A 57671-nucleotide genomic window follows, 5' to 3' on the forward strand; every position below is an offset into this window, starting at 1 on the left:
CGACATTGTGCTGCGTGATGTGCGCGCCATCGTCGTGCCAGGCCTGGATGGCAAGCAAGTGCTGCTCGGTATGAGCGCGCTGAACAAACTTGAATTTACCCAGCGCGGTGGCACCATGCTGCTGCGCCAGACAACGAACCGATGAGGCCCGCATGAGCGACTCCCTTGATCTCAGCCTGGACGGTGTAGAACGCCGGTCACTGGCTGACTTCACCGAAAATGCCTACCTCAACTACTCCATGTACGTGATCATGGACCGTGCCTTGCCGCATATCGGCGACGGCCTGAAACCGGTACAGCGGCGCATCATCTATGCGATGAGCGAGTTGGGGCTGGACGCCGATTCCAAGCACAAGAAATCGGCGCGTACCGTCGGTGACGTGCTCGGTAAGTTCCACCCGCACGGCGACTCGGCGTGCTACGAAGCCATGGTTCTGATGGCCCAGCCGTTCAGCTATCGCTACACGCTGGTCGACGGCCAGGGTAACTGGGGGGCGCCGGATGATCCCAAGTCCTTCGCCGCCATGCGTTACACCGAGGCGCGGCTGTCGCGTTATTCCGAAGTGCTGCTCAGCGAACTGGGCCAGGGCACGGCGGACTGGGGGCCGAACTTCGACGGTACACTCGACGAGCCGCTGGTGTTGCCGGCGCGTTTGCCGAATATCCTGCTCAACGGCACCACCGGCATCGCCGTGGGCATGGCCACCGACGTACCGCCGCACAACCTGCGCGAAGTCGCGACAGCCTGCGTGCGCTTGCTCGATGAACCCAAAGCCACGGTCGAGCAGCTCTGCGAGCACATTCAGGGCCCGGATTACCCGACCGAAGCGGAAATCATCACGCCTCGTGCCGATCTGCTGAAAATGTACGAAACCGGCAAGGGGTCGGTGCGCATGCGCGCCGTGTACCACATCGAAGACGGCGACATCATCGTCACCGCGCTGCCGCATCAAGTCTCGGGCGCCAAGGTGCTGGAGCAGATCGCGGCGATGATGCAGGCCAAACCGTCCAAAGCCCCGCAGATCGCTGACCTGCGCGACGAGTCCGACCACGAGAACCCGTGCCGGATCGTGATCATTCCGGGCGCGCGGAAGAACTTTGACCACGATGCGCTGATGCAACACCTGTTCGCCAGCACCGAGCTGGAGTCGAGCTACCGGGTCAACATCAACATCATTGGCCTGGACGGCAAACCGCAGCTGAAAAACCTGCGGGCGCTGCTGGTCGAGTGGCTGGAATTCCGCGTTCAGACCGTGCGTCGTCGTCTGCAATTCCGCCTCGACAAGGTCGAGCGTCGCCTGCACCTGTTGGACGGTTTGTTGATTGCCTACCTCAACCTGGATGAAGTGATTCACATCATCCGTACTGAGGAACACCCGAAAGCCGCGCTGATCGCACGGTTCGCCTTGAGCGAAATCCAGGCCGACTACATTCTCGACACCCGTTTGCGTCAGTTGGCGCGACTGGAAGAGATGAAGCTGCGTGCCGAGCAAGATGAGCTGCTCAAGGAACAGGCCAAGCTGCAAGCCCTGCTGAGCAGCGAAGCCAAGCTGAAAAAGCTGGTACGTACCGAGCTGATCAAGGACGCCGAAACCTACGGCGACGACCGTCGTTCGCCCATCGTCGAGCGCACCGAAGCCAAGGCCCTGACCGAGCACGATCTGCTGCCGAACGAGAAAGTGACAGTCGTGCTGTCGGAAAAAGGCTGGGTGCGTTCTGCCAAAGGCCACGAGATCGACGCCACCGGGCTTTCCTACAAGGCCGGGGATGGTTTCAAGGCGTTGGCACCGGGTCGCTCCAACCAATTTGCAGTGTTTATCGACTCCACCGGTCGCAGTTATTCGGTGGCGGCCCACACACTGCCATCGGCCCGTGGCCAGGGCGAGCCGTTGACCGGCCGTCTGACGCCGCCGCCAGGGGCGAGTTTCGAATGCGTGCTGATGCCGGAAGACGATTCGCTGTACGTGATCGCCTCCGATGCCGGATACGGCTTCGTGGTCAAGGGTGAAGACCTGCAAGCCAAGAACAAGGCGGGCAAGGCGTTGTTGAGCTTGCCGAACAACTCGAAGGTCATTCTTCCGCGCCCGGTGACCGATCGCGAGAACAATTGGCTGGCCTCGGTGACCACCGAAGGTCGCCTGCTGATCTTCAAGATCAGTGATCTGCCACAATTAGGTAAGGGCAAAGGCAACAAAATCATCGGGATCAACGGTGAGCGTGTGGCCAGTCGCGAAGAATATGTCACGGACATCGCCGTACTGCCGGAGGGCGCCACGTTGGTGCTTCAGGCCGGAAAACGTACGTTGTCGCTGAAAGCGGACGACCTCGAACACTACAAAGGTGAGCGTGGTCGTCGTGGTAACAAACTGCCACGTGGCTTCCAGCGGGTCGATGCGCTGCTCGTCGAAAACCTCAATTAAGCGGCCTAGAGCGCTCGATCTGCGATTTAACGCGTAGATCGACGCTTTGCCGCTGGAGTCGGAACGCATATTCACGGATGATATGGCCTTTCAAGCGCCGGCGTGGCCGAGCGTTCTTCATATTTATTGAGTATTTTCACTGTGGTTAGCCTTGTGGCAACCACCTGGATGGGACGATGACTGCTCTGCGCCTTCCTTTTATTTTGATGCTCGCTGGCGTTCTTGGCCTGGCGGGTTGCAGCGTTCACCAGCCGGTGTCGCTGTATCAGCTGGACAGCGGAAGTCCGGTTCAGCCTGCGCAAAGCGCCGGCATGGCGGTATTGCTCGGCCCGGTAACGCTTGCGGATTACCTGCAACGCGAAACCTTGTTGCAGCGACAGCCGGATGGCAGCCTTCAGGCGTCGACCGACGGTCGTTGGGCTGGAAGCCTGTCGTCGGACGTTGATCAGCTGTTGCTGCGTCAGGTGGCGGGCCATCTGGACAGTCAGCGGGTTGTGCTGGCGCCTGCGACCCTCGGCTTCACGCCGGATGTCCAGGTGCTGCTGACGATTACTCGTCTGGACTCGGGCGAATCGCAACCGGCGATCCTGGATGCGCAGTGGCGTCTGATCGACCGTCGTGGCCAGGTTCGCGATAACCGCATCATTCACCTGCAGGAGCAGCACGCAGGCGGCACGGCGGCTCAGGTTCAGGCTCAGGGGGTGTTGCTGCAGCGTCTGGCCGAGCAATTGTCCGTGGCGCTCAAGCCACTGGCTAATCAGCCGCCGATCGCTGAAGCACCCAAAAAGCCTGCTCCGAAGCCAGTGGCTCCCGCGGCAGAGCAAGAGCAACAGCCGAAGATCCCGATGGCCTCGCCGATCCGGACCGATATGGAAGTGTTCAGGTTCTAAGCCTGGATTGATCCAAGAACAAAGCCCGCAGTGATGTGGGCTTTGTTGTTTCTGCAGGGGGCAGATATCTGTCGCTTGTCCTGGCCTCTTCGCGAGCAGGCTCGCTCCCACAGATCCTGCGTCGTTCGCGCGATAGGTGTACGACACAAAACCTGTGGGAGCGAGCCTGCTCGCGAAGAGGCCGGGACAGGCAACAAAAAAGGCCGCAGACGATCACTCGTCTGCGGGCTTCTTCACTTCTGGGTTTAAGGCTTACGCCCGACGCTCATGCATCCGCGCCAGTTGTCGCTCCAGCATCGACGGATAAGGCTCCATCAACCGCTCCACACAGCACGCACCCTCAGGGCTGGCAATCGGGCGGATCCGCGCACGCTGGCGTATCAGCGCGTCGTCACCGATCTTGCGCTCCACCAGCAGCAGGTTGCGGCTGTGTTGCGACAAGGCCAGGGCATCCTGAGCGGCTTCGGTCAGCAGCAGGTCGATCTGGCTCAGACCGAATAGCTCATCACCCAGCGTCAGGCCCAGCTGCAATTGCAGGGTGATGCCGCTGTCTGCAACTTCAATCTGCAACTGATGACCCAAGGCTCGCAGCAATTCACCGCAGCAGATTGCGTTGGTCAGGTAGTCGTCGCCGCTGTCTTCGGTGTGGAACAGCATCAGCGTGCTGCCATCGTTCAGGGTGTGCAGTTCGCTCTGATAGAGCGAAGCTGCCTGATCGAGGCAGTCGCGATAGCGTTTCAGCAGTTCTTCCAGGCGGGTGCGAGGCAGACGACGCAGTTGATCTTGAGCGCCCAGTTGCACGGCCAGTACGGCGCTGTGCTGCGGCACGTTCGAAATCACCGGTTTGGCGAGCGGTTTAGGCGCAACGTCGGCCGATTCATCACGCAAGTCAGCAAACGCATCGTCGTCATCGTCGTCTTCAACGGTGCTGACACTGCGCCGTGGCGCTGGCTTGAGGCCAGCCACAGGTTTGCTTTCATCGAAACTCGGATCCCGCAGGTTGCGCACTTCGAAGGACGGCTCGTTATCGTCGGCGTCTTCATAGTCGCTGTCGTCGAATTCCGGCTCCGGCACGGGTTCCGGTTCGGCCGGCTCCGGCGCGAAGTTGGCGTGCAGCTGACGGGCCAGGTCGCCGATCTCGTCCTGGCGCTCGGTGGCCGGGGTGTATTCGTCGATATTGCGCAGCCACACGCGCAGTTGCAGCAGCGGCGTGGAGATGTGCCGGCCCAGGCGCAGGCTCAAGGCCAGGGACAGGGCCAGCAGAATCGCACTCAAAATGCCCATGCTTTGCAGGCTGATGGTCATGGGCTGCTGGAACTGATCCATGTCCAGGCTGATGCGCAGTTGCCCGGCGGTGACGTCCTGGAACGTGATCTTGCTCTGGTACATGCCCTCGGCTTCGCCCAGCAGGCTGTGCTTGGGGCGCTGACCGGCTTCGGCGAGGATGCGGTTATCCACGCTGTAAATGGCGGCGTGGGCCACCAGCTTGTTTTTGGTCAGGTTGTTGAGCAGCACGTTGAGGCTGAGGATGTCGTTGGACACCAACAGCTCCGTGGCGGACGTGGCAGTTTGCGTAGTCAGGCTTTCACCCAGCGCATCGGCCTGCTCGTGCATGGCCTGCTTGAACTGCAAACCCATCACGCAGGCGTAGATCACCAGGGCCAGAGCGACCAGGATCACGTTATGGCTGGCGATGCGCAATGCAATCGGTACACGGCGGTGGCGCAGTGCACGGAAGATCAGCAGAAAGAAGTTATCGGTTTTTACTGGCGTGGGCCGGTTCACTTGAGCTCGGCTCTTTTGTCCGTGAAGTTGACGCGCAGTATAGCGACAGGCCCTAGACCGGCAAAGCGCTCACGGTGCCCGATGGTCACTGAAAGTGGGTAGAATGCGGTTTTTTTCCACTTGCGGGGGTGCGCCTTGCGCGAAATCGTCCTGATAAACATCACGGGAGTCGACCGACCGGGTCTGACTGCGGCCATTACCGGCGTTCTGGCCCAGGGTGGTGTGAACATTCTCGACATTGGTCAGGCGGTGATCCACGACACCCTGTCGTTCGGCATCCTGGTTGAAATTCCTGATACCGAGCAAGGCAAGTCGGTGCTCAAGGACATCCTGTTCAAGGGGTACGAGCTCGATCAGCAGGTGCGATTCACCCCGGTGTCCGAAGGGGATTACCAGCAGTGGGTCGGCAATCAGGGCAAAAAGCGCCACATCGTGACGCTGTTGACCCGCAAAGTAACCGCCGGACAGTTGCAGGCCGTGAGCTCGATCACCGCCAAATATGGCCTGAACATCGACCACATCGATCGCTTGTCCGGGCGCATGCCGTTGGACACCCCGGCCGACAAGGGCAAGGGCTGCATCGAGTTTTCCGTGCGCGGCGAAGCGGCTGACCCGCAGGCGCTGCGGGCTGAATTCCTCAGCGTCGCCCAGGAACTGAACGTCGACATCGCCTTTCAGGAAGATTCGCTGTTTCGCCGTAACCGCCGCCTGGCGGTATTTGACATGGACTCGACGCTGATCGAAGCCGAAGTCATCGACGAACTGGCCAAGGCCGCGGGCGTGGGCGATCAGGTGTCGGAAATCACCGAGCGAGCGATGGCCGGTGAACTGGATTTTCGCGCGAGCTTCAAGGAACGCCTGGCCTTGCTCAAGGGGCTGGACGTCAGCGTGCTGGATTCGATCGGTGCTTCGTTGCGCCTGACTGAAGGCGCCGAAACCCTGTTTGCCGAGCTAAAGCGCCTGGGCTACAAGACTGCGATTCTGTCGGGCGGCTTCACCTACTTCGCCAAGCAATTGCAGGCCAAGTTGGGCATCGACTATGTGTTTGCCAACGAGCTGGAAGTGGTCGACGGCAAGGTCACCGGTGTGGCGGTCGAGCCGATTGTCGATGCGCAGCGCAAGGCGGATCTGCTGAAGGAGCTGGCGCACAAGGAAGGTTTGCGCCTGGAGCAGACCATTGCGGTCGGCGACGGTGCCAACGATTTGCCGATGCTGGCAATTGCCGGCCTGGGCGTGGCGTTCCGCGCCAAGCCGCTGGTGAAGCAGTCGGCAAAGCAGGCGATTTCCACCCTTGGATTGGATGGCGTGCTGTATCTGCTGGGCTTTCGGGACCGTGACGGGCAGCTCTGAGTCTCCCCAGGGCTGAAAGGCGCTTGTGGCGAGGGAGCTTGTCGGATCGCCGCACCGTCCCGCTGGGCTGCGAAGCGGCCCCGAAAAAGGACTGCTACGCAGTCCATACGGGAGCAAGCTCCCTCGCCACAGGTATTGGATTCACCCTCAGAGCGACTTCCACAACGAATCGAAATCCTCCTCGACGCCGCTCCCCGCGGCGTTGTCGTTTCTGCTCGCCTCCAGCGAACGGTAGGCAAACTGATTGAAGCTGTTGGTGCTCGCCACCCGCCGATCCAGCCCGGCGCGGCGTTCCTGGCCGTTGGTGTTGATCAGCACTTTGCTGCCTTCCTGAAAGGGCAGGCGCGGAGCGAGCAACGTGGCGGGCAGGTCGATGGCGCTGATTTCCGGCAGCAACAGGCCGCGCAGATATTGACTGTGGTCGTCCCGCGTTCGCACCAGTTGCAGCCCGCAAGGCTCGGCGTAAGGCGCGACCTGCTCGATCCCCATTTGCGTCCCGCCGCCGCGCACCTGACGAATCCAGCGCACCACCGCAATACTCCAGCCCTGATTGGCAGAGTCCTGGATGCCGATCATTTCGCCAGCCTGCAACTCGGCGGGCACCGCGTCGGGCCACGCCAGGCAATAACCGCCGGGGCTGTGGTTGATGACCGGCAGGGCGTAAGTCGGAAAGTGCCGATTGTTATCGGCCGCCTCCTGGCCGTCGTCGCTCTGGAGGTGCGGGTATTCAATTTCTTCGTAGGGCAGCAAGGTATCGGCGCTGCCGTGGGGGGCGGCGTCGAACGCGTGGTGCCATTGGTCCTTTCCCTGGTTCGTCGGGGACGCTGCCGAGAACTGCGCGAGTCGAGTACCGGGGTTTTTCAGAATATCGCTGAACGAACGTTGCCCGCCCAGGTAGAAGTGCAATGCGCTCATGCCCACACACAAGGTCAAGGTGCCTTGGCCAACCGTGCGCTGAAAACTGCGCTCGGCCGCCTGGCCCCAGGCAGCGTGCAGGTGTTGCAGGGTATCCAGGCTGAGCCCGGTCGGTACCGGCAGCGGCGGTGTGCCGTCATTGCCTTGCAGATGCGCTTCGATGGCGGCGACCAGCGGCTGCGGATCAATCCCCAGCAAACCGGCCTGCTGCTCGGCCCTGAATTTCGAACGATAGCGCGGCCCGGTGTCGAGGTCCGCCGCGACGGCAAACAATCCGTCTGCGGGTTGGCCGGGTTGCAACTTTATCCATTGGCTCCAGGGCTCCAAGACCTCGGCGAGCCGGGCGATCTGGTTCTGGCGCAGTTGATTGCAGCGGGACGCGCCCAGCAGCAGGGCGGTTACATAAGTCTGTTCGACGCTCAGGGTTTTGGTCTGGCTGGCCAACTCATCGCGCAGGCTCAGGTGCTGGAGTTTGAGTGCGCAGGCGATCCGATACAGCTGATGCAGCTCCAGCCACAGGCCTTCCGGTACCGGGCAATACAGTTGAGTCGAGCGAATCAGCGGCCCGTTTAGGCAATGGATCGCCCGCTGTAACGCTTGGGTCAGCAGCGATGCTCGGTCCTTGCTGAAGCGCGGGGTGATGCGCACGACGATCTGTTTGTAACCAATCGCCAAATGATTTTGCAGGGCTTGGCAGAGGTTGGCGATCTTGCGCGAACGCTCGTCGAGCACTATCGCCTGGTGCAGGAAATGCCGTTCAAGGTGTTTGCAGACGTAATACACCTCGGGTCGCAACAGTTCGAGCAGTTGCAGGCGATTGTCGCTGGGGGTGAGCAGCTGGTTGAGTTCGCTCAAGCCTTGATAGAGCAGGCGAGCGGTTTCACCGATGTTTGCTTTGGGCAGGTTGGCGATCCAGCGCTTGAGGTCGCGTGGCGTCGGTTCACAGAATGTCAGGCGCAATTGAGCCGGGATCGGGGCGCGTAGCAGCAGGTGAGGGCTGGTTTCATTCATGCCGTAGAAAAACTCCAACCGGGAAATGGGCAGTGAATGATCTGACTGTAGCAGTTACGGATGTCGACCGTTTGTCTGTCAGTCGAGTGCTGCCCGGGCGTACTACTAATCTGACACACGTGCGACTGGATACGCACGGTCGTGCGGCCTGCTGCCTACGCAGGGCAGGTCTCTTGTAACTTCAAGGAGATGAGGTTCATGTCTAGATACGTAGTGGCAAATCAATGGGGCGGTAGTTCGGCACCCTGGCATCCGGGCGGAGACTGGACGTTGGGTGCGAGGGACAACCAGAACGTGGTCGCGATCGAGATCAAATCGGGCGATGGCGGGAAGAGCTTCACCGGCACCATGACTTACGCGGGTGAAGGTCCCATTGGCTTCAAGGCTCAGCGCACGGGCCAGAACCAGTACAACGTGGAAAATCAGTGGGGCGGCAACGACGCTCCATGGCATCCGGGTGGCAAGTGGGTCATCGGCGGCCGTGATAATCAGAACGTTGTGGCGTTGAGCGTCACCTCCAGTGATGGAGGGAAAAACCTCAGTGGCACCAATACCTACGCCAACGAAGGGCCGATCGGCTTTCGTGGGCAGATAGAGTAACGGCGCTACCGAAATGTCCGCCCCTTCGAAGACGTTCGATGGGGCGGATTAGCCAATCAGGCTGCTGGCAGGCCCAGCGCCTGGCCCATTTGTACTGGCGACAGGGCGCCGAGCCCTTCAGCCCACTTCACCTGATCCGGCCCGAACAGCACCACAGCGGTCGAACCCAGCTTGAAGCGACCCAGTTCCGCACCTTTTTCCAGATGGATTGGCGCGCGGGCGGCTTCGTCGTAACGGAAGGTTTTCAGCTCGCGTTTCGGCGGTGTCACCAGCCCGGCCCACACGGTTTCAATCGACGCCACGATCATCGCGCCCACCAGCACCACGGCCATCGGCCCGCGCTCGGTGTCGAAAATGCACGCCACACGTTCGTTGCGGGCAAACAGTTCCGGCACGTTTTCGGCGGTGGTCTGGTTGACCGAGAAAATCCGGCCCGGGATGTAGACCATCTCGCGCAGGGTGCCGGCCAGCGGCATGTGCACGCGGTGGTAGTCTTTCGGCGACAGGTAAATCGTCGCAAAGTCGCCGCCCATGAACGGCGCAGCATTGGCGGCATCACCGCCCAGCAATTCCAGCACGCTGAAACTGTGGCCCTTGGCCTGGAACACGCGGCCATGTTCAATCGGGCCGAGTTGGCTGACCGCACCGTCGGCCGGGCTGAGAATGGCGCCCGGGGTTTCATCGAGCGGGCGAGCGCCGTCTTTCAAGGCACGGGTGAAGAACGCGTTGAAGTGCTCGTAAGCCGTCAGGTCTTCGACCAGCGCCTGGGACATGTCCACCTGATAGCGCTTGGCGAACCAGGCGGTAAAGGCATTCTTGAACCAACGCACGCGGCATTCGGCAATGCAGCCGGCCAGTCGCGAGAGCAAGTGGTGAGGCAGCAGGTATTGGCTGAGGATAAACAAACGCTTATTCATGGACTGTCCTTAAAAACCTTAAATCTCTACGGGCGTATCGGGGTGGTTGCCCCATTCGCCCCAGGAGCCGGCGTAGCCTTTGACCCGCGGATAACCGAGGGATTTGGCCACCAGATAAGTGAAGCCAGAGCGATGGTGAGTCTGGCAGTGGGTAATGACTTCTTTGTCTTTGGTGATACCGAGTTGTTCCAGGATCTGCGGCATGTCCGTGCGGATGCGCAGGTTGCGCGCTTGATCCATGCCGGCCGTCCATTCGAAATTCACCGCGCCGGGAATGTGCCCGGCCTTGGCTGCCAGGACTTTCTCGCCGGAGTATTCCAGTGGGCCGCGCGCGTCCCAGATCGCCAGGTCGGCGGCACCGAGACGGCTTTGCAGGTATTCGCGGGTGGCGGTCGGCTCGTCGTGCAGGGTCAACGCCACCGGGCCGCCAGCGGGGGCCGGGATCTGGATCGACATGGGCATGCCTTCCGCCAGCCAGGCTGTCAGGCCGCCGTCGAGATAGTGGTAGTTGCGATGGCCGATGACATCGAGCAGCCAGATAAAGCGCCCGGCCCAGCCGCCGCCTTCGTCGTCATAGACCACGTAGGTGGCATTGGCGTTATGTCCCAACTCACCGAACAACGTTTCGAGTGCCGCTTGCGGCGGCATCAGCCCAGGCGCAGGCGTCTGGCCGAGTTGTGTGCGTTTGGGATCGACAAAGCGTGCACCGGGAATATGCCCTTCGGTATAGCGGGCACTGCTGGTCAGGTCCACCAGAATCAGTTCGCGGGACTCAAGGCGAGGGAGCAAGTCACTCGGCTCGATGACCAGCGCCAAGCCAGAGAAGTCAGACATGTGAGGTCTCCAGAGCACAAAAGGGAGGATTGTAGCGCAGCATTCATTGACCGCGCTGGCTAAAGCTATGGAGTGCCTTTTCAATGCACTGCGCGGTTTTACCGAAGGCTTGCACGGTGATTTCCGAGAATGGCCCGCCGCCCTGATCCGCCACAACGACCATGATCACCCGACCATTGTTGACCAGCGAGCGCAGCAGCAGGTGTTCGCCGCGAAACTGCGCACGCAGGCTGGCGGGTAGCAGCGCCGAGAACTGGGCGTTGTTGGCCGGGGTCAATCGCACCTGGGCCTGTTGCGAGAGCAACCGTTGCAGCACGGTGCTCTGACTCACGACCAGGTTTAGCCCCGCCGCTTCCTTCGCCAGCCCGGCTGTTTGATGCGCACGCAAATTGGCGTGAGTGCGGTCAGCCATCAATATCATCACTCGACGCATACCGCATGCGACCAGTGCGTCCCGGGCCGACGTGGTCAAGTGCATCGCATTGGTGAAGCGGCTCGGCTCAACCAGCAGTTCAGCACATTGTCTACGCCATGCCGTCAGGTTTTCGGTGGTCGGCGCTGGTGCCGGCAGCAACCCGGCGTGAATGCGGTTCACGCCCGAGGGCCAGATCAACGCTACGGCGGGGTGCCAGATGTCCGGCATGGCGTGCTGGTGCGCGCTGTTCACGGCTTGTTGATGCAGTTGCTGCTGCACGTCGCTCATCGGCATTTGCAGGTAAAGGCTGGTCAGGTATTGCCAGCGCTCGCTGTGCGGGCTGTCCCAGGCCTGTTGCGCCGACAGTGCCAGCCCATTGGCCAGCAACACGGTATTGGCCGGTTGGTTGAGCCAACGACGCAAGGTCGGATCGTCATCGAGGCGATTTTGCTGGCGCAAGGGATGCTCGCTGTCCCGGGCAATACGCAGGACTTTGACCAGTTCGCGCTGCTCGTTGAGCAGCAGGCGATAACCTTGCTGCACCCAGATTGGCAGGCGCCAGATGTCCACCAGCGCCTGGCAGATGTCCAGCAGGCGAACGCCGAACAGGTCCTTTTCGACTTTGCGCGCTGACTCGCCTTTATGAATGACCCGCAGTTCCCATTCTTCGAGCAACTGCGGATGAGTCAACGCCATCGGCCAGAGCGGCGAGAGAAACAGCAGGCTGCCCCAGTGGATGTCCTGCCAGAGCCGCGCCAGGCGAGCGGCAAAAAAACCGTTGGCCTGTTGGGTCGCGTGCTGGCTGATCATCTGTATCTGACGCAACGCCACCGGGATCTGTGATTGCGGTTCGGCAGGCAACCGGGCGAGCAATTCCTCGGTGCGTTTCAACCCGAGACGATTGATCGCCACCTCAAGGTTTTCCGCCGGGTCGGTCATGCTGCCGTGGGTATGACGATTGGCTTCACGAATCACGCTCAAGGCCAGGGCCGGGCTGTCCTGCAACAATTCGGCGATGTCGCGAATCGAGCTGCGGTTGTCGGCGAGGGCCTTGCAGACACGGTCGTGACTGTCTTGCGGAACCGGCAGACGCACGCCATCGAGAAGCTTGACCCAGCCTTCAAGAGTGGTTGGTTTTGGGATCGGGGTGTTCGTTTCGTTAGCCATGGTTGGACGTGATCATCGTCTGCATTACCTATGCCCAGAGAGGGCTAAATTAGCTTTTCGCTTGAACTGGCTATAGTCTGGCGCAGTTTTGCCGATAAGTAGAAGAAGAGATTTTTTAACTTCCGAATATGACCTTGAACCCGACTCAGTAAGTGCTCTCCTACCTATGGCTAAAATAATCGGCATCATCGTCGTATTCGCGAGCGTGCTCGGCGGATACGTGCTTTCCCACGGCAAGATTGCCGCCCTGATTCAACCTTTCGAGGTGTTGATTATCGGTGGTGCGGCCCTCGGTGCATTCCTGCAGGCCAACCCAGGTCACATGTTCAAACTCGTTCTCAAGAAAGCCTTGGGGATGTTCAGCTCGCGCTTCAACCACACGTTCTATCTGGAAGTGCTGGGCCTGATCTACGAGATCCTCAACAAGAGCCGCCGCGAAGGCATGATGGCGATCGAAGGCGACATCGAAGACGCCGCCGCGAGCCCGATCTTCGCCAAGTACCCTGCGGTTCTGAAAGATGACCGCATGACCGCCTACATCTGCGATTACCTGCGCATCATGTCCTCCGGCAACATGGCGCCCCATGAGCTCGAAGGTCTGTTCGACATGGAACTGACCAGCCTCAAGGAAGACCTCGATCACCCGTCCCACGCCGTGAACGGCATCGCCGACGCCATGCCTGGCTTCGGTATTGTCGCGGCCGTATTGGGTATCGTGGTGACCATGGCCTCCCTGGGTGAAAGCGATCAGAAAATGATCGGCTTACACGTGGGTGCGGCACTGGTAGGTACTTTCTTCGGTATTCTCGCCGCCTACGGCTTCTTCGGCCCGCTGGCCCATGCCCTGGCCCACGAAGCCAAGGAAGAGCTGAACGTCTACGAAGCCATCAAGGCTTCGCTGGTTGCTTCGGCTTCCGGCATGCCGCCATCGCTGGCAGTGGAATTCGGCCGCAAGGTTTTGTACCCGGCGCACCGTCCTAGCTTCGCTGAGCTGGAACAAGCGGTTCGCGGTCGCTAAGTCATGGAAAACAACCAGCCGATAATCATCAAACGCGTAAAAAAATACGCGGCCGGACATCACGGGGGCTCCTGGAAAATCGCCTTCGCGGACTTCGCGACGGCGATGATGGCGTTCTTCCTGGTGCTGTGGTTGCTGTCCACCGCCACGCCGGAACAGAAGATTGCCATCGCCGGTTACTTCAAGGACCCGGTCGGTTTTTCCGAAAGCGGCACGCCATACATCATCGATCTGGGCGGCTCCCCGACCCTGGCGCCGGAGAACACCCTCAACCCTGAGGTGAAGTCTCAGCCGCAGCCGGACCGAGTCACCGTCGACACCGACCAGGTCGAAGGCATGGCCGAACAGGTGGAGAAGGAACGCCTGGAACTGTTGCTGCAAGAATTGCAGAACAAGGTCGATGAAAACCCGCAGCTGCAAAAATTCAAGGACCAGATCCTGTTCGAAATCACACAGGACGGCTTGCGCATCCAGATCATGGACGCGGAAAACCGGCCGATGTTCGACTCAGGCTCAGCGCGTCTGAAACCGTATTTCGAAGACATCCTGCTGGCCATGGCCGACACCATCAAAGCGGTGCCGAACAAGATCAGCATCAGCGGCCACACCGATGCCAAGCCGTACTCGGGCACCGGTGATTTTGGTAACTGGGAACTCTCAGCCAACCGTGCCAACGCCGCCCGCCGTGCCCTGGTCGCCGGCAGCTATCCGGATCAGCAAGTGGCGCGGGTGGTCGGTTATGCCTCGTCGGCGCTGTTCGATCGCGAGAACCCGTTCAACCCGGTCAATCGCCGGATCGACATCGTGGTGCTGACCAAAAAGGCCCAACGCGCCATCGAAGGTTCGCAAGGCGCTGAACCGGCACCTGCGCCAACGCAAGGGCAGGGAGGTCCGGGCGAAGTGCCGGCCACGCCGATCGATCCGAACGCATTGCCGGCGGATAAACAACCGCTGCCGGCCCATGAGCTTCGTGAGCGATTGAATATCTTCGAAGACCCGGCACCGAAACCGGCGGAGCCGCCGAAGCAGTGACCCATAACAATCAAGCCGACAGAGATGTCGGCTTTTTTGTGCGGCTTTCACGGGTTTGGACGTCACTGCATTTTTAGCGTGGACATAGTCCCTGTGGGAGCGAGCCTGCTCGCGAAGGCTTTGTGTCAGGCGACGGGGGGGCGGTGTACATATCCATTTCTGCGGTAACGGCCGCCCATGGATCATGTTCGTGGCATCACGAACATGATCACGGCTACTTAATAACTGGTTTCGGGCAGGCTGGCGATGATCGAGCGATAGCTGTTCATCCGTTGCTGCTGCACGCGGCCTTCTTCCAGCGCCTTGAGCAGGGCACAACCCGGCTCGCGGTCGTGCTTGCAGTCGCGGAAGCGGCAGGTGCCGATCAAGTCGTTGAACTCGATGAAACCGGCTTCGACGTCGGCACGGCTGACGTGGCCCAGACCGAATTCGCGGATACCCGGGGAGTCGATCAACTCACCGCCACCGGGGAAGTGGAACAACCGCGCGGTCGTGGTGGTGTGGGTGCCCTGGCCGGACAGCTCGGACAGCGGGCCGACACGGGCTTCGACTTCCGGCAGCAGGCTGTTGACCAGCGAGGACTTGCCGACGCCGGACTGGCCGACGAATACGCTGATGCGTCCGTCCAGCTGCTTCTGCAGCTGTTCCATGCCGTTGCCGTGGTGCGCCGAGACCTCCAGCACCGGGTAACCCAGCGTGCGGTAAACCGCCAGCAAGGCATTCAGCGCCGGGGCGTTCTGCTCGTCGATCAGGTCGAACTTGTTGAGCAGCAGCAGCGGACGAATCCCGGCGTGCTCAGCAGCGACCAGGTAACGGTCGATCAGGTTCGCGTGCGGCTCGGGCAGCGGGGCGAAGACGATGACGATCATATCGACGTTGGCCGCAACGGGTTTGAGCTGGCCACGGCTGTCCGGACGGCAAAGTTCGGTTTTACGCGGCAGCTGCGCCACGATTACCCCGATGCCTTGGTTGCCGGCACGCCAGACCACCTGATCACCGGTCACCAGCGCCGGCAGGTTGGCGCGCAAATGGCAGCGGAACACTTCGCCGGCCAGTTCGCCCTCAAGGGCTTCGACTTCGACCTGCACACCGAAGTGCGCGATCACCAGGCCCGTCTGTTCCGGACCCAGGTCGCCGCCCTCAAGTGCCTCGACAGCCGAGGACTCGCGTTTGGCGGCGCGGGCAGCGCGTTCACCTTGGATCTTTTCGATGCGCCAGTTTTGACGACGATTGAGTTGGCGTTTGGCCATGGGTGTTCCGTATCAAGAATGCAGCGATTAGGTAAAACGGCCGCGAGTTTAGCACGCCCGGGCGCCGCCCTAGGCTAAACTGCGCAGCATTGCCTAGGAGCCGACACATGCAAAACCCGCAGAATCTGATCTGGATCGACCTGGAAATGACCGGTCTGAACCCTGATACCGACGTCATCATCGAAATGGCGACCATTGTCACCGACAGTGACCTGAACACCTTGGCCGAAGGGCCGGTGATCGCCATTCACCACAGCGACGAGATCCTCGCCGGCATGGACGAGTGGAACACCCGTCAACACGGCGGCTCGGGCCTGACCCAACGGGTGCGCGACAGCCGCATCAGCATGGCCGAAGCCGAGGCCGAGACCATTGCCTTTCTGGAGAAATGGGTGCCAAAGGGCAAGTCGCCGATCTGTGGCAACAGCATCTGCCAGGACCGTCGCTTCCTTTATACCCACATGAAATCCCTGGAAAGCTACTTCCACTACCGCAACCTCGACGTGTCGACCCTGAAAGAGCTGGCCGCACGCTGGGCACCGGACGTGCGCGACAGCTTCAAGAAAGGCAGCACCCACCTGGCCCTGGACGACATCCGCGAATCCATCGCCGAGTTGCAGCACTACCGCAAGCATTTCATCAAGTTCTGAAGGGTGTCGGGCCTTTGTGGCGAGGGAGCTTGCTCCCGCTCGGCTGCGAAGCAGTCGTAAAACCTGCAAATGCGGTGTGACTGGAAGAATGCCGGGGAGCGCTTCGCGCTCCAGCGGGAGCAAGCTCCCTCGCCACAGGTTGCGTGTAATGCGTTCTCTTGCCCTCTTTTGGTGCCGGGACTAAATGGCTAGACTGCGCGCCTTTCTGCAAGGACCGCCACCATGTTGCTGATGCTCTACCTGATCGCCATCACCGCCGAAGCCATGACCGGTGCCCTGTCCGCTGGTCGTCGCGGCATGGACTGGTTTGGTGTGGTGCTGATCGCCTGCATTACGGCGTTGGGCGGCGGTTCGGTGCGCGACGTGCTGCTCGGTCACTACCCGCTGACGTGGGTTAAACACCCGGAATACCTGGTGCTGACATCGATTGCAGCCATGTTCACGGTTTTCGCTGCGCGCTGGATGCGTCACTTGCGCTCACTGTTTCTGGTGCTCGACGCCGTGGGGCTGGTGGCATTCACCCTGATCGGCTGCATGACCGCCCTGGAAATGGGTCACGGCATGCTGGTGGCCTCGGTCAGCGGCGTGATCACCGGGGTGTTCGGCGGCATCCTGCGCGACATCTTCTGCAACGACATCCCGCTGATCTTCCGCCGCGAACTCTACGCCAGCGTCTCGTTCGCTGCGGCGTGGTGCTACATGCTGTGCATCTACCTGCAATTACCCGGCGAACAGGCGATTTTGATCACGTTGTTTGGCGGTTTCCTGTTGCGGTTGCTGGCGATTCGTTTCCACTGGGAAATGCCGAAATTCGTTTATAACGACGAAGCCTGACGCTCGGCGTGTTGTTTCAGCGCCCACTCGACGTGTTCCCGCACCAGCTCCGACGGATAGTCGCGCCGCGCTTTCAACGCTTCCAGCACCGGAATGCTCGAGGGTGCGTTCCCTAGCCCCACGGCGAGGTTACGCAACCAACGCTCGTAACCGGCACGGCGCAATGGTGAGCCTTCGGTGCTGCTGAGGAACCTGTCCTCATCCCACATGAACAGTTCGGCCAGTTCGGCGTTGTCCAGGTTATGCCGTGGCTTGAAGTCGCTTTCGCCGGACGGGCGAGCGAAGCGGTTCCACGGGCAGACAATCTGGCAGTCATCGCAACCGAACACCCGGTTGCCGATCAACGGGCGCAAGTCTTCAGGGATCGCGCTTTTCAGTTCGATGGTCAGGTAAGAAATGCAGCGCCGGGCGTCCAGCACATAGGGGCCGACGAAGGCGTTGGTCGGGCAAATGTCCAGGCACGCAGTGCAGCGCCCGCAATGTTCGGTGCTGTGCGGTGGATCGACCGGCAGCGGCAGATCGACAAAGAGTTCGCTGAGAAAGAAGTAACTGCCGGCCTTGCGATTCAACACCAGGGTGTTTTTGCCGATCCAGCCCAGGCCGGCCTTTTCTGCAATGGCCTTTTCCAGCACCGGCGCGCTGTCGACGAAGGCGCGGTAGCCGAACGGCCCGATGACCGCCTGAATTTTTTCTGCCAGTTGTTGCACACGTTTACGGATCAATTTGTGGTAATCGCGGCCCAAGGCATAACGCGATACGTAGGCTTTTTCCGGTTGGGCCAGCAATTGCGCCATTTGGGTATCGCCGGGCAGGTAGTCCATGCGCAGGGAAACTACGCGCAACGTACCGGGGACAAGCTCTTCGGGATGCGAGCGTTTGCTGCCGTGGGCGCCCATGTAATCCATTTCGCCGTGGTAGCCGGCCGCCAGCCAGCGCTCCAGGTGCTGCTCATGCTCGGCCAGGTCGAGGCCGCTGATGCCGACTTGCTGAAAGCCCAGCTCGCGGCCCCAGTCCTTGATGGATTGGGCGAGGGCGGGCAGGTCTGTAGTAATAGCGGGCATGAGGCGAGAGAAACCGGAGCTGAGGTGCGTATAATTCTGCCAGACATCGGAGCCCGAAGACGCATGCCGCACACTAAAGATGATTTACCCGACGCGCTGTACAGCGCCGCGCACGTGCGAGCCCTCGATGCGAATCTGATCGCGGCCGGCACGCCGGGCTTCGAATTGATGCAGCGTGCAGCGCGAGCGACCTGGCGTGGACTCGTCCGTCAGTGGCCGTCGGCGAATGAATTGACCGTCGTGGCCGGTCGCGGCAATAACGCCGGTGACGGTTATCTGGTGGCGGTGCTGGCGCGACGTGCCGGTTGGCATGTCCGGGTCTTGGCGGCTGGCGATCCCCAGCGTTTGCAGGGGGACGCGGCGCTGGCCCATGCCGAGGCGGTGTCCGAGGGCATTGCGGTTCAAGCCTTCACTGCGCAGTCGGAATTGCGTGGAATTGTGCTCGACGCCTTGCTCGGTACCGGTTTGACCGGCGAAGTGCGAGAGCCCTTCGCCAGCGCGATCACCGCAATCAACGCCAGTGGACTGCCGGTGGCGGCGGTGGATATCCCTTCGGGTTTGTGCGCCGATACGGGGCGCATATTGGGCACGGCTGTCCGAGCTGATCTGACCGTGACCTACATTGCCTTGAAGGTGGGATTGTTCACGGGTGACGCGGCGGATGTGGTCGGCGAGCTGGTGTTCAACGATCTGCAAGCCAGCGCCGAGTCGTTTAACGGGGTCGACATTGATGCACGGCGCCTGACAGCCGGTAATTTGCCGCGTCTGGCAGGCCGCGCGCCAACCGCCCATAAAGGCAAGTTCGGTCACGTCTTGCTGATCGGCGGTGATCGTGGCTTCGGCGGTGCCATTCTACTGAGCGCGCAGAGCGCTTTGCGCAGTGGTGCGGGCATGGTGTCCGTGGCCACACGCAGTGAACATGTGCCTGCGGCGTTGGCGAGAATTCCTGAAGCGATGGTGTTGGGCACTTCCTCGGCCAATCAACTGATGGGGCTGCTGCAAAAGGTTTCCGTGTTGGTGGTCGGCCCGGGCCTGGGTCAGGCTGCCTGGGGGCGCAGTCTTTTGTCGGCGGCGGCCAACGCGCCGTTGCCGCAAGTCTGGGATGCCGATGCGTTGAATTTGCTGGCTTCAAACCATGTGAGCTTGCCCAAGGACTGCGTGATCACGCCGCATCCGGGTGAAGCGGCGCGGTTGCTGGGGATCAGCACCGCCGAAGTCCAGGCTGATCGCCCGGCGGCAGCTCATGCATTGAGCAAAAAATATACAGCTGTTGTGATTCTTAAAGGCGCCGGCAGTCTGATCGCCAGCCCCGACGGGCGCCTGGCGTTGTCTCATCAAGGGCATCCGGCCATGGCCACCGCGGGTTTGGGTGATGTGCTGGCCGGTCTGGTCGGCGCGTTGCTGGCCCAGGGCATGGACGCGTTCAACGCTGCTTGTCTGGCGGTCTGGCTGCACGCCAATGCCGGCGAGCAACAAGGTAAATCGGGCCGCGGGCTGGCGGCCAGTGATCTGATCCCAGCCATTCGTCAGTTGTTGGAGGAGCAAGCACCGTGTCTGAAGTAACCCTGTACCTGGCCGATGAAGAGGCGATGACCGCATTTGGCGCACGCATCGCACAAACCACCCAAGGGCACGGTCTGATTTTTCTGGAAGGCGATCTGGGGGCGGGGAAAACCACGCTGTCACGGGGCATTATCCGTGGCCTGGGGCATGTGGGGGCGGTAAAAAGTCCGACGTTCACCCTGGTCGAGCCTTACGAAATCGGCGACATCCGGGCCTTCCATTTCGACCTCTATCGACTGGTTGATCCGGAAGAACTGGAGTACCTCGGTATCCGCGACTACTTCGAAGACGACGCGCTGTGCCTGATCGAATGGCCCCAGAAGGGTGCAGGCTTTTTGCCAAAGCCCGACCTGACCATTACCATTAGCCCGCAAGACAGCGGGCGTTCGCTGAAAATTTTGTCCCAGGGCTCGCGCGGCGAGTCGTGGTGTGCCGCTTTGGCATTGGAATCCAATTAAATGATGGGGTCAGGTATGCGCTTTCGCGCGATGGTAGCTGCCGTAGGGATGTTGTTTTTGGCGGTGACCGTCGACGCTGTGGCCGAGACTAAGGTCAACAGCGTTCGCCTGTGGCGGGCGCCGGATAACACACGGTTGGTGTTCGACCTGACCGGGCCGGTGCAACACAGCGTTTTCACCCTGACCTCCCCGGATCGGCTGGTGATCGACATCAATGGCGCCTCCCTTGGCTCGCCGCTGAACGTCAACACCTCGAACACCCCGATTACCGCCATGCGCTCGGCCCAACGCACGCCGACCGATTTGCGGGTGGTCATCGACCTGAAAAAAGCTGTTACGCCAAAAAGCTTCACCCTGGCGCCAAATGCCCAGTACGGCAATCGACTGGTGGTCGACCTGTTCGATAACGCCGCCGATGCCGCGCCAATACCGGCGCCGACCAATGTCGCGACGGTGGCGCCGGTGCCGGTCACGCCGGTAGAGCCTCCGGTGAAGCTGCCGCCTGCGCCTGCCGGCAAACGCGACATCATCGTGGTGATCGACGCCGGCCACGGCGGCGAAGACCCGGGTGCCTCGGGGTCTCGCGGTCAGCGTGAAAAAGACGTGGTGCTGGCCATCGCCCGCGAATTGCAACGCCAGGTCAACGGCATGAAAGGCTTCCGCGCCGAACTGACCCGTACCGGCGACTACTTCATTCCATTGCGCGGCCGTACCGAAATCGCCCGCAAGAAAGGCGCCGACCTGTTCGTCTCGATCCACGCCGATGCCGCCCCTTCGGCTGCGGCGTTCGGTGCGTCGGTGTTTGCCCTGTCTGATCGCGGCGCCACCTCGGAGACGGCCCGTTGGCTGGCCGATAGCGAAAACCGTTCCGACTTGATCGGCGGTGCCGGCAACGTCAGCCTCGACGACAAGGACCGCATGCTCGCGGGCGTGCTCCTCGATCTGTCGATGACGGCTTCCCTGACGTCCAGCCTGAACGTTGGTCAAAAAGTCTTGAGCAACATCGGTCGCGTCACGCCGCTGCACAAACAGCGCGTGGAGCAGGCCGGGTTCATGGTGTTGAAGTCGCCGGACATCCCGTCGATCCTGGTCGAAACCGGGTTCATCTCCAACGCCAACGAAGCGTCCAAACTGGCTGCCGCGAACCACCAGCAGGCGCTGGCCCGTTCGATCAGCAGTGGCGTGCGCCAGTTCTTCCAGCAGAACCCGCCGCCGGGCACCTACATCGCCTGGCTGCGTGATTCCGGCAAGATCGCTCAAGGCCCACGTGACCACCGGGTAAACCCGGGTGAGACGCTGGCGATGATTGCCGTGCGTTACCAAGTGTCTCCGGCCACATTACGCAGCGCCAATAACCTGAAAAGCGACGAGCTGAAAATCGGTCAGACCCTGACCATTCCCGGCACAGAACTGGCGTCCAAAGAATGAATCAGGTGTTGACCCATGCGGCTCGCATCGAGCTGCTCAGCCCGCGACTGGCGAACCAGATTGCCGCCGGTGAGGTGGTTGAACGCCCGGCGTCGGTGATCAAGGAGTTGCTGGAGAACAGCCTCGACTCCGGCGCCCGGCGCATCGATGTCGATGTGGAGCAGGGTGGCGTCAAGCTGTTGCGGGTGCGCGATGACGGCAGCGGCATTTCGGCCGATGACCTGCCGCTGGCCCTGGCGCGACACGCCACCAGCAAGATTCGCAACCTGGAAGACCTCGAGCAGGTCATGAGCTTCGGGTTTCGCGGTGAAGCCCTCGCCTCGATCAGCTCCGTGGCGCGTCTGACCCTGACGTCCCGGACCAAGGATGCCGACCAGGCCTGGCAGGTCGAGACCGAAGGCCGGGACATGGCCCCCCGGGTTCAACCCGCTGCCCACCCGGTGGGCACCTCGGTTGAAGTGCGCGATCTGTTCTTCAACACCCCGGCGCGGCGCAAATTCCTCAAGACTGAAAAAACCGAATTCGATCACCTGCAAGAAGTGATCAAGCGTCTGGCGCTGGCGCGTTTCGACGTGGCGTTTCATTTGCGTCACAACGGCAAAACCATCCTCAGCCTGCACGAAGCCCATGACGACGCGGCCCGTGCGCGGCGAGTGGCAGCGATTTGCGGTTCAGGTTTCCTGGAACAGGCGCTGCCGATCGAAATCGAACGCAATGGCCTGCATTTGTGGGGTTGGGTCGGGTTGCCGACGTTCAACCGCAGCCAGGCGGACTTGCAGTATTTTTTTGTGAACGGCCGTGCCGTGCGCGACAAACTGGTGGCCCACGCGGTACGCCAGGCGTATCGCGACGTGCTGTTCAATGGTCGGCACCCGACGTTCGTGCTGTTTTTCGAGGTCGATCCGGCCGGTGTCGACGTCAACGTGCACCCGACCAAACACGAAGTGCGCTTCCGTGACGGGCGTATGGTCCACGACTTTCTCTACGGCACCTTGCACCGCGCCTTGGGCGATGTGCGACCGGATGATCATCTGGCTGCGCCGGTGGCGACGGCGATCGTTCGGCCGACCGGTATCGATGCGGGCGAGTTCGGTCCCCAAGGCGAAATGCGCCTGGCGGCCAATGCCCTGCTGGAGCAACCTCAGGCGCAGCCGTCGTTCAATACGACGGCAGGCTCGGGCGCTGGCGCCGGTTTTCAGTATCAATACACGCCGCGTCCTCAGTCCGGCGTGCCAGCGGCTGAGGCCCAAGCGGCGTACCGGGAGTTTTTTGCACCTTTGCCAGAGGCAAATGCCGTCGCGCTCCCGGCCGGTCAGGATGATATTCCTCCATTGGGCTATGCATTGGCGCAGCTCAAAGGTATCTACATTCTCTCGGAAAACGCCCAAGGCCTAGTGCTGGTGGACATGCACGCCGCCCACGAACGGATCATGTACGAGCGCCTGAAAATCGCGATGGCCAGCGAAGGCCTGAGCGGCCAGCCGCTGTTGGTGCCGGAATCGTTGGCGGTTAGCGAGCGCGAAGGCGATTGCGCCGAAGAAAACGTCGCGTGGTTCCAGCGTCTGGGCTTCGAGTTGCAGCGACTCGGCCCGGAAACACTGGCGATCCGGCAGATTCCAGCCTTGCTCAAGCAAGCTGAAGCGAATCGATTGGTGAGTGATGTGTTGGCCGATCTGATGGAATACGGCACCAGCGACCGTATCCAGGCGCACCTCAACGAACTGCTTGGCACCATGGCCTGCCACGGCGCGATTCGGGCAAACCGGCGTCTGGCGCTGCCGGAAATGAACGGTCTGCTGCGGGACATGGAAAACACCGAGCGCAGCGGTCAATGCAACCATGGCCGACCGACCTGGACCCAATTGGGCCTGGACGATCTGGACAAACTGTTCTTGCGCGGTCGTTGATGAGCCAACTCCCACCTGCGATTTTCCTGATGGGCCCGACCGCAGCGGGCAAGACTGATCTGGCCATCGAACTCACCAAAGTGCTGCCTTGCGAGCTGATCAGTGTCGATTCGGCGCTGGTCTACCGCGGCATGGACATCGGCACCGCCAAGCCTTCGAAAGAGATTCTGGCCGAGTTTCCGCACCGTTTGATCGATATTCTTGACCCGGCCGAGAGCTATTCGGCGGCGGATTTTCGCCGTGATGCGCTGGAGGCGATGGCCGAGATCACTTCGCGCGGCAAAATTCCGCTGCTTGTAGGCGGCACGATGCTCTACTACAAGGCTTTGGTCGAAGGACTGGCAGAAATGCCGGCGGCAGATCCCGAGGTTCGTGCGCAGATCGAAGAAGAGGCTGCACGCCTTGGCTGGCAAGCCCTGCACGAACAATTGGCGCTCGTAGATCCGGTTTCGGCGGCGCGAATTCATCCGAACGATCCGCAGCGACTCAGTCGAGCGCTGGAAGTTTATCGCGTCAGCGGTCAGAGCATGACCGAGCTGCGGCTGAGACAAAGTGCGCAAAGTACTGAAGCAGCCGCTTCGGGACTGCAACAATTGCCCTATACTGTCGCGAACTTGGCCATTGCTCCGGCAAATCGCCAGGTACTGCACGAGCGAATTAAACAAAGATTCACAGTTATGTTGGAACAGGGATTCATTGACGAGGTCGTAGCCCTGCGTAAGCGAAGTGACCTGCATTCCGGGTTGCCGTCTATACGTGCGGTAGGCTACCGACAAGTCTGGGACTACCTGGATGGCAAGCTGACCCAAGCCGAGATGCAGGAGCGTGGAATCATTGCCACGCGCCAATTGGCAAAGCGTCAGTTCACCTGGCTGCGCAGCTGGGCTGATTTACACTGGTTGGACAGCCTGGATTGCGACAATCTGCCGCGCGCCTTGAAATACCTGGGGACCATCTCCATATTGAGCTGAGTCCTTGCAATTGCCGTCTATCCTTGGGGGTGTGACGGCCACAAGCCATCTGTTTACCTATTTTTTATATTGAATCCTTAAAGGAGTGCGGCACATGTCAAAAGGGCATTCGCTACAAGACCCTTACTTGAATACTTTACGTAAAGAGAAAGTTGGGGTGTCCATCTACCTGGTGAACGGGATCAAACTGCAAGGCACGATCGAGTCTTTCGACCAGTTCGTTATCCTGCTGAAAAACACCGTCAGCCAGATGGTTTACAAACACGCTATCTCTACAGTGGTGCCGGTTCGTCCAATTCGTCTGCCTAGCGCAACCGAATCCGAAGCAGGTGACGCTGAGCCAGGTAACGCCTGATAGGAGTCTCCTTTGTTCTTTGAGCGCCACGGTGGTGGTGAGCGAGTGATCCTCGTTCACTTGGATGGACAGGACCCTGAGGCGCGCGAAGATCCGCAGGAGTTTCAGGAGTTGGCTAATTCGGCTGGCGCCGAGACCGTTGCGTTTTTTAACGTGCCGCGTCATCGGCCAACCGCCAAATTCCTGATTGGCAGCGGCAAGGTCGAGGAACTTCGCGACCTGGTCCATGCCGAGAAGGCAGATCTCGTGATCTTCAATCACATCCTCACGCCCAGTCAGGAACGTAACCTCGAACGTGTTTTCGAGTGTCGCGTGATCGACCGCACGGGTCTGATTCTCGATATTTTCGCCCAGCGCGCCCGTACCCATGAAGGCAAGCTCCAGGTAGAACTGGCCCAGCTTGACCACATGAGCACCCGGCTGGTTCGTGGCTGGACTCACCTTGAGCGTCAAGGTGGCGGTATCGGCATGCGTGGCCCGGGTGAAACCCAGCTGGAAACCGACCGCCGTTTGCTGCGGGTACGCCTGCGACAGATCAAGGGCCGACTGGAAAAAGTACGCAGTCAGCGCGAGCAGTCGCGACGCGGCCGTTCGCGTGCGGATATTCCTACCGTGTCCCTTGTGGGCTATACCAACGCCGGCAAATCCACGCTCTTCAATAACGTGACGAAATCCGACGTGTACGCGGCTGACCAGTTGTTTGCCACGCTGGACCCGACCTTGCGCCGTCTGGAGCTCGACGACCTGGGGCCGATTGTCCTGGCCGATACGGTGGGTTTCATACGCCACTTGCCCCACAAACTGGTTGAGGCATTTCGGTCTACGCTCGAAGAGTCGAGCAACTCAGACCTGCTGTTGCACGTGATCGATGCGGCCGAGCCGGATCGCATGTTGCAGATCGAGCAGGTGATGGTGGTGCTGGGCGAGATCGGTGCCCAGGACTTGCCGATCCTCGAGGTCTATAACAAACTCGATTTGCTTGAAGGCGTTGAGCCACAAATCCAGCGCGACGAAAACGGCAAGCCCCAACGGGTCTGGCTGTCGGCGCGTGATGGCAGTGGTCTGGAATTGCTTGAGCAAGCCATTGCCGAGTTGCTGGGCGGTGATTTGTTTGTTGGCACCTTGCGCTTGCCGCAACGTTTTGCTCGACTGCGTGCGCAGTTTTTCGAACTCGGTGCGGTGCAGAAAGAAGAACACGACGAAGAAGGCATCAGCCTGCTGGCCGTTCGCTTGCCACGGGTTGAGTTGAATCGACTGGTGAGTCGCGAAGGTCTGCAACCGATGGAATTCATCGAACAACACACTTTGCAATAAAAGCCTGAAAAAGCGGTTGTGCCGCGGTGACAGGCATTCTGTAGCATTGGTCGGCGCGCCGTGGGTGCGTCTTTGCTTTATCAGATGGAGAGCGCTATGGCTTGGAATGAGCCGGGTGGCAACTCGAATAATCAGGATCCTTGGGGTGGCAAGCGCCGCAATAACGGCGACCGCAAGGGACCACCGGATCTCGACGAGGCCTTCCGAAAGCTGCAGGAAAGCCTGAACGGGTTGTTCGGTGGTGGTAAGAAACGCGGTGATGACGGCGGTGGTTCGGGCAAGAGTGGCGGCTTCGGCGGCCTGCTCGGCATCGGCCTGGTCGTGTTGGCGGCCGTATGGCTGTACAGCGCGGTCTACGTAGTCGACGAGCAGGAGCAAGCCGTGGTGCTGCGCTTCGGCAAGTACTACGAAACCGTCGGCCCGGGCCTGAACATCTACTTCCCGCCGATCGATCGCAAGTACCTGGAAAACGTCACGCGTGAGCGTGCCTATACCAAGCAGGGTCAAATGCTCACTGAAGACGAGAACATCGTCGAAGTGCCGCTGACCGTGCAGTACAAGATCAGCAACCTGCAGGACTTCGTGCTGAACGTCGATGCGCCGGAAATCAGCCTGCAGCACGCGACCGAAAGTGCCTTGCGCCATGTGGTGGGTTCCACCGCGATGGACCAGGTGCTGACCGAAGGTCGTGAGTTGATGGCCAGCGAAATCAAGGAGCGTCTGCAACGCTTCATGGATACCTATCGCACCGGTATCACCATCACTCAGGTGAACGTACAGAGCGCAGCGGCACCGCGCGAAGTACAGGAAGCCTTCGATGACGTGATCCGTGCCCGTGAAGACGAGCAGCGTTCGCGCAACCAGGCTGAAACCTACGCCAACGGCGTCGTGCCGGAAGCCCGTGGTCAGGCCCAGCGTATCCTCGAAGATGCCAACGGCTACCGTGACGAAACCGTCTCGCGCGCCAAGGGTGAGGCTGATCGCTTCACCAAACTGGTGAGCGAGTACCGCAAGGCCCCTGAAGTCACCCGCGAGCGTCTGTACCTGGACACCATGCAGGAAGTCTTCACCAATACCAGCAAGGTCCTCGTGACCGGCAACAAGAATGGCCAGAGCAATCTGCTGTACTTACCGCTGGACAAGATGGTCGAAAGTGGTCGCAACACCAGCACTCCGGTGACCGGTGCGGCAGCCACCAGCAATGAAGCGAATCCGCGTGCGGCAGCTGATCTGCAGCAACAGCAAGCACGTACCAGGGAGAGTCGCTGATGAGCAATAAATCGCTGATCGCCCTTATTGTCGGCGTCGTCGTGGCCATCGCTGCCTGGAACTGCTTCTACATCGTGGCTCAGACCGAGCGTGCGGTGCTGCTGCAGTTCGGTCGGGTGGTCCAGGCCGATGTTCAGCCGGGCCTGCATGTGAAAGTGCCTTACGTTAACCAGGTGCGCAAATTCGACGCACGCCTGATGACGCTGGATGCACCGACGCAACGCTTCCTGACGCTGGAAAAGAAAGCCGTGATGGTCGATGCCTACGCCAAGTGGCGCGTGAAAGATGCCGAGCGCTTCTACACCGCGACTTCCGGCCTCAAGCAGATTGCCGATGAGCGTCTTTCCCGTCGTCTGGAGTCGGGCCTGCGTGACCAGTTCGGTAAGCGTACGCTGCACGAAGTGGTGTCCGGTGAGCGTGATGCGCTGATGTCCGACATCACTGCCTCACTGAACAAGATGGCGGAAAAAGAGCTGGGTATCGAAGTTGTCGATGTCCGGGTCAAGGCCATCGATCTGCCGAAAGAAGTAAACCGCAGTGTGTTCGAGCGTATGAGCTCCGAGCGTGAGCGTGAAGCTCGCGAGCACCGCGCCAAGGGTAACGAGCTGGCAGAAGGCATTCGTGCCGACGCCGATCGTCAACGCCGTGTGCTGCTGGCTGAAGCCTATCGTGAATCTGAAGAGGTTCGCGGTGATGGTGATGCCCAGGCCGCTGCGATCTACTCCAAGGCCTACGGCCAGGATCAGGAGTTCTACGGTTTCTACCGTAGCCTGCGCGCCTACCGTGAAAGCTTCGCGAACAAATCCGACGTCATGGTCCTGGACCCAAGCAGCGACTTCTTCCGTTACCTGGAAAAAGCCAAGCCTTGATACGACGTTGACCTGAATCATCCCCCGCCTGGCGGCTAAAGCCTCGGGCGGGGTGATCCTTTGGGAAAACGTGTGTATGATGCGGCAGCCGGGAAATTCCCGGCTTTTTTGCGTCTGCACGTTTGATTGCTGTTTTTAGCGGGCGCCCGAGTTGAATGACTCGACAGGTTTTTCGAGGAAAGTGGTTGGCGAAGCCGGTTTCAGGCTTTTCGCCACGTTGTTTATGCGCGTGGTTTGCACATGCGCCGACCATTTTCTGCTTCACTCAAGGCTCGCCCAACGGCTGGCCGCCCGGATCATAGGGGAATGGCGTAATGGCAACGGTAGACCGCTGGCTGCTGCCAGATGGCATCGAAGAAGTACTGCCACCAGAGGCGGCGCGCATTGAAGTTGCGCGTCGTCAGGTGTTGGATCTGTTCCAGAGCTGGGGTTACGAGTTTGTCGTGACTCCCCATATCGAGTACCTGGAATCCCTGCTGACCGGCGCGGGCTCGGACCTCGATCTGCGGACCTTCAAGGTCATCGACCCGCAATCGGGCCGGCAGATGGGTTTCCGTGCCGACATCACGCCGCAAGTGGCGCGCATCGATGCGCACACCCTGCGCCGTGAAGGCCCGAGCCGCCTGTGCTATGCCGGCAGCGTGCTGCATGCCCAGCCGCGCGCCCTGTCGTCCTCACGCAGCCCGATCCAGCTGGGCGCCGAGTTGTATGGCGATGCCAGCCCGAGCAGCGACGTGGAAGTCATCAGCCTGATGCTGGCCATGCTGCAACTGGCCGATGTGCCGGATGTGCACATGGACCTCGGTCATGTCGGCATCTACCGCGGCCTGGCCCGTGCGGCCGGTCTGTCTGGCGAAGTTGAACAGCAGTTGTTCGATGCGTTGCAACGCAAGGCCATCGACGAGGTCATTACCTTGACCGAAGGCTTGCCTGCCGATCTGTCGGGCATGTTGCGCGCGTTGGTCGATCTGTGTGGCGGCCGTGAAGTATTGAGCGCTGCTCGCGAGCGTCTGGCGCATGCGCCAGCGCCGGTTCTGGCGGCGCTGGACGATTTGCTGGCGATTGCCGAGCGTCTGTCCACGCGTTTCCCGGAGTTACCGCTTTATTTCGACCTGGGCGAGTTGCGCGGCTACCACTACCACACCGGTGTGGTGTTCGCGGTGTTCGTACCGGGTGTTGGCCAGTCCATTGCCCAGGGCGGTCGTTACGACGACATCGGCGCCGACTTCGGTCGCGCTCGTCCGGCAACCGGCTTCTCCACCGATTTGAAAACCCTGGTGACCCTGGGGCGTGCTGAGATCAAGCTACCGTCTGGCGGTATCTGGATGCCTGACAGTACGGATGCGGCACTCTGGCAGCAGGTTTGTCAGTTGCGCAGTGAGGGTCAGCGTGTCGTTCAGGCGTTGCCTGGACAACCTTTGGCCGCCGCCCGTGAAGCGGACTGCGACCGGCAATTGATTCAGCAGAACGGGCTTTGGCAAGTATCGCCACTGGCTTCTTGAGTTTTCCTGTCGGCTGCGGCCGGCACCAAGTTTGCGCGAATGAGGACAAGTGTTATGGGTAAGAATGTCGTAGTCCTGGGCACCCAATGGGGTGATGAGGGCAAAGGCAAGATCGTTGATCTGCTGACCGAACATGCTGCCGCCGTAGTGCGCTACCAGGGTGGCCACAACGCGGGTCACACCCTGGTGATCGACGGCGAAAAAACCGTCTTGCACCTGATTCCGTCGGGCGTTTTGCGCGAAGGCGTGCAGTGCCTGATCGGCAACGGCGTGGTGGTTGCACCCGACGCTCTGCTGCGGGAAATCATCAAGCTGGAAGAGAAAGGCGTACCGGTGCGTGAGCGCCTGCGTATCAGCCCGTCCTGCCCGCTGATCCTGTCCTACCACGTCGCGCTGGACCAGGCCCGTGAAAAGGCCCGTGGCGAGCTGAAGATCGGTACCACCGGTCGCGGCATCGGCCCGGCTTATGAAGACAAGGTTGCACGTCGCGGTCTGCGCATCGGTGACCTGTTCCACCGTGAGCGTTTCGCCGCCAAGCTGGGTGAGTTGCTGGATTACCACAACTTCGTCCTGGTCAATTACTACAAAGAGCCTGCGATCGACTTCCAGAAAACACTCGACGAGTGCATGGAATACGCCGAGCTGCTGAAGCCGATGATGCTCGACGTCACCGCCGAGCTGCACGAGTTGCGTCGCGCTGGCAAAGACATCATGTTCGAAGGCGCCCAAGGCTCCCTGCTGGACATCGACCACGGTACCTACCCGTACGTCACCAGCTCCAACACCACCGCGGGCGGCATCGCTACCGGTTCGGGTTTTGGTCCGATGTACCTGGATTACATCCTGGGCATCACCAAGGCGTACACCACCCGCGTGGGTTCGGGTCCGTTTCCGACTGAGCTGTTCGACGACGTGGGTGCATTCCTGGCCAAGCGTGGCCACGAGTTCGGCGCTACCACCGGTCGTGCCCGTCGTTGCGGCTGGTTCGATGCCGTCATCCTGCGTCGCGCTATCGACGTCAACAGCATCTCGGGCCTGTGCCTGACCAAGCTGGACGTGCTGGACGGTCTGGAAACCATCAACATCTGTGTTGGCTACAAGAACCAGGATGGTGCAGTGATCGACGCGCCGACTGACGCCGACAGCTACATCGGCCTGGAGCCGGTGTACGAAGAGATGCCAGGCTGGACCGAATCCACCGTCGGTGCCAAGACGCTGGAAGAGCTGCCGCAAGCTGCTCGCAACTACATCAAGCGCGTCGAAGAGTTGGTCGGTGCGCCGATTGACATTATTTCGACGGGCCCGGACCGCAACGAAACCATCGTTTTGCGTCACCCGTTCGCTTAATAAGTTGTTGATGTAGAAAGCAAAGGGCCCTTGATTGGGCCCTTTGTCATTTATACCTGCCGGACGGCATGACCTTTGCTGTGATGTTGAATAAAAGCATCGCTTCCAGTGCGCCATCAATTTAATGGCGCCAAAGCAGAGGGATTCCAAGTGTCGGCCGTTCTCTCATTGTTACAAAGCCGTTTGTTGCGGCCTGTGTTCGTTACCCTTGGTATCGCCCTTTTGGTGCAGGTGCTGGTGGCTGTTGCTCTGACTCGGAGCACGGTGACTGCGCTTGAGGCTGATCTTGGTGTGCGTCTGGGTGTCGACAGCCAAAAACTGTCTGGAGAGCTTGAGCAGGCGGGGCGTGAAGTCACGTCGAGCCTGGACAACCTCTCTACCAGCACCCGTCAGCGACTCACCGCCGGCTTGTCGACTCGCTTGAAAGACGAGCAGGTGCAATTGCGTGCGACGTTGGAAAAGGATCTCAAGGATTCGGCCAACGACATGGCGCAACTGCTGGCCTCGGTCGCTCCGCGCGCCATGTGGGACAGCGACGTTCCAACCCTGTCCGAATTTGCCCGTCGAGCCCAGCGCAATCCCAACGTGTTGTTCGTGGTGTATGACGACGCGACGGGTCAACACCTGACGCGCTACCTCAACCGCGAAAACCCGATCAACAAGGCGCTGCTGGAGAAAGGCCAGGGCGAGCGTGCGCTGGACAAAGTGCTGGACGCGGCGAAGAACGATCCATCGGTCTACTACCTCGAAGCATCGATCAACCCCAACGGCGTGGAAATCGGCAAGGTCTTGATGGGTGTCTCGACCGCCTCGGTGGAAACTGATCTGGCGGCCCTGGATAAACGTTTTGCGGCGCTGATCGCCAGCGGAGATCAACTGGTTGGCGACAGCCTCAAAGGCGCGGCCGCCGACAGCGCCACGGCGATGCGTGCGCGTCTGACGTCTGCGCAGGCTACGGCCTCTGAAATGAAAGCCAACACCACCAGCACCGTGCAGGAAGCGGCGTCGACATTGCGCTGGCGCATCGGGATGTTCCTGGCGCTGGTCGGTTGCGGTGTGCTGCTGTTGCTCGCGGTGGTGCTGGGCCGTCGCGTGGTCAATCGCTTGAAAATGCTCATCGCCGCCATGGATGACCTGGCGGCGGGTGAGGGCGACCTGACCAAGCGCGTGCAGATCAATAGCAAAGATGAAATCGGCGATATGGCCGCGGCGGTCAACCGCTTTGTGGATAAGTTGCAGCCGATCGTGCGCGAAGCGGGCGATGTGGCCCAGCGTACCGGTGTGGAAATCGGCGCCATGACCCTGCGCAATGCCGGAGCTGATGCGGCGGCGGGCATGCAGCGTGATGAAGTGGCTGAGAGCCTGCGCGCGTTGTCGCAGATGGCCGATGAAGCCCAGTCGGAAAGCCACGCCATGCAGGCTGCGTTGCAGCAAGTGGTGGACATTCGTTCGGCCACCGATGAGAACACTCGAACTTCGGCGAAGGTCGGCAGCCTGATCGAGGCGTTGGCCGGGCAGGTCGATACCGGGGCGAAAGTCATCGAGCGTCTGGCGCAGCAGAGCGAGCAGATTGAAGTGGTGCTGACGGTGATTCACGGGATCGCCGAGCAAACCAACCTGCTGGCACTGAACGCCGCCATCGAAGCGGCGCGTGCCGGCGAAACCGGTCGCGGCTTTGCGGTGGTGGCGGACGAAGTCCGGGCGTTGGCGAGCAAGACTCAAAGCTCCACCGGCGACATCCAGGCGCACATCGTGGCCTTGCAGCAAGGGGCGCGTGAAGCGGTGGCAGCGATCGGCCAGGCCGGGCGTCAGGCCAATGAAGGTTTGCTGGTATTGCGTGACAGCGCACGGTTGCAGCAATCGGTGCAGGCATCGGTCGAGCAGGTGCATGCGGCGATTGGTCTGGCGACCCAGGCAGCGGCGCATCAGGCGCAAGGTGCGCAGGCGGTGCGCGGTCGGGTTGAGACGATTCATGCGCAAGCTGAGAAAGCGGCTCAGGCGGTGGTGGAAACCACGGCCAGCGGCAAGGTGCTGGATGGGTTGGCGGCGCAGCTGAAGGCAAGCCTGGGGCAGTTCAGGGCGTAAGACTTGTATTGGTTGAGCTGACGTCATCGCGAGCAGGCTCACTTCCACGGGATTGTGGGTGGGCACAGAATTTGTGACCACCTCAGATCAAATGTGGGAGTGAGCCTGCTCGCGATGGCGATCTCAACGGCTCAAATACATCCGGGTTGTTAACAGGTAAACCGGCAGCCCCGACACCAGAATCAACAACGCCGCATAAGGCGCCGCTGCCGCGAACTCCACGTTCGCGGTATGCGCCCAAACCTCCGTCGCCAGCGTATTGAGCCCGGTCGGACTCAACAGCAGCGTCGCCGTCAGCTCCTTCATCGCATCCAGAAACACCAGCGCAAACGCTGCACCCAGTGCTGGAAAGATGATCGGCAGCGTCACCCGGCAAAACGCACTGAAAGACGATGCCCCCAGCGTGCGTGCCGCCTCTTCCAGTTGCGGCGCGGCCTTGTTCAGCGCCGTGCGAATCGGTGCCTGCGCCAATGGCAAAAACAGTAGCGCATAAGCGATCAGCAGCAGTGCCGAAGTCTGGTACAGCACCGGCACGTAATGCAGGGCGAAATACACCAGCGTCAGCGCAATCACCAAGCCTGGCAGCGCGTGCAGCAGATAGGGCAAGCGCTCGGCCCAGATCGCCAGCCGGCCTTTGTGCCGCACCACCAGCAATCCCACCGGCACCGCCAGCACCAGGCACAGTGCAGCGCCACCCAGCGACAGCGCCAGGGACGACAGTAGCGCCTCGCTGATTGCTGCCACCGGGAATGCTGCCGACGAACCTACCGCCAGCCAGTACGCCAGCATCCCCAGCGGAATGCCACTGCCGATGATTGCCAATGCCAGGCAGTAAACCTGTCCGGCAACCGTCCACGGCCCCAGTCGAACCTGTTCCGCCTGCCGCGCTGCGCCCTGGCCGGTGCGCACGTGCCGGCCTTTGCCGCGTACTCGCAACTCAAGCCACAACAGCACCAGGCACAGCGCCAGAAGCACCGCCGACAGCATCGCCGCGTTGGCGTTGCTGAATTCCAGTTCGAACTGCTGATAAATCGCGGTGGTAAAGGTTTGCAGGCCGATGATCGACAGGGCGCCGAACTCCACCAGCATGTGCAGGGCAATCAACAGCGAACCTGCAAGCAGGGACGGCCAAAGCAGGGGGAGGGTGATCCTGAAAAACACGCCCCACCGATTCTGTCCCAGCGTGCGGGCTGACTCTTCCAGGGACGGATCGAGGTTGCGCAGGGTTGCTGCAACGGGCAGAAAGATCAGCGGGTACTTGGACAGGGTCATCACCAGGATCGCCCCGCCCAGGCCTTCGAAATGCGCGCTCAGGGATACCCAGGTAAAACTGCTGACGAACGCCGGCACGGCGAACGGCAAGCACAGGATAACGCCCCACACACGCCGTCCCGGCAGATTGCTGCGTTCCAGCAGCCAGGCAAGGGACAAACCGATCACGCCGCAGGCGACGGTCACGCCGATCATCAGCGCCAATGTATTGCGCAGCAGCCCGAACACATAAGGCCGCCACAGCAAATGCAGCGCCTCGGCCCAGCCGGCCTGCCAGGTCTTGAGCCCGACATACACCAGCGGCAAAAGGCTGAGCACCACCAGCAGCAAAACCGGCAGCACCAGCCAGATCGACGGCCGCTTGCGCCGTGGCACGTAACCCCCGCGCGAGGCGGGGGCGGATAACGATGCGCTCATCAGTTCAAGCCAACGTCACGTTCCAGGTCCAGGGCTTCTTCGGCGTTGCCGAGGTCGGCCGGGGTGACTTTCGGTGCCTCCAGTTCGCTGAACGGCTTGAGACCGCGATCCGATTCCATGCCTTTGTGCAGCGGGTATTCGGCGGTGGTCTGGGTGATCACGCGCTGACCTTCTTCGCTGGCCATGTAGGCGAGAAATTGCTGGGCTTCTTTTGGATGCTTGGTGGATTTCAGCACGGCGGCGCTGGAAACAGTGATCAAGCCGCCGACGTCGCCGCCGGTGAAGTAATGCAGTTTCGAGTCGAGCTGGCCTTTTTCCCGTTGCAAGGCGAACCAGTAGTAGTTGTTCACCAGTACGGTGGCGACTTCGCCGTTTTCCACCGCTTTCAGCGCAACCATGTTGTTGCTGTAAGTCTTGCCGAACGCGCGCAGGCCGGTCAGCCATTCTTCGGCCGCGTCCATGCCATGCACTTTGATGATTGCCACGGCCTGTTCCTGGAACGCGCCGCTGGTAGGCACGAAACCGACCTTGCCTTGCCATTTCGGATCGGAGAATTCCATCACCGACTTGGGCAGGTCTTTTTCATCGATCAGTTTCGGGTTGAAAGCGACCACGCGGACCCGGGCGGTGATGCCGATCCAGGTGCCATTACCGGCGACGTAGTCTTTCGGCAGAACGGCGAGGGTGGCGGCGTCGGTCTGGGCCAGAAGGCCCTGTTCGCCGAGTTTGTTCAGCGGAGGCGATTCTTCTGTGTAGATCACATCGGCGGGAGAGCGGTCGCCTTCTTCGACGACCTGGCTGGCGAGCTGATTGCTACTGCCTTTGCGCACGTTGACGTGAATGCCGGTCTTGGCCTCGAAGGCTTTGGCGATGGTGTCGCCGACTTCCTTGTGTTGGCCGTTGTAGAGGGTCAGGGAAACTGGATCAGCAGCCTGGATGAGGGGAGTGGCGAGTGCCAGGCCGAGCAGGGTGAAGGTCAGGCCGCGGCGCAGGGTATTTCGAAACATCATTCGCAGGGTTCCTCACTGTCGCATTGCAAAAACTTGAAACAATGATAAACGATATTGTTTCTCAAGTGCGCCTTGCGGGGCGCAGAGGGTTTTGCTAGAGGGGTGCGATCTCTGTGGCGAGGGAGGAGTAATGGTTTGGAGTTTTTGAATGCCAGAAACGCAAAAACCCGCTTTCGCGGGTTTCTGTGAAATCCAAGATCGAAACCTTGAATTTGAATTGGTGCCCAGAAGAAGACTCGAACTTCCACGACCTTGCGGTCACCAGCACCTGAAGCTGGCGTGTCTACCAATTTCACCATCTGGGCATAATCTTCAGCGTCGCCGCTGTTGATGTGGCGCACTATACGGAGAGCGTTTTGATCTGTAAACCCCTGATTTAGATTTAATAAATCAGATGTTTAGAATGCAAAAAACCCGCTTTCGCGGGTTTTTGTGTGAGCCTTGAAATTGATCTAATCTCAAGCTCGTAATTGGTGCCCAGAAGAAGACTCGAACTTCCACGACCTTGCGGTCACCAGCACCTGAAGCTGGCGTGTCTACCAATTTCACCATCTGGGCAGTATCGGCAACGCTAGTGCGTCGTCGATGGCGCGCACTATACGGAGCGTCTTTTTAACTGTAAACCCCTGGCATCAAAAAAACCTGGAAAATTTTACCAGCGGCATTTAAATCAGCTTTGCGCTGTCGATATAAGGCTTTAGATAGGCTGTCGCAGCCTGAAATTTCCCGTTTCATTACGCCTATGCCAAACTAACCCGCATATAGACAAGGTGAAAACTCTCTAATGGCCGATTGGCAGTCCCTCGATCCCGAGGCCGCTCGTGAAGCGGAAAAATATGAAAACCCTATTCCTAGCCGCGAACTGATCCTTCAGCACCTTGCTGATCGGGGTTCGCCTGCTAACCGCGAGCAGTTGGTGGAAGAGTTTGGTCTGACCACGGAAGACCAGATCGAAGCCCTGCGTCGCCGCCTGCGCGCCATGGAGCGCGACGCTCAACTGATCTATACCCGTCGCGGCACCTATGCGCCTGTGGATAAGCTCGACCTGATCCTGGGCCGCATCAGCGGTCACCGTGACGGCTTCGGCTTCCTGGTCCCGGACGACGGCAGCGATGACCTGTTCATGAGCCCGGCGCAAATGCGCCTGGTGTTCGATGGTGACCGAGCCCTGGCCCGTGTGTCTGGCCTCGACCGTCGCGGTCGTCGCGAAGGCATGATCGTCGAAGTGGTGTCCCGTGCCCACGAGACCATCGTCGGTCGCTACTTCGAAGAAGGCGGTATCGGCTTCGTGGTGGCGGACAATCCGAAGATCCAGCAAGAAGTGCTGGTCACTCCGGGTCGTAACGCCAACGCGCAGATCGGTCAATTCGTCGAAGTGAAGATCACGCACTGGCCGACCCCGCGCTTCCAGCCGCAAGGCGACGTGGTCGAGGTCGTGGGCAACTACATGGCGCCGGGCATGGAAATCGACGTTGCCCTGCGCACCTACGATATTCCTCACGTCTGGCCTGAGGCGGTGCTCAAAGAAGCCGCCAAGCTCAAGCCTGAAGTTGAAGAGAAAGACAAAGAGAAGCGCATCGACCTGCGTCATCTGCCGTTCGTGACCATCGACGGTGAAGATGCGCGCGACTTCGATGACGCGGTTTACTGCGAAGCCAAGCCTGGCAAGCTGCGCCTGTTCTCCGGCGGCTGGAAGTTGTACGTGGCGATTGCCGACGTTTCCAGCTACGTGAAGATCGGTTCGGCACTGGATAACGAATCCCAGGTTCGCGGCAACTCGGTGTACTTCCCCGAGCGCGTCGTGCCGATGCTGCCGGAGCAGCTGTCCAACGGCCTGTGCTCGCTGAACCCGCACGTCGATCGCCTGGCCATGGTTTGCGAGATGACCATCTCCAAAACCGGCGAGATGACCGACTACTGCTTCTATGAAGCGGTGATTCACTCCCACGCCCGCCTGACCTACAACAAGGTCAGCGCGATGCTGGAAACGCCGAAACTCACAGAAGCGCGTCAGCTGCGTGGCGAGTACACCGACGTCCTGCCACACCTCAAGCAGCTTTACGCACTGTACAAAGTGCTGCTGGCTGCTCGTCACGTGCGTGGCGCGATCGATTTCGAAACGCAGGAAACCCGGATCATTTTCGGTACCGAGCGCAAGATTGCCGAAATCCGTCCGACCGTGCGTAACGATGCGCACAAGCTGATCGAGGAATGCATGCTGGCGGCCAACGTGGCCACCGCCGAATTCCTGAAAAAGCACGAAATCCCTGCGCTGTATCGCGTCCACGACGGTCCGCCACCGGAGCGTCTGGAAAAACTGCGCGCCTTCCTCGGCGAGCTCGGCCTGTCCTTGCACAAAGGCAAGGACGGCCCGTCGCCGAAGGATTACCAGGCCTTGCTGGCCAGCATCAAGGACCGTCCGGATTTCCACTTGATCCAGACCGTCATGCTGCGCTCGTTGAGCCAGGCGGTGTACAGCGCCGATAACCAGGGCCACTTCGGCCTGAATTACGAAGCCTATACCCACTTCACCTCGCCGATCCGCCGCTACCCGGACTTGCTCACGCACCGGGCGATCCGCAGCGTCATCCATTCCAAGCAGAACACCCCGCACGTTCGCCGTGCCGGCGCGATGACTATTCCGAAAGCGCGCATCTATCCATACGACGAAGCGGCGCTGGAGCAGCTCGGCGAGCAATGCTCGATGAGCGAACGCCGTGCCGACGAAGCCACCCGCGACGTGGTGAACTGGCTCAAGTGCGAGTTCATGAAAGACCGTGTGGGCGAATCGTTCCCGGGTGTGATCACCGCAGTGACCGGTTTTGGTCTGTTCGTCGAGCTGACCGACATCTACGTCGAAGGCCTGGTGCACGTCACCGCGCTGCCGGGCGATTACTACCACTTCGACCCTGTGCACCACCGCCTCGCCGGTGAGCGTACCGGTCGCAGCTTCCGCCTTGGCGACACCGTTGAAGTGCGCGTGATGCGCGTTGACCTCGACGAACGCAAGATCGACTTCGAGATGGCGGAAAAAACCATCAGCGCGCCGATCGGCCGCAAAAAGCGCGGAACTGAAAAGACCGAGCCAGCCGCCAAGACATCGGCCAAAACCGCAGCAGAACCGGCACCGGCTAAAACCGGTCGTCGTCCTGCCAAGGAAAAGGCTGTCGAAGCCTATCGCCCAAGCGATGCCGCGGCGAAAAATGCCGAGTTGCGTAAAAGCCGTGAATTGAAACAGGCGTTACTGTCTGAAGCAAAAAGCGGCGGTAAAGCGGCGTCTGGGGGAAAGACCGGACGGTCGGCGCCTGACAAGGCCCCCGGCAGCAAGCCAAGCAAACACCGTAAAGGCCCGCCGAAAGCGGGTTCGGCCCCAGCCAAAAGCGGCGGTGCGCGTAAACCTAAGGCCAAGTCATGAGTAATTTGGAAAAGATCTACGGCGTGCACGCTGTAGAAGCATTGCTGCGTCACCACCCGAAACGCGTCAAGCAAATCTGGCTGGCTGAAGGCCGCAGTGATCCGCGGGTTCAGACACTGATCGCCCTGGCTGCGGAAAATCGCGTGGCCGTCGGCCAGGCCGAGCGCCGTGAGCTGGATGCCTGGGTTGAGGGCGTGCACCAGGGCGTCGTGGCGGATGTGAGCCCGAGCCAGGTCTGGGGCGAAGCGATGCTCGACGAGTTGCTCGATCGCACCGAAGGCGCGCCGCTGCTGCTGGTGCTCGACGGCGTGACCGATCCGCACAACCTGGGCGCTTGCCTGCGTTCGGCCGATGCGGCCGGTGCGCTGGCGGTGATCGTGCCGAAGGACAAGTCAGCCACCCTGACCCCGACGGTACGGAAGGTGGCTTGTGGTGCGGCGGAAGTGATTCCGTTGGTCGCCGTGACCAACCTGGCGCGAACCCTGGAAAAACTCAAGCAGCGTGGCTTGTGGGTTGTCGGTACGGCGGGCGAGGCTGAACAGAGTCTGTATCAGCAAGACATGACCGGCCCGACCATCCTGATCATGGGCGCGGAAGGCAGTGGCATGCGTCGCCTGACTCGCGATCTTTGCGACTACCTGGTGCATCTGCCGATGACGGGCAGCGTCAGCAGCCTCAACGTGTCTGTGGCGACTGGCGTTTGCCTGTTCGAGGCCCAGCGCCAGCGCAGCGTCAAAGCTGCGGCGGGCGGCAAGAAGTCTTAAGCCGGTTGTAATCCCTGTGGGAGCGAGCCTGCTCGCGAAAGCGGAGTAACATTCAGCATCAATGTTGAATGTCATGCCCCCTTCGCGAGCAGGCTCGCTCCCACAGTGGTTTGTGTCAGGGCGAAAAGTTGCGGTGCGAACGAACTGTTCAAATAATCACCAATTGCCTTGCACCTCTTCTATCCCTTCTCTACAATTGCGCCCCTTGCTGTGACGGCAGGCACTCACGTGTCTATCGCAAGCAAGTCCATAAGTGTCATTCACTCCTTGTCTGACCGTTTTTGAACGGCAGGCTACAACCCGTAAGGAGCATTCATGCGTCATTACGAAATCATCTTTTTGGTCCACCCGGATCAAAGCGAGCAAGTCGGCGGCATGGTTGAGCGTTACACCAAGCTGATCGAAGAAGACGGCGGCAAAATCCACCGTCTGGAAGATTGGGGCCGTCGTCAACTGGCCTACGCAATCAACAATGTTCACAAGGCTCACTACGTGATGCTGAACGTTGAGTGCACTGGCAAGGCCCTGGCCGAGCTGGAAGACAACTTCCGCTACAACGATGCAGTGATCCGTAACCTGGTCATCCGTCGCGAAGAAGCCGTTACCGGCCAATCCGAGATGCTCAAGGCTGAAGAAAACCGCAGTGAGCGCCGTGAGCGTCGCGACCGTCCTGAGCACGAAGGCGCTGAAAGCGCTGATAGTGATGACAGCGACAACAGCGATAACGCTGACGAGTAATCCACGGACCTTTTAAGGAGCCTATCAAATGGCACGTTTCTTCCGTCGTCGTAAATTCTGCCGCTTCACCGCTGAAGACGTGAAAGAGATCGATTACAAAGATCTCAACACTCTGAAAGCCTACGTATCCGAGACCGGCAAAATCGTTCCAAGCCGCATCACCGGTACCAAAGCTCGTTATCAGCGTCAGCTGGCCACCGCTATCAAGCGCGCCCGCTTCCTGGCCCTGCTGGCCTACACCGACAGCCACGGCCGCTGAGACCGGGCAGTCGACACGTAGCAAAGGATTGAATGCATGCGCGCCTTAGCTGAGTTCATCATGCGCGGCCGTATGCAGGCCACTCTGGTAGTGGCTGGATGCGCAATACTGCCGTTGTTGTATTGGTTGGGTGCTGCCGCCGGATGCCTTGTGCTCCTGCGGCGCGGATTGAAGGACGCCATTGGCGTACTTGCTCTGGGGCTGCTGCCGGCGTTGATCTGGTGGCTTTACTCCGATGACCCACGGGCACTTCTGGTGCTGCTGGGGTCTTCGAGCCTTGCGTTGGTTTTGCGCGCAAGCGAGTCCTGGAACCGCGTGCTGCTGGTCAGCATAGCGATGGGAGTGGTGTTTGCAGTGGTGCTGGGGACAGTTTTTGCTCCCCAAATCGAGATGCTGGCGCAGGCTTTGATAAAAGTCATGCCGTCGCTACTCGGTGATGTCTACCAGAAGTTGTCGGTAGACGAGCAAGCGCATTTTGCGTCCCTGATTGCACCGGTCCTGACCGGCCTGATTGCGGCCTTGTTGCAAATCGTCAGTGTGCTGAGCCTGATTGTCGGGCGCTACTGGCAGGCGTTGTTGTACAACCCGGGTGGTTTTGGTCGCGAGTTTCGCGCCATCCGATTCCCGCTTTTACCAGCGATGTTGCTGCTGGCGTTCATGCTTCTGGGACCGAACATCGGTCCACAGATGGCCATGTTGACGCCGTTGTGCAGCGTACCGCTGGTGTTCGCCGGGCTGGCCCTGATTCACGGGCTGGTGGCGCAAAAGCGACTGGCCAGGTTCTGGCTGGTGGGGTTGTACGTCACGCTGTTGCTGTTCATGCAGCTGATCTATCCGTTGCTGGTGGTCTTGGCCATCGTCGACAGCCTGATTGATTTTCGCGGTCGTTCGACGCCGAAAGACGTCGATAGCGCGAACGGTGAAGGTTAAAAGTTAAGAGGATTTTCACATGCAACTGATCCTTCTGGAAAAAGTCACCAACCTGGGCAACCTGGGTGACAAAGTAAACGTTAAGGCTGGTTACGGTCGTAACTACCTGCTGCCTTACGGCAAAGCTACCGCTGCGACCGCTGCCAACCTGGCTGCGTTCGAAGAGCGTCGCGCTGAGCTGGAAAAAGCCGCAGCAGACCGTAAAACTTCGGCTGAAAGCCGTGCCGCCCAACTGGCTGAGCTGGAAGTGACTATCACTGCCACCGCTGGTGACGAAGGCAAGCTGTTCGGTTCGATCGGTACTCACGACATCGCTGATGCACTGACCGCCTCTGGCGTTGAAGTGGCAAAAAGCGAAGTTCGTCTGCCGAACGGCACCATCCGCAACGTAGGCGAATTCGACGTAGCCGTGCACCTGCACGCCGAAGTTGAAGCCACCGTACGCGTTGTCGTGGTAGCAGCTTAAGCAGCACTTGATCGGCTGGCGGCTTGCCCGTCAGACGGTTAACATCGGGCACGATCCTGTTTACAGGTCGTGCCCTTTGTCTTTCTGAAACCCCCAATTTCTAGTGGCCATGAACGATATCTCCGCTCCCGAGCAATACGATCTGCAAACCGCTGCCCTGAAGGTGCCGCCGCATTCCATCGAGGCCGAACAGGCCGTGCTCGGTGGTTTGATGCTGGACAACAACGCCTGGGAACGCGTGTTGGATCAAGTGTCGGACGGCGATTTCTATCGGCATGACCACCGTTTGATCTTCCGCGCGATCGCCAAGCTCGCCGACCAGAACTCCCCCATCGACGTCGTGACCCTTGCCGAGCAATTGGACAAGGAAGGTCAGACCTCGCAGGTCGGTGGTCTCGGATACCTGGGTGAGCTGGCGAAAAACACGCCGTCCGTCGCCAACATCAAGGCGTATGCGCAGATTGTTCGTGCGCGGGCAACCTTGCGCCAACTGATCGGCATTGCCTCCGAAATTGCCGACAGTGCCTTCAACCCGGAAGGCCGTACCGCTGAAGAGATTCTCGACGAAGCCGAGCGCCAGATCTTCCAGATCGCTGAGGCCCGGCCAAAGACCGGCGGCCCGGTGAGTGTAAATGACCTGTTGACCAAGGCTATCGACCGCATCGACACCTTGTTCAACACCGACAACGCCATTACTGGTCTGTCCACCGGTTACACCGACCTCGACGGAATGACCAGTGGCTTGCAACCGTCTGACCTGATCATCGTCGCCGGCCGTCCATCCATGGGTAAAACCACCTTTGCGATGAACCTGGTGGAAAACGCCGTGTTGCGCAGTGACAAGTGCGTACTGGTCTACTCGCTCGAGATGCCAGGCGAATCGCTGATCATGCGTATGCTGTCGTCCCTCGGCCGTATCGACCAGACCAAGGTCCGTGCCGGTCGCCTGGACGACGACGATTGGCCGCGCCTGACCTCGGCGGTCAACCTGCTCAACGATCGCAAACTGTTCATCGACGATACGGCCGGCATCAGCCCGTCGGAAATGCGTGCGCGGACCCGACGCCTGGTGCGTGAGCACGGCGACATCGCCCTGATCATGATCGACTACCTGCAATTGATGCAGATCCCGGGTTCGGGCGGTGACAACCGGACCAACGAGATTTCCGAGATCTCCCGTTCCTTGAAGGCCCTGGCCAAGGAATTCAACTGCCCGGTGGTGGCGTTGTCCCAGCTCAACCGCTCCCTGGAGCAGCGACCGAACAAACGGCCGATCAACTCCGACCTCCGGGAATCCGGAGCGATCGAGCAGGATGCTGACGTGATCATGTTCGTGTACCGGGACGAGGTGTACCACCCGGAAACCGAGCATAAAGGCATCGCCGAGATCATCATCGGCAAGCAGCGGAACGGCCCGATCGGCACGTCGCGGCTGGCGTTCATCGGCAAGTACACCCGCTTCGAAAACCTCGCACCGGGCAGCTACAACTTCGACGACGAATAACGCCCAGGCAGGACGCTTGCCTGTGGCGAGGGAGCTTGCTCCCGCTCGGCTGCGCAGCAGTCGCAAAGCTGAGGAATGCGGTCCGTCAGGAAAAATTCGGTCGAAGGTTTTGGGGCCGCTTCGCTGCCCAGCGGGAGCAAGCTCCCTCGCCACAAGGGTTGCGCCTGGCCTCTGGATCTTTGCGCGAAACGGGCGCCGCAATTTCCGACCATAGCCGTCGGAATTGGTTGTTTTTTGTGCTATATTCCGCGCCCGCGATTTTTCATCTCAACACCGGTCATCGTCATGCAAACAGCCAAGCCGTTATTTGACTATCCCAAGTACTGGGCCGAATGTTTCGGCCCGGCGCCATTCCTGCCGATGAGCAGGGAGGAGATGGATCAGCTTGGCTGGGATTCCTGCGACATCATCATCGTCACCGGTGATGCGTACGTTGACCATCCGTCGTTCGGCATGGCAATCATCGGCCGGCTGCTGGAGTCGCAAGGCTTCCGCGTCGGGATCATTGCCCAGCCAAACTGGCAGTCCAAAGACGACTTCATGAAGCTCGGCGAGCCGAACCTGTTCTTCGGTGTCGCGGCCGGCAACATGGATTCGATGATCAACCGCTACACCGCCGACAAGAAAATCCGTTCCGATGACGCCTACACCCCGGGTGGCCTGGCGGGCAAACGTCCGGACCGCGCGAGCCTGGTTTACAGCCAGCGCTGCAAGGAAGCCTACAAGAATGTACCGATCGTGCTCGGCGGCATCGAAGCTTCCCTGCGTCGCATCGCCCACTACGATTACTGGCAGGACCGGGTGCGCAATTCGATCCTGATCGACGCCTGCGCCGACATCCTGCTCTACGGCAACGCCGAGCGTGCGATCGTCGAAGTCGCCCAGCGTCTGTCCTTCGGTCACAAGATCGAAGACATCACCGACGTGCGCGGCACCGCGTTCATCCGTCGTGACACGCCGAAAGACTGGTACGAAGTCGATTCCACGCGTATCGACCGTCCGGGCAAGGTCGACAAGATCATCAACCCGTACGTGAACACCCAGGACACCCAGGCCTGCGCGATCGAGCAGGAAAAAGGTCCGGTTGAAGACCCGAGCGAAGCCAAGGTCGTGCAGATCCTGGCCAGCCCGAAAATGACCCGCGACAAAACCGTGATTCGTCTGCCTTCGGTCGAGAAAGTCCGTGGCGATGCGGTTCTGTACGCTCACGCCAACCGCGTGCTTCACCTGGAAACCAACCCGGGCAACGCCCGCGCCCTGGTGCAGAAGCATGGCGAAGTCGACGTCTGGTTCAACCCGCCGCCGATTCCGATGACCACTGAAGAAATGGACTACGTGTTCGGCATGCCTTACGCACGGGTTCCGCACCCGGCGTATGGCAAGGAAAAAATTCCTGCCTACGACATGATCCGCTTCTCGGTGAACATCATGCGTGGCTGCTTCGGTGGCTGCACCTTCTGCTCGATCACCGAGCACGAAGGCCGGATCATCCAGAACCGTTCCGAAGAATCGATCATTCGCGAAATCGAAGAGATCCGCGACAAGGTCCCAGGCTTCACCGGCGTGATTTCCGACCTCGGTGGCCCGACTGCGAACATGTACCGCATCGCCTGCAAGAGCCCGGAAATCGAATCCGCGTGCCGCAAGCCGTCGTGCGTGTTCCCGGGTATCTGCCCGAACCTGAACACCGATCACTCATCGCTGATTCAGCTGTACCGCAGCGCCCGTGCCTTGCCGGGTGTGAAGAAGATCCTGATCGCGTCCGGTCTGCGCTACGACCTCGCGGTCGAGTCGCCGGAATACGTCAAAGAGCTGGTGACCCACCACGTCGGCGGTTACCTGAAGATCGCCCCGGAACACACCGAGGAAGGTCCGCTCAACCAGATGATGAAACCGGGCATCGGCAGCTATGACAAGTTCAAGCGCATGTTCGAGAAGTACTCCAAGGAAGCCGGGAAAGAGCAGTACCTGATTCCGTACTTCATCGCCGCCCACCCGGGCACCACCGACGAAGACATGATGAACCTGGCCCTGTGGCTCAAGGGCAACGGCTTCCGCGCCGACCAGGTGCAGGCGTTCTACCCGTCGCCGATGGCCACCGCCACCGCGATGTACCATTCGGGCAAGAACCCGCTGCGCAAGGTCACTTACAAGAGCGACGCCGTGACCATCGTCAAGAGCGAAGAGCAGCGTCGCCTGCACAAGGCGTTCTTGCGTTATCACGACCCGAAGGGCTGGCCGATGCTGCGTGAAGCGTTGACCCGCATGGGCCGCGCCGACCTGATCGGGCCGGGCAAGAACCAGTTGATCCCGCTGCATCAGCCGGCGACCGACAGCTACCAGAGCGCCCGTCGCAAGAACTCGACGCCGGCCGGCAGTCACAAGGTTGCAGGGGAAAAGACCACCAAGATCCTGACCCAGCACACCGGCCTGCCACCACGTGCCAGCGATGGCGGCAATCCGTGGGACAAGCGTGAACAGGCCAAGGCGGCGGCATTCGCCCGCAACCAACAGGCGGCCAAAGATCGCAAGGACGCGGCCAAAGGCAAGGGACCGAAGCCTGCGCGTAAGCCGGTAGTGCCGCGCTAAACGCTGACCGCTGATAACAGAACGCCAACCTTCGGGTTGGCGTTTTTTATTGTCTGCTGATCGTTCCCACGCGCTGCGTGGCAATGCCTCAAGGGACGCTCCGCGTCCAGTGACGCGGAGCGTCACGGACTGCATTCCCACGTAGAGCGTGGGAACGATCGCAGGTATCTCGCCACATTTGCGTGCAATCCTCTCAAACCAATTTCCCGCATTGCCCGATTTTGGTGCTGTACTGCCTCAAGCAATCGAAGAAAGCGCCAGCGCTGCTGGATGGCATAAGTCTTGCGCGCTTTCCCAATACGCTTAAGGCTCGCAGGAGGCACGCCGTGTCGATTCATGTCGCATTGCACCACGTCACGCATTACCGCTACGACCGCGCCGTCGAGCTCGGTCCGCAGATCGTTCGCTTGCGCCCGGCCGCCCACAGTCGCACGCGGATTCTGTCCTATGCGCTGAAAGTCTCCCCCGAGCAGCATTTCATCAACTGGCAGCAGGACCCCCAGGGCAATTACCTGGCGCGGTTGGTGTTCCCGGAGAAAACCGCTGAGCTGCGCATCGAGGTCGATCTGCTGGCGGAGATGGCGGTGTTCAATCCGTTCGACTTCTTCCTTGAGCCCTACGCGGAAAAGATCCCGTTCACCTACGCCTCGGATGAGCGCAAGGAACTGGCGCCGTACCTGGAAACCTTGCCCCTGACGCCGAAGTTCAAGGCCTATCTGGACGGCATCGACCGCACGCCGCTGCCGAGCGTCGACTTCCTCGTGGCGCTCAATCAGCGCCTGAGCGAAGACATCGGCTACCTGATCCGCATGGAGCCGGGGGTGCAAACCCCCGAGCACACCCTTGAACATGCGTCCGGTTCCTGCCGTGACTCGGCGTGGTTGCTGGTGCAGTTGCTGCGTAACCTCGGGCTGGCGGCGCGTTTCGTCTCTGGTTATCTGATCCAGCTGACGGCCGACGTCAAAAGCCTCGACGGTCCCTCGGGCACGGAAGTGGACTTCACCGACTTGCACGCCTGGTGCGAGGTCTATTTGCCCGGTGCCGGCTGGATCGGCCTGGACGCGACGTCAGGGCTGTTTGCCGGTGAAGGACACATTCCGTTGGCGTGCAGCCCCGATCCGGGCTCTGCGGCACCGATCAGTGGCCTGGTGGAACCGTGCGAGTGCGAGTTCACCCACGAAATGTCCGTGGAGCGGATCTGGGAAGCGCCGCGAGTAACAAAGCCCTATACCGAAGATCAGTGGTTGGCGATCCAGGCGCTGGGGCGGCAGATCGACGCCGACCTGCTGGAGGGCGACGTGCGCCTGACCATGGGCGGCGAGCCGACGTTTGTTTCCATTGACGATCCGGACGGCGCCGAGTGGAACACCGCTGCACTTGGCCCGGACAAGCGTCGGCTGTCCGCCGAGCTGTTCCAGCGCATGCGCAAACACTACGCGCCCAAAGGCCTGGTGCATTTCGGTCAGGGCAAGTGGTATCCCGGCGAACAACTGCCACGCTGGTCGCTGAACTGCTACTGGCGGCGCGATGGCGTGCCGATCTGGCACAACAGCGCACTGATTGCCGATGAGCAGGAAGACTACGGCGCCGATGGCGAACTGGCCGGGCGTTTTCTGTCGAGTGTCGCCGAACGCCTGAAAATTCCGACACGCTTTGTTTTCCCCGCCTACGAAGACAATTTCTATTACCTCTGGCGCGAAGGCACGTTGCCGCTGAACGTCAGCGCCGAAGACTCGCGTCTTGAAGAACCGCTGGAGCGGGCCCGCCTGCGTAAAGTCTTCAACCAGGGCCTGGACAAGGTGATCGGTCAGGTCCTGCCGCTGGCGCGCACCGCCAAGGGTGATCAATGGCAGAGCGGTCGCTGGTACCTGCGTGACGAGCACTGCCGACTGGTGCCCGGTGATTCACCGTTGGGCTATCGGCTTCCGTTGGGCTCGCAGCCATGGGTAAAAGCGGCGGAGTATCCGTTCATCCATCCTAACGATCCGAATCAGGCATTCCCCTCGCTACCAGACACTCAGCAGTTGAACAGTCCGGGAGCACCGGCCGAAGCGGTCGAGCGGGAACTGAAAGTCGATGAATCCGCCGACTGGCTGACCCGCACCGCATTCTGCGCCGAGGCACGGGAAGGTCGGTTGTACCTGTTCATGCCGCCGCTGGAACGGGTCGAGGATTATCTGGAACTGGTCACCGCGATCGAGGCCACGGCGCAGGAACTGCATTGCCCGGTGCTGCTGGAAGGCTACGAGCCGCCGAGCGATCCGCGCCTGAGCAACTTCCGTATCACCCCTGACCCGGGCGTGATCGAGGTCAATGTGCAGCCGTCCGCCACGTGGGACGAGCTGGTCGAGCGCACCGAGTTCCTCTACGAAGAAGCGCGCCAGACCCGACTGACCACCGAGAAATTCATGATCGACGGCCGGCACACCGGCACCGGCGGCGGCAACCATTTCGTTCTGGGTGGCGCGACGCCGGCTGACTCACCATTTCTGCGCCGTCCCGACCTGCTGCGCAGCCTGATCAGTTACTGGCATAACCACCCGTCCTTGTCCTACTTGTTTTCCGGATTGTTCATCGGCCCGACGTCCCAGGCGCCGCGTGTCGATGAAGCGCGCAACGATGCCTTGTACGAACTGGAAATCGCTTTCGCCCAGATGCCGGAGCCGGGCGAGGAGTGTGCGCCGTGGCTGGTCGACCGGTTGCTGCGCAATTTGCTGATCGACGTGACCGGCAATACGCACCGCGCCGAGTTCTGCATCGACAAGCTCTATTCGCCGGATGGCGCGACGGGGCGGCTTGGATTGCTTGAGTTGCGCGCCTTTGAAATGCCACCGCATGCGCGCATGAGCCTGGCGCAACAGTTGCTGCTGCGGGCGCTGGTGGCGCGGTTCTGGCGCGAGCCGTATGCGCCGCCGAAACTGGCGCGCTGGGGCACTGAGCTGCATGACCGGTTCCTGTTGCCGCACTTTATCGAGCAGGATTTCGCCGATGTGATCGTCGATCTCAATGCCGCCGGTTATCCCGTGCGCGCAGAGTGGTTCGCCGCGCATCTGGAATTTCGTTTTCCCAAGGTTGGCGATTACGCCGTCAGTGGCATCGAACTGGAAGTGCGTCAGGCGCTGGAGCCTTGGCATGTGCTGGGTGAGGAGGGTGCGGTCGGCGGCACGGTGCGCTACGTGGATTCGTCGCTGGAACGCTTGCAGGTGAAGCTCACCGGTCTGGCACCGCAGCGTTATTTGCTGACGTGCAATGGCGTTCCCGTGCCGTTGCAGCCAACCGGCCGCGTCGGCGAGTTCGTTGCCGGCGTGCGTTTCCGCGCCTGGCAACCGGCCAACTGCCTGCAACCGACCATCCCGGTCCACGCGCCGTTGGTGTTCGACCTGCTCGACACCTGGATGCAGCGTTCGCTGGGAGGCTGTCAATACCACGTCGCCCATCCGGGCGGGCGTAATTACGACAGCTTGCCGGTGAATGCCAATGAGGCCGAGAGCCGACGGATGGCGCGTTTTTTCCGCATCGGACACAGCCCGGGGAAACTTCCGATACCGATTCTGGAAATTAATGACGAGCTGCCGATGACGCTCGATTTACGACGTTTCTAAACCGTACACGACGCTCGGATTTTTCGTCTATCCGGGCGTCATGAGCCTGCGTTAGTCTGACCGTTCTTTGCTGTCTGCCGAGCTTTCCATGCCTGACCTGCTTGACCGCTACCCGCTGACGGCGGGCACTTATCACGAACTGCTCGACGACAGCGGCGCCGTGCGCCCCCACTGGCGCCGGTTGTTCGACCAATTGCAACGCAGCACGCCAGCGCAATTGGTGCAGCGTCAGGCTTTGTTGACCCGGCAGATCCAGGAAAACGGCGTGACCTACAACGTCTACGCCGACCCCAAGGGCGCGGATCGGCCGTGGGAGCTTGACCTGCTGCCGCATGTGATTGCCGCTGATGAATGGCAGCAGTTATCGGCCGGGATTGCCCAGCGAGCTCGGCTGTTGAACGCCGTGCTGGCAGACCTTTACGGCCCGCAGCGATTGATTGCCGAAGGGCTGCTGCCGGCGGAACTGGTATTCGGTCACAACAATTTCCTCTGGCCCTGTCAGGGCATTACGCCGCCGGACGGGGCTTTTCTGCATTTGTACGCCGTGGATCTGGCGCGCACGCCGGATGGCCGCTGGTGGGTGACGGCGGACCGGACTCAAGCGCCTTCCGGTGCCGGTTATGCGCTGGAAAACCGCACCATCGTGTCCCGAGCGTTTCCCGAGTTGTATCGCGACCTGAAGGTGCAGCACCTGGCCGGGTTCTTCCGCACGCTCCAGGAAACCCTCGTCCGCCAGGCGCCAAACGATGAAGACGCGCCACTGATCGTGCTGCTGACGCCGGGGCGTTTCAACGAAAGCTATTTCGAACATCTCTATCTGGCGCGCCAGCTCGGTTATCCACTGGTGGAAGGCGGCGACCTCACGGTGCGCGATGCCACGGTCTACCTGAAGACCCTCAGTGGCCTGCGTCGGGTTCACGCGATCATGCGTCGGCTCGACGATGACTTCTGCGATCCGCTGGAACTGCGTACCGACTCGGCACTCGGTGTGCCGGGCTTGCTCGAAGCCGTGCGGCAGGGGCGCGTGCTGGTGGCCAATGCCCTCGGCAGCGGAGTACTCGAGTCGCCGGGGTTGCTCGGCTTTTTGCCGAAGATCAATCAATTCCTGTTCGGCGAAGAACTGATCCTTCCGTCCATTGCGACGTGGTGGTGTGGCGAAGCGCCGGTGCTGGCCCAGGCGCTGGAGAAACTGCCGGAATTGCTGATCAAACCCGCCTTCCCGTCGCAAAGCTTCGCCCCTGTATTTGGCCGCGATTTGAGTGAAAAACAGCGTCAGGCCTTGGCTGAGCGCATGCAGGCGCGGCCTTATGCATATGTTGCGCAAGAGTTGGCGCAATTGTCCCAGGCACCGATCTGGCAGGCCGAGGACGGTCAGCTGCAACCGCGAGCCATTGGGATGCGTATGTATGCAGTGGCCAGTCAAGACGGTTATCGGGTGTTGCCGGGCGGATTGACCCGGGTGGCCGCCGAAGCGGATGCGGAAGTGGTGTCGATGCAGCGCGGTGGTGCGAGTAAGGACACCTGGGTATTGGGGGATCGTCCGCCGAGCGGCGAGCAATGGAAAACCCAGCGCACGATCGGTGTGCATGATCTGGTTCGGCGCGATCCGTACCTGCCGTCGCGGGTGGTCGAGAACCTGTTCTGGTTTGGCCGCTATTGCGAACGCTGTGATGACAGCGCGCGATTGCTGCGGATCATGCTGGCGCGCTACGTCGATGGCGATGACCCGCAGGCCCTGGAAGCGGCGGTCGACCTCGGCGAGCGCCTCAATCTGTTGCCAGACGAAGGTGAGTTGCCCGAGCGGTTGTTGGCGGCGTTACTCGGCGATGATTGGCCCTTCAGCCTGCGCTCCAATTTGCAGCGCTTGCAGTGGGCCGCCTCGCAAGTGCGCGGCAAGCTCTCGCGGGAAAACTGGCAGGCGCTGGTGGAATTGCAGCGCGAAGCCATGGAGCTGGAAACCGAAGAGCCGGATTTCGGCGAGTTACTGGATTTCCTCAACCGGCTGGTGATGTCCCTGGCGGCACTGTCCGGTTTTGCCCTGGACGACATGACCCGGGATGAAGGCTGGCGTTTTCTGATGATCGGTCGGCGGATCGAGCGTCTGCAATTTCTCAGCGCCAGCCTGGCGGCGTTTCTGCGCGGTGCCGGTGCCTTCGATCAGGCTGGGCTGGAATGGCTGCTGGAACTGGGCAACAGCAGCATCACATACCGCTCGCGGTACCTGGCGGTGGCACAGTTGATTCCGCTGCTCGATCTTTTGCTACTCGACGAGCAAAACCCTCATGCGGTGCTGTTCCAGTTAAAACTGGTGACCCGCACCCTGAAACGCTTGAACGATGATTTTGGCGTGCCTCGCGAAGCCGGTCTGCCGCAACTGGTGGAGCGCCTGGCGCGGTTCGATCTGGGCTGTCTGGAGAACTCGCTGTTCGGCGAAGCCAGCGTTCGCGCCGCCATCAACGGTCTGGCCGATTTGCTGCAAGAGATCGCCGATGCCAGCGGGCAAGTGTCGGATCGTCTGGCCTTGCGCCATTTCGCCCATGTCGATGATGTCAGCCAGCGCACGGTGTCCGTCTGATGAGCGCCCGTTACCAGATTCTCCACGACACCCATTATCACTACGACAGCCCGGTGTCCCTGGCCCAGCAACTCGCGCACCTGTGGCCACGTGTCTGTGCCTGGCAGCGTTGCTCTGAACAACACTTGCAGATCAGTCCCGACCCGACCTCGCGCCGGGATGAGCTGGATGTATTTGGCAATCCGCTCACCCGGTTGGCGTTTGAGCGGCCGCATGATGAATTGCTGGTCAACGCCCGGCTCACGGTCGAGGTGCTGGCCCGGCCAACGCTGGATTTCAATCAATCCCCCGCGTGGGAAGAAACCCGCAATGCGCTGACCTACAGCAGTCAGCCGCTTTCTACAGATTTACTTGAAGCGTGCCGTTACCGGTTTGAATCGCCCTATGTGCATCTGAAGCGCAACTTTGTCGAATTCTCGGAAAGCTGTTTTCCACCGGGACAGCCTTTGTTGCTGGGCGTCCAGGCGTTGATGGAGAAGATTTTCAGCGAATTCACCTTCGACGCCGAGGCGACTCAAGTGGCAACGCCGCTGGTGGAGGTGCTGGAGCGTCGGCGCGGGGTCTGTCAGGACTTCGCGCACCTGATGCTCGCTTGCGTGCGTTCCCGTGGACTGGCGGCGCGTTACATCAGCGGCTACCTGCTGACCCAGCCACCGCCCGGCCAGCCACGACTGATCGGCGCCGATGCCTCGCATGCCTGGGTTTCGGTGTTTTGCCCGGTGCTGGGCTGGGTGGATTTTGATCCGACCAACAATGTGCAACCGGCGCTGGAGCACATCACCTTGGCCTGGGGACGGGATTTTTCCGATGTGTCGCCGTTGCGTGGGGTGATTCTGGGGGGCGGCAATCACGACCCCGAGGTCCGCGTCACCGTGATGCCCCTGGACTAAAAAAATCCCCTGTAGGAGCGAGCCTGCTCGCGATTGCGGTGTGTCAGTCGATATGAATGTTGAATGACACACCGCAATCGCGAGCAGGCTCGCTCCTACAGGGGTTGGTGTAAGTCAGTTCGGGATGGGGTGTTTCAGATTGGCCTGTGAGGGTCAGCAAGGAACTGCTGACCCTGGACACAGATCCGGTGGGCCTGATCAGATCATCGGGCCCTGAGGGTCTCAGGCGTCGGGCGCCTGATCTTTCGGTGCTTCAGTTTCGTCTGTAGCCACTTCGCCTTCGGCATCCGGGTTCAGTGCTGCTGCTTCTTCTTCAGCTGTAGCTTTCTTGCGCTGAAGCTTTTCCTCTTTCTTCTGCTCCTTGGCCAAGTCTCTCTGACGTTTGGCGAAGGAATAATTAGGTTTAGCCATGGGCGATCCTCTGGGGTCGAAGGTGAGGTTGAGCGGCGCATATTCTGCCCTGTATCGGGACCGAGCCGTTAGCTGGGTTTTTGCTCTGTCCATTTGGGCACCACTGTCGGCTGCCAAGCGTCCAGCGCATCGATCAGGGTTTGCGGCGATTCGCTCACTTGCAGCATGTCACGGTGCGCTTCGCGAACGAAGCCTTCGCCGACGATATGATCAAGAAAACCGGTCAATTTGCTATAGAAACCGTTCACTTCCAGCAACCCGAGCGGTTTGCCATGGTAGCCGAGCTGGCCCCAGGTCCAGACTTCGAACAATTCTTCCAGGGTGCCCAGTCCACCGGGCAGCGCGATGAAGGCATCGCTGAGCTCGGCCATTCGCGCCTTGCGCGCATGCATGCCGTCGACCACTTCCAGACGAGTCAGGCCGCTGTGGCCGATTTCCTTGTCTTTGAGGCTTTGCGGAATGATTCCGATCACTTCGCCGCCGGCCGCCAGTGCCGCATCGGCGACGATGCCCATTAGCCCGACGGCACCGCCGCCATAAACCAGGGTCAGCTTGCGCTCGGCCAGTGCTCGCCCGAGGGCGACAGCCGCTTCACGATAAGCCGGACTGGTGCCGGTGCTGGCACCGCAAAATACACAAACGGACGCTAAAGACATGCCTTACTCCACGGTCAGGATGGCCATAGAGTAAAGGCAGGCGGGCGGCGCTCCAAGGTCTAAACTTCGCGTTCAGGTGTTTCGTAGGTGCCGCTGGCGCCACAGGCATAAGCGGCGAGCAAACTGCGCAACAGGCTGTTAAAGGACATGACAGGCGCTCCAGATCAGGGATGACGGCCTGATGATAGGGCCGGGCCAGACGTCTGGCTGGTAGATTGTTTCGATAGGTGTCATAGCCCGAAAGTTGTATACAATTTTTGATTCAGGTCATAGGAACTTGCGAAGTTTTCAGGCAGTCTTCTGTCCATTCGCACTTTTGTTAACCCCTGCCTTGGAGATTCACCATGTTTGCCAAACTTGTTGCGGTATCCCTGCTGACACTGGCCAGCAGCCAACTGATGGCTGCTGAATGCAAGGTCACTGTCGACTCCACCGATCAAATGTCCTTCAACACCAAGGCCATTGAAATCGACAAAAGCTGCAAGACCTTCACCGTCGAACTGACTCACTCCGGCAGCCTGCCGAAAAACGTCATGGGCCATAACTGGGTGCTGAGCAAAGAGGCTGACATGCAGCCGATCGCCACCGCTGGCTTGGCCGCAGGCATCGACAAGAACTACCTGCCGGAAGGTGATGCACGCGTCATCGCCCACACCAAAATCATTGGTGCCAAGGAAACCGACTCGGTGACCTTCGACGTGTCGAAGCTTGATGCTAACGAGAAGTACGGCTTCTTCTGCTCGTTCCCGGGCCACATCTCGATGATGAAAGGTACGGTTACCCTGAAGTAATCGATTCGAGTACATAAAAAAAGCGTCCCGATTGGGACGCTTTTTTTGTGCCTGACGAAAGGCCGGGTCATCGATCATCGTCGGAACGCCGCCCGGAGCCGGCTCGTTCCCACAAGTACAGCGTTGTCCTTGTGGGAGCGAGCCTGCTCGCGATGGCGTCAGTACAGGCGCCGCAGCTTCAAGGCGCGAACGGCATCACGCGCTTGTGATGGGTCTTTTTATACGTATCGCAAATAATCCTGAACGCTTCCTCACGCACCGGCTGGCCGTGCAGGAACGCGTCGATTTCGGCATAGGTCACGCCGTGGGACGCTTCGTCGGGTTTGCCCGGCGACAGGTCTTCAAGGTCGGCGGTCGGGATTTTTTCCACCAGCGATTCCGGCGCGCCGAAACTGCGGGCGATGTCTCGAACCTGGTTTTTCACCAGGCCACTCAACGGGGCCAGGTCGCAGGCGCCATCACCGAACTTGGTGAAGAAACCCATCACCGCTTCCGCCGCGTGGTCGGTACCGATGACCAGCCCGTGCGCCGCGCCGGCGATGGTGTACTGGGCGACCATGCGCATCCGCGCCTTGGTGTTGCCGAGCACGAAATCCACCGAGACCGCGTGCTTGCCTTCGAAAGCCGCCACTTCATTGGCCAGGGCTTTCACCGCCGGGCCGATGTTCACGGTGTGACGTTCGTCCGGGGCGATGAAATCCACCGAGGCCTGGGCATCGTGTTCATCGAACTGGGTTTCATAAGGCAGGCGCACGGCGATGAACTTGTAGCTTTTGTCGCTGGTTTGCTCGCGCAACTCACGCATGGCGCGTTGGGCCAGCAGGCCGGCGGTCAGCGAGTCGACGCCGCCGCTGATGCCGAGTACCAGGGTCTTGAGCCCGGAATTGACCAGGCAATCCTGAATGAAGCTGACCCGCCGGGCGACTTCGGCCTCGAGGGCGGCGTGGTCGGCGAATGGCGGCTGAACCTTGAGCTGCTCAGCAATCTCACGCTGTACGGCTTGCATGAATTCACTCCTTGCTAGTGGTGCCAGATGTGCTGGAAAGGGCGGCAGGTACTTTGAAAACGTGTCGCAAATAGGCGACGAAATTCGGGTCTTTGCAGTGAGTCTTGCCAGGCTCATCGGAAATCTTTGCCACGGGCTGGCCGTTGCAGGCCGCCATTTTAAGCACGATGCTCATCGGTTCGACACCCGGAATATCACACGTCAGGTTGGTGCCGATCCCGAAACTGACATTAATCCGACCGCGCAACGCCCGAAATATTTCCAGGGATTTTGGCAGCGTCAGGCTGTCGGAGAACGTCAGGGTCTTGCTCATCGGGTCGATGCCCAGCTTTTGATAGTGGGCGATCGCCTTTTCTGCCCAGATCACCGGATCGCCGGAGTCATGGCGCAGGCCGTCGAAGAGCTTGGCAAAGAACAGGTCGAAGTCGTTGAGAAAGGCATCCATGGTGATGCAGTCGGTCAGGGCGATCCCCAACAGCCCCCGATACTCGCGCACCCAGCAATCGAGGGCGGCAATCTGGCTGTCGATCAGTCGGGGACCGAGTTGCTGGTGCGCCATGATCCATTCGTGGGCCATGGTGCCCAAAGGTTTCATGTCCAGTTCCCGTGACAGATGCACGTTGCTGGTACCGACGAAACGCCCGGGGAAATCGTGCTTGAGCACGTTCACCACTTCTTCCTGCACGCGGAACGAGAAGCGACGGCGCGTGCCGAAATCGGCTACCTGCAGTTCGGACAATTCGTCGCTGCTGGCGTTGGCGGTCAACCAGTCGAACTTGCGGTAGAGCTGCTCGCGAGCCTGTTCCAGAACAATTTCGCGGTAGCGATAGCGGTTGCGCACTTCGCTGACGATGGAAAGCAGCGGTACTTCAAACAGAATCACATGCAACCACGGCCCGCGCAGGCGGATGAACAGCTCGCCGTTTTCGATACCCGTGTGGACGTAACGCAGGTTGAAGCGGAACAGCCCGAGAAAACGCAGGAAATCCGGCTTCATGAAGCTGATGCGTTCCATGAAGCTCAACTGGTCGGCGCTCAGGCTCAACTCGGCCAGGCGTTCGATCTGGAAGCGGATTTCTGCCAGATACGGGCGCAGATCCTCACTGTTACGGCAACGAAACTCCCATTCGACTTCCACGTTCGGGTAGTTGTGCAGCAC

General features: G+C 60.4%; 46 protein-coding genes and 2 tRNA genes (2 of these 48 only partly in view). 33 read left to right on the forward strand and 15 right to left on the reverse strand.

What is annotated here, in order from left to right:
* The 3 genes from JIO00_RS02500 to JIO00_RS02510 all read left to right on the forward strand — a co-directional run.
* Positions 1-145 carry the 3' end of a retropepsin-like aspartic protease family protein gene (locus tag JIO00_RS02500; RefSeq protein WP_200667558.1) on the forward strand. 380 nt of this gene lie to the left of the window's left edge, so 145 of the gene's 525 nt are visible here — the last part of the coding sequence; the start codon falls outside the window, past its left edge; its stop codon occupies positions 143-145.
* A gap of 7 nt (positions 146-152) precedes the next feature.
* Complete coding sequence (gene parC / locus JIO00_RS02505; protein WP_010464231.1) at positions 153-2420, forward strand: DNA topoisomerase IV subunit A; 2268 nt, start codon at positions 153-155, stop codon at positions 2418-2420.
* A 176-nt stretch (positions 2421-2596) separates the two neighbouring features.
* Positions 2597-3310 carry a PqiC family protein gene (locus JIO00_RS02510; protein WP_200667559.1) on the forward strand — a complete coding sequence of 238 codons (714 nt, stop codon included), beginning with the start codon at positions 2597-2599 and terminating at the stop codon, positions 3308-3310.
* 252 nt (positions 3311-3562) lie between these two features.
* On the opposite strand, the gene JIO00_RS02515 is transcribed toward JIO00_RS02510, so the two are convergent.
* Entirely contained in the window at positions 3563-5095 is a 1533-nt protein-coding gene (locus JIO00_RS02515; protein ID WP_200667560.1) for an AhpA/YtjB family protein, read from the reverse strand.
* A gap of 135 nt (positions 5096-5230) precedes the next feature.
* On the opposite strand from JIO00_RS02515, the gene serB reads away from it, so the two are divergent.
* Positions 5231-6445 carry a phosphoserine phosphatase SerB gene (serB, locus tag JIO00_RS02520; protein WP_010464223.1) on the forward strand — a complete coding sequence of 405 codons (1215 nt, stop codon included), beginning with the start codon at positions 5231-5233 and terminating at the stop codon, positions 6443-6445.
* A 147-nt stretch (positions 6446-6592) separates the two neighbouring features.
* Here serB and JIO00_RS02525 read toward each other — a convergent pair whose 3' ends face one another.
* Entirely contained in the window at positions 6593-8371 is a 1779-nt protein-coding gene (locus JIO00_RS02525) for a molecular chaperone (protein ID WP_200667561.1), read from the reverse strand.
* Between the two features lie 198 nt (positions 8372-8569).
* On the opposite strand from JIO00_RS02525, the gene JIO00_RS02530 reads away from it, so the two are divergent.
* The gene (locus JIO00_RS02530; RefSeq protein ID WP_042932429.1) at positions 8570-8971 is read left to right on the forward strand and encodes a lectin OAA family protein; all 402 of its coding nucleotides are present in this window, start codon (positions 8570-8572) and stop codon (positions 8969-8971) included.
* A 56-nt stretch (positions 8972-9027) separates the two neighbouring features.
* On the opposite strand, the gene asd is transcribed toward JIO00_RS02530, so the two are convergent.
* Genes asd through JIO00_RS02545 form a run of 3 tightly spaced genes read right to left on the reverse strand, consistent with a single transcriptional unit; the run spans position 9028 to position 12304 of the window.
* On the reverse strand, positions 9028-9888 hold the full coding sequence (gene asd, locus JIO00_RS02535) for an archaetidylserine decarboxylase (RefSeq protein WP_010464219.1): 861 nt from the start codon (positions 9886-9888) through the stop codon (positions 9028-9030).
* Positions 9889-9906: 18 nt separating this feature from the next.
* Entirely contained in the window at positions 9907-10722 is an 816-nt protein-coding gene (locus JIO00_RS02540; protein ID WP_200667562.1) for a rhodanese-like domain-containing protein, read from the reverse strand.
* A gap of 43 nt (positions 10723-10765) precedes the next feature.
* Positions 10766-12304, reverse strand: coding sequence for an HDOD domain-containing protein (locus JIO00_RS02545; RefSeq protein ID WP_200667563.1), 1539 nt, complete (start codon positions 12302-12304; stop codon positions 10766-10768).
* 166 nt (positions 12305-12470) lie between these two features.
* Here JIO00_RS02545 and motA point away from each other — a divergent pair, with 166 nt between their 5' ends.
* The gene (gene motA / locus JIO00_RS02550; protein ID WP_077750234.1) at positions 12471-13322 is read left to right on the forward strand and encodes a flagellar motor stator protein MotA; all 852 of its coding nucleotides are present in this window, start codon (positions 12471-12473) and stop codon (positions 13320-13322) included.
* 3 nt (positions 13323-13325) lie between these two features.
* Positions 13326-14354 (forward strand): flagellar motor protein MotB, encoded by a 1029-nt coding sequence (motB, locus tag JIO00_RS02555; RefSeq protein ID WP_200667564.1) that lies wholly within the window; start codon positions 13326-13328, stop codon positions 14352-14354.
* A gap of 218 nt (positions 14355-14572) precedes the next feature.
* Here the strand turns inward: motB and rsgA are convergent, their stop codons facing one another.
* A complete protein-coding gene (gene rsgA, locus JIO00_RS02560) occupies positions 14573-15604 on the reverse strand; it encodes a small ribosomal subunit biogenesis GTPase RsgA (protein ID WP_010464204.1) in 1032 nt (343 codons plus the stop codon).
* A 107-nt stretch (positions 15605-15711) separates the two neighbouring features.
* Here rsgA and orn point away from each other — a divergent pair, with 107 nt between their 5' ends.
* Both orn and JIO00_RS02570 read left to right on the forward strand, forming a co-directional pair.
* Complete coding sequence (orn, locus tag JIO00_RS02565; RefSeq protein ID WP_007995036.1) at positions 15712-16254, forward strand: oligoribonuclease; 543 nt, start codon at positions 15712-15714, stop codon at positions 16252-16254.
* A 222-nt stretch (positions 16255-16476) separates the two neighbouring features.
* Positions 16477-17088 (forward strand): trimeric intracellular cation channel family protein, encoded by a 612-nt coding sequence (locus tag JIO00_RS02570; protein ID WP_007945604.1) that lies wholly within the window; start codon positions 16477-16479, stop codon positions 17086-17088.
* Here JIO00_RS02570 and queG read toward each other — a convergent pair.
* Positions 17070-18149 carry a tRNA epoxyqueuosine(34) reductase QueG gene (gene queG, locus JIO00_RS02575; protein WP_083375176.1) on the reverse strand — a complete coding sequence of 360 codons (1080 nt, stop codon included), beginning with the start codon at positions 18147-18149 and terminating at the stop codon, positions 17070-17072. The genes JIO00_RS02570 and queG overlap by 19 nt on opposite strands.
* Before the next feature lie 63 nt (positions 18150-18212).
* On the opposite strand from queG, the gene JIO00_RS02580 reads away from it, so the two are divergent.
* From JIO00_RS02580 to JIO00_RS02635, 12 genes are all read left to right on the forward strand, one after another.
* On the forward strand, positions 18213-19712 hold the full coding sequence (locus JIO00_RS02580; protein WP_010464202.1) for a bifunctional ADP-dependent NAD(P)H-hydrate dehydratase/NAD(P)H-hydrate epimerase: 1500 nt from the start codon (positions 18213-18215) through the stop codon (positions 19710-19712).
* Entirely contained in the window at positions 19700-20170 is a 471-nt protein-coding gene (gene tsaE / locus JIO00_RS02585; RefSeq protein ID WP_077750238.1) for a tRNA (adenosine(37)-N6)-threonylcarbamoyltransferase complex ATPase subunit type 1 TsaE, read from the forward strand. Before JIO00_RS02580 ends, tsaE begins: the two co-directional genes overlap by 13 nt.
* 48 nt (positions 20171-20218) lie before the next feature.
* Positions 20219-21598 (forward strand): N-acetylmuramoyl-L-alanine amidase, encoded by a 1380-nt coding sequence (locus JIO00_RS02590; protein WP_370654465.1) that lies wholly within the window; start codon positions 20219-20221, stop codon positions 21596-21598.
* A gap of 8 nt (positions 21599-21606) precedes the next feature.
* Positions 21607-23505: a DNA mismatch repair endonuclease MutL gene (gene mutL / locus JIO00_RS02595; RefSeq protein WP_200668594.1), complete on the forward strand. Its 1899-nt coding sequence runs from the start codon at positions 21607-21609 to the stop codon at positions 23503-23505.
* Positions 23505-24476, forward strand: a complete 972-nt coding sequence (miaA, locus tag JIO00_RS02600; protein ID WP_010464198.1) for a tRNA (adenosine(37)-N6)-dimethylallyltransferase MiaA — start codon at positions 23505-23507, stop codon at positions 24474-24476. The genes mutL and miaA overlap by 1 nt, the downstream gene beginning before the upstream one ends.
* Positions 24477-24570: 94 nt before the next feature.
* Positions 24571-24831: an RNA chaperone Hfq gene (gene hfq, locus JIO00_RS02605; protein WP_007902656.1), complete on the forward strand. Its 261-nt coding sequence runs from the start codon at positions 24571-24573 to the stop codon at positions 24829-24831.
* 12 nt (positions 24832-24843) lie between these two features.
* Positions 24844-26145, forward strand: coding sequence for a ribosome rescue GTPase HflX (hflX, locus tag JIO00_RS02610; RefSeq protein WP_010464197.1), 1302 nt, complete (start codon positions 24844-24846; stop codon positions 26143-26145).
* 96 nt (positions 26146-26241) lie between these two features.
* Complete coding sequence (gene hflK / locus JIO00_RS02615; protein WP_200667565.1) at positions 26242-27414, forward strand: FtsH protease activity modulator HflK; 1173 nt, start codon at positions 26242-26244, stop codon at positions 27412-27414.
* Positions 27414-28283, forward strand: coding sequence for a protease modulator HflC (hflC, locus tag JIO00_RS02620; protein ID WP_010464195.1), 870 nt, complete (start codon positions 27414-27416; stop codon positions 28281-28283). The genes hflK and hflC overlap by 1 nt, the downstream gene beginning before the upstream one ends.
* Positions 28284-28597: 314 nt before the next feature.
* Complete coding sequence (locus JIO00_RS02625) at positions 28598-29785, forward strand: ATP phosphoribosyltransferase regulatory subunit (protein ID WP_010464194.1); 1188 nt, start codon at positions 28598-28600, stop codon at positions 29783-29785.
* Positions 29786-29839: 54 nt separating this feature from the next.
* Positions 29840-31132 (forward strand): adenylosuccinate synthase, encoded by a 1293-nt coding sequence (locus JIO00_RS02630; RefSeq protein ID WP_010464193.1) that lies wholly within the window; start codon positions 29840-29842, stop codon positions 31130-31132.
* Between the two features lie 150 nt (positions 31133-31282).
* On the forward strand, positions 31283-33217 hold the full coding sequence (locus JIO00_RS02635) for a methyl-accepting chemotaxis protein (RefSeq protein ID WP_172792095.1): 1935 nt from the start codon (positions 31283-31285) through the stop codon (positions 33215-33217).
* A gap of 123 nt (positions 33218-33340) precedes the next feature.
* Here JIO00_RS02635 and JIO00_RS02640 read toward each other — a convergent pair whose 3' ends face one another.
* From JIO00_RS02640 to JIO00_RS02655, 4 genes are all read right to left on the reverse strand, one after another.
* Positions 33341-34906 (reverse strand): ABC transporter permease, encoded by a 1566-nt coding sequence (locus tag JIO00_RS02640; RefSeq protein ID WP_200667566.1) that lies wholly within the window; start codon positions 34904-34906, stop codon positions 33341-33343.
* On the reverse strand, positions 34906-35916 hold the full coding sequence (locus JIO00_RS02645) for an extracellular solute-binding protein (RefSeq protein WP_200667568.1): 1011 nt from the start codon (positions 35914-35916) through the stop codon (positions 34906-34908). The genes JIO00_RS02640 and JIO00_RS02645 overlap by 1 nt, the downstream gene beginning before the upstream one ends.
* 218 nt (positions 35917-36134) lie before the next feature.
* Positions 36135-36221 (reverse strand) — tRNA-Leu (locus JIO00_RS02650).
* Between the two features lie 166 nt (positions 36222-36387).
* Positions 36388-36474 (reverse strand) — tRNA-Leu (locus JIO00_RS02655).
* 226 nt (positions 36475-36700) lie between these two features.
* On the opposite strand from JIO00_RS02655, the gene rnr reads away from it, so the two are divergent.
* From rnr to JIO00_RS02710, 11 genes are all read left to right on the forward strand, one after another.
* Entirely contained in the window at positions 36701-39331 is a 2631-nt protein-coding gene (rnr, locus tag JIO00_RS02660; RefSeq protein WP_010464189.1) for a ribonuclease R, read from the forward strand.
* Entirely contained in the window at positions 39328-40095 is a 768-nt protein-coding gene (rlmB, locus tag JIO00_RS02665; protein WP_010464188.1) for a 23S rRNA (guanosine(2251)-2'-O)-methyltransferase RlmB, read from the forward strand. The genes rnr and rlmB overlap by 4 nt, the downstream gene beginning before the upstream one ends.
* 315 nt (positions 40096-40410) lie before the next feature.
* Complete coding sequence (gene rpsF, locus JIO00_RS02670; RefSeq protein WP_003217491.1) at positions 40411-40833, forward strand: 30S ribosomal protein S6; 423 nt, start codon at positions 40411-40413, stop codon at positions 40831-40833.
* Positions 40834-40861: 28 nt separating this feature from the next.
* Positions 40862-41092 (forward strand): 30S ribosomal protein S18, encoded by a 231-nt coding sequence (gene rpsR / locus JIO00_RS02675; RefSeq protein WP_002551829.1) that lies wholly within the window; start codon positions 40862-40864, stop codon positions 41090-41092.
* Positions 41093-41128: 36 nt separating this feature from the next.
* Positions 41129-42022: a hypothetical protein gene (locus JIO00_RS02680; protein WP_010464187.1), complete on the forward strand. Its 894-nt coding sequence runs from the start codon at positions 41129-41131 to the stop codon at positions 42020-42022.
* 19 nt (positions 42023-42041) lie between these two features.
* Positions 42042-42488 carry a 50S ribosomal protein L9 gene (rplI, locus tag JIO00_RS02685; protein ID WP_003197251.1) on the forward strand — a complete coding sequence of 149 codons (447 nt, stop codon included), beginning with the start codon at positions 42042-42044 and terminating at the stop codon, positions 42486-42488.
* Positions 42489-42597: 109 nt separating this feature from the next.
* Positions 42598-43992 (forward strand): replicative DNA helicase, encoded by a 1395-nt coding sequence (dnaB, locus tag JIO00_RS02690; protein ID WP_010464182.1) that lies wholly within the window; start codon positions 42598-42600, stop codon positions 43990-43992.
* Between the two features lie 285 nt (positions 43993-44277).
* On the forward strand, positions 44278-46581 hold the full coding sequence (locus JIO00_RS02695; RefSeq protein ID WP_077748929.1) for a YgiQ family radical SAM protein: 2304 nt from the start codon (positions 44278-44280) through the stop codon (positions 46579-46581).
* Between the two features lie 326 nt (positions 46582-46907).
* Entirely contained in the window at positions 46908-50183 is a 3276-nt protein-coding gene (locus JIO00_RS02700; RefSeq protein ID WP_200667569.1) for a transglutaminase family protein, read from the forward strand.
* Positions 50184-50271: 88 nt separating this feature from the next.
* Positions 50272-52758 (forward strand): circularly permuted type 2 ATP-grasp protein, encoded by a 2487-nt coding sequence (locus JIO00_RS02705; protein ID WP_200667571.1) that lies wholly within the window; start codon positions 50272-50274, stop codon positions 52756-52758.
* On the forward strand, positions 52758-53648 hold the full coding sequence (locus tag JIO00_RS02710; RefSeq protein ID WP_083375172.1) for a transglutaminase family protein: 891 nt from the start codon (positions 52758-52760) through the stop codon (positions 53646-53648). Before JIO00_RS02705 ends, JIO00_RS02710 begins: the two co-directional genes overlap by 1 nt.
* Before the next feature lie 222 nt (positions 53649-53870).
* Here JIO00_RS02710 and JIO00_RS02715 read toward each other — a convergent pair whose 3' ends face one another.
* Together JIO00_RS02715 and JIO00_RS02720 are read right to left on the reverse strand one after the other, a co-directional pair.
* Positions 53871-54059: a hypothetical protein gene (locus JIO00_RS02715; RefSeq protein ID WP_007947526.1), complete on the reverse strand. Its 189-nt coding sequence runs from the start codon at positions 54057-54059 to the stop codon at positions 53871-53873.
* 68 nt (positions 54060-54127) lie between these two features.
* Complete coding sequence (locus JIO00_RS02720; protein ID WP_010464168.1) at positions 54128-54715, reverse strand: TIGR00730 family Rossman fold protein; 588 nt, start codon at positions 54713-54715, stop codon at positions 54128-54130.
* A 344-nt stretch (positions 54716-55059) separates the two neighbouring features.
* Here JIO00_RS02720 and azu point away from each other — a divergent pair, with 344 nt between their 5' ends.
* Positions 55060-55506 (forward strand): azurin, encoded by a 447-nt coding sequence (azu, locus tag JIO00_RS02725; protein ID WP_010464166.1) that lies wholly within the window; start codon positions 55060-55062, stop codon positions 55504-55506.
* Between the two features lie 178 nt (positions 55507-55684).
* Here the strand turns inward: azu and nadE are convergent, their stop codons facing one another.
* Positions 55685-56512, reverse strand: coding sequence for an ammonia-dependent NAD(+) synthetase (gene nadE, locus JIO00_RS02730; RefSeq protein WP_010464159.1), 828 nt, complete (start codon positions 56510-56512; stop codon positions 55685-55687).
* 4 nt (positions 56513-56516) lie between these two features.
* Positions 56517-57671, reverse strand: the 3' portion of a protein-coding gene (pncB, locus tag JIO00_RS02735) for a nicotinate phosphoribosyltransferase (RefSeq protein WP_010464157.1). The gene runs 81 nt beyond the window's last position; 1155 of the gene's 1236 nt are visible here — the last part of the coding sequence; the start codon falls outside the window, past its right edge — the gene reads right to left on this strand; the stop codon is at positions 56517-56519.

It is taken from the genome of Pseudomonas sp. SW-3, from assembly GCF_016615645.1.
GTDB lineage: Bacteria > Pseudomonadota > Gammaproteobacteria > Pseudomonadales > Pseudomonadaceae > Aquipseudomonas > Aquipseudomonas mandelii.

Bases quoted from the DNA above. Each gene is read 5' to 3' on its own strand.
- parC (WP_010464231.1), top strand. From the start codon at position 153: ATGAGCGACTCCCTTGATCTCAGCCTGGACGGTGTAGAACGCCGGTCA.
- JIO00_RS02510 (WP_200667559.1), top strand. From the start codon at position 2,597: ATGACTGCTCTGCGCCTTCCTTTTATTTTGATGCTCGCTGGCGTTCTT.
- JIO00_RS02525 (WP_200667561.1), bottom strand. From the start codon at position 8,371: ATGAATGAAACCAGCCCTCACCTGCTGCTACGCGCCCCGATCCCGGCT.
- JIO00_RS02530 (WP_042932429.1), top strand. From the start codon at position 8,570: ATGTCTAGATACGTAGTGGCAAATCAATGGGGCGGTAGTTCGGCACCC.
- asd (WP_010464219.1), bottom strand. From the start codon at position 9,888: ATGAATAAGCGTTTGTTTATCCTCAGCCAATACCTGCTGCCTCACCAC.
- JIO00_RS02540 (WP_200667562.1), bottom strand. From the start codon at position 10,722: ATGTCTGACTTCTCTGGCTTGGCGCTGGTCATCGAGCCGAGTGACTTG.
- JIO00_RS02545 (WP_200667563.1), bottom strand. From the start codon at position 12,304: ATGGCTAACGAAACGAACACCCCGATCCCAAAACCAACCACTCTTGAA.
- motA (WP_077750234.1), top strand. From the start codon at position 12,471: ATGGCTAAAATAATCGGCATCATCGTCGTATTCGCGAGCGTGCTCGGC.
- motB (WP_200667564.1), top strand. From the start codon at position 13,326: ATGGAAAACAACCAGCCGATAATCATCAAACGCGTAAAAAAATACGCG.
- rsgA (WP_010464204.1), bottom strand. From the start codon at position 15,604: ATGGCCAAACGCCAACTCAATCGTCGTCAAAACTGGCGCATCGAAAAG.
- orn (WP_007995036.1), top strand. From the start codon at position 15,712: ATGCAAAACCCGCAGAATCTGATCTGGATCGACCTGGAAATGACCGGT.
- JIO00_RS02570 (WP_007945604.1), top strand. From the start codon at position 16,477: ATGTTGCTGATGCTCTACCTGATCGCCATCACCGCCGAAGCCATGACC.
- queG (WP_083375176.1), bottom strand. From the start codon at position 18,149: ATGCCCGCTATTACTACAGACCTGCCCGCCCTCGCCCAATCCATCAAG.
- JIO00_RS02580 (WP_010464202.1), top strand. From the start codon at position 18,213: ATGCCGCACACTAAAGATGATTTACCCGACGCGCTGTACAGCGCCGCG.
- JIO00_RS02590 (WP_370654465.1), top strand. From the start codon at position 20,219: ATGTTGTTTTTGGCGGTGACCGTCGACGCTGTGGCCGAGACTAAGGTC.
- miaA (WP_010464198.1), top strand. From the start codon at position 23,505: ATGAGCCAACTCCCACCTGCGATTTTCCTGATGGGCCCGACCGCAGCG.
- hfq (WP_007902656.1), top strand. From the start codon at position 24,571: ATGTCAAAAGGGCATTCGCTACAAGACCCTTACTTGAATACTTTACGT.
- hflK (WP_200667565.1), top strand. From the start codon at position 26,242: ATGGCTTGGAATGAGCCGGGTGGCAACTCGAATAATCAGGATCCTTGG.
- hflC (WP_010464195.1), top strand. From the start codon at position 27,414: ATGAGCAATAAATCGCTGATCGCCCTTATTGTCGGCGTCGTCGTGGCC.
- JIO00_RS02625 (WP_010464194.1), top strand. From the start codon at position 28,598: ATGGCAACGGTAGACCGCTGGCTGCTGCCAGATGGCATCGAAGAAGTA.
- JIO00_RS02630 (WP_010464193.1), top strand. From the start codon at position 29,840: ATGGGTAAGAATGTCGTAGTCCTGGGCACCCAATGGGGTGATGAGGGC.
- JIO00_RS02640 (WP_200667566.1), bottom strand. From the start codon at position 34,906: ATGAGCGCATCGTTATCCGCCCCCGCCTCGCGCGGGGGTTACGTGCCA.
- JIO00_RS02645 (WP_200667568.1), bottom strand. From the start codon at position 35,916: ATGATGTTTCGAAATACCCTGCGCCGCGGCCTGACCTTCACCCTGCTC.
- rnr (WP_010464189.1), top strand. From the start codon at position 36,701: ATGGCCGATTGGCAGTCCCTCGATCCCGAGGCCGCTCGTGAAGCGGAA.
- rlmB (WP_010464188.1), top strand. From the start codon at position 39,328: ATGAGTAATTTGGAAAAGATCTACGGCGTGCACGCTGTAGAAGCATTG.
- rpsF (WP_003217491.1), top strand. From the start codon at position 40,411: ATGCGTCATTACGAAATCATCTTTTTGGTCCACCCGGATCAAAGCGAG.
- rpsR (WP_002551829.1), top strand. From the start codon at position 40,862: ATGGCACGTTTCTTCCGTCGTCGTAAATTCTGCCGCTTCACCGCTGAA.
- JIO00_RS02680 (WP_010464187.1), top strand. From the start codon at position 41,129: ATGCGCGCCTTAGCTGAGTTCATCATGCGCGGCCGTATGCAGGCCACT.
- rplI (WP_003197251.1), top strand. From the start codon at position 42,042: ATGCAACTGATCCTTCTGGAAAAAGTCACCAACCTGGGCAACCTGGGT.
- dnaB (WP_010464182.1), top strand. From the start codon at position 42,598: ATGAACGATATCTCCGCTCCCGAGCAATACGATCTGCAAACCGCTGCC.
- JIO00_RS02695 (WP_077748929.1), top strand. From the start codon at position 44,278: ATGCAAACAGCCAAGCCGTTATTTGACTATCCCAAGTACTGGGCCGAA.
- JIO00_RS02705 (WP_200667571.1), top strand. From the start codon at position 50,272: ATGCCTGACCTGCTTGACCGCTACCCGCTGACGGCGGGCACTTATCAC.
- JIO00_RS02710 (WP_083375172.1), top strand. From the start codon at position 52,758: ATGAGCGCCCGTTACCAGATTCTCCACGACACCCATTATCACTACGAC.
- JIO00_RS02715 (WP_007947526.1), bottom strand. From the start codon at position 54,059: ATGGCTAAACCTAATTATTCCTTCGCCAAACGTCAGAGAGACTTGGCC.
- JIO00_RS02720 (WP_010464168.1), bottom strand. From the start codon at position 54,715: ATGTCTTTAGCGTCCGTTTGTGTATTTTGCGGTGCCAGCACCGGCACC.
- azu (WP_010464166.1), top strand. From the start codon at position 55,060: ATGTTTGCCAAACTTGTTGCGGTATCCCTGCTGACACTGGCCAGCAGC.
- nadE (WP_010464159.1), bottom strand. From the start codon at position 56,512: ATGCAAGCCGTACAGCGTGAGATTGCTGAGCAGCTCAAGGTTCAGCCG.